The organism is Enorma sp. (genome assembly GCF_982429025.1).
Genome location: NZ_CEWCAA010000010.1, coordinates 1 through 54,626 on the forward strand (window position 1 = coordinate 1; position 54,626 = coordinate 54,626).

Sequence of the window (54,626 nt, forward strand, 5' to 3'; positions counted from 1 at the left end):
TGCAGAGATCTTGTCGCCCTCGGCGAGGAGCATAACATCGCCCGGCACGAGATCCTCGGCCAGAATCTTCTGCTCCTGGCCATCGCGAATCACCGTGGCATAGGCCGGCAGCATCTTCTTGAGCGCCTCGGTCGCCTGGCTCGCACGCGCCTCCTGCCAGAAGCTGAACACGCCGTTGATGATGTTCACGAGCCACACTGCGACGCCAAGCTCCGGGAGCCCCGCGATGAACGCGATGGTGCCCGCGACCCACAAAAGCACCGCCATGAGGTGTGTGAAGTTCGCGAGGAACGCGATGACGGGCGACTTCTTCTTCTCGCTTTGGATGACGTTTTTTCCGAAGCGCCCCTGGCGTACGGCAGCCTCGTCCGAGGCGAGTCCCGCGCGCGCCGTCTCAAGTTGGCCGAACACGCCGTCGACGGGTGCCTTGCGGATGGCATCGAGCGCATCCAGATCCGTTGCTGCGACGGATGCCGGGGTCCCTGATCCCAAACTGCTTCCCATGAAACCTCTCCTTCCCTGATCGCGGGGTGCCAGCAGCACATCCGCGATTGCGAAAGCATCTTAGTCACGTGAAAAAGCAGCTTCAAGGGGTTTGGCCATATCTTTGTGGCATCTTAATGCCCGGCTGTGCAAGGCGCCTGGAGCGGCCGCGACGTTAGAGGCGTTGCATTCGATAGCCAACGCCCACATGCGTTTGGATGAGCTTCGGTTGCGAGGGGTCGCGCTCGATCTTCTTCCGAAGTGTTGCCATGAAGACGCGCAGGCTCGCGATGTCGGAGTCCCACGACGTGCCCCAAATCTCGTGCGTGAGGTACGTGTGGGTGAGCACCTTTCCCACGTTTTTGCACATGAGGACGAGCAATTTGTACTCGATGGGCGTGAGATGCAGCTCTTCACCGTTGAGATACGCGCATCCCGCCGCATAGTCCACGCGCAAAGGACCGTTCTCGAACACGCTCTCGCCTGGGTCGTCACCGAGCGACATGCGAGCACGTCGCTGCCAGGCACGCACGCGAGCGAGAAGCTCTTCCACGGAAAACGGCTTCGTGAGATAGTCGTCCGCTCCCGTATCGAGCGCTTCGATCTTGTCCGCCTCCTCGATACGCGCCGAAATCACGATGATCGGCACGTTCGACCATGAGCGCAGCTTCTTGATGACGGCGATGCCGTCCACATCCGGAAGACCCAAATCGAGCAGAACGAGGTCAGGCCCATGCGACGCAGCCTCGAGAATCGCCGCCTCACCTGTAGCGGCGACCTCCACATGGTAGCCATGCATGGCAAGCGCCGTCGCGATAAGACGACGCACCGCCGCATCGTCTTCTACCACGAGGACGGAGAGCGCCGCGCCATCTGCACCGGCCGATGCCGCCAACTTCGATTCCTTATCCATGAATCGCAACCTCCTCTGCGGGAAGCGTGAACGAAAAGACGGCGCCATGGGGCACGTTGTCGTGCACCTCGATAGCGCCGCCATGCGCCTCAACGATGGAACGGCAGAGCGCGAGCCCCAAGCCAAAGCTCCGCTGCGCATCTGCCGGCCGCTCTGCCTTCGCACCGGAATAGAAGCGATCGAACACATGTGGCTTGTCGTCGTCCGCCACGCCCGGCCCGTCGTCTGCAACCGTCACGCGCACAAACGCCCCCTCACGCCGTGCGTACAGCTGGATAATCGAACCTGCCGGGGTGTACTTGATGGCGTTGCCCACGAGGTTTGTGAGCACCTGGATGATGAGGCTTGCATCGATGCGCACGAGAAGGATCTCTTCCGCGGGCTCGATGACGATACGGTGCTCGCCCGCCTGGTTCGCGAGATGCGATACAGCGGCTTCGAAGATGTCATCGATGAGCTCGGAGTTCAAGGTGAGCTTGACGGTGCCCTCATCGAAATGCGTGATGGTGAGCAGATTCTCGACCATATCGATGAGCCAAAGCGAGTCATGGTACACGTCATCCAGAAGCGCGCGCCGTTGCTCGGGCGCAAGACGGCCGGAATCACCGCGCAGAATCGCCGCTGCGCCCGAGATCGTCGTGAGCGGCGTGCGCAGGTCATGGCCAAGCGAGCGCAACAGGTTCGCTCGAAGCTGCTCGTTGCGCGCGAGCACGGCAGCCTCTTCACGCTCGCGCGCCTCTCGCTCTCGAGCGAGCTCGAGCGCGCACTCACCGATGATCGAACGAGCAATGGAAAGCTCGAACGAGTCGATGTCGCGCTCTGCAGCGCGAATGCCCACCACGCCGAACACCTCGTCGTGCGTGCGCACGGGCAGGAATAAGCCATCTCCCACGGGAATGGCAACGATTTCCGAAGCTTCGGCGGTCGCGGGCGACGCGGAAGCGGGCGCGGCTCCCGTCGAAGCGGCGTCCTTCGCAAGCTTGGTAGACCGGAGCGCGCGCAATGCGTCCACACGGGCATTCTCTGCAATTGCTGCCGGCATCGCCTCATCGTCCCCGTTGCGCACCAGCGGCGAGCCAAGACCGTCCCCTTCGGCAGGATAGAACGCCACCGGGCCGTCGAGAAGCTTCGAGAGCTGGCTCAACGCTATTCGCGCGATGCTTCCGGGGTCATCCGCCTGCTGAAGCAGTTGGTTCGTCTCAAGGAGCACACTCGTGCGATATGCCGTCCGCCGCGCCTCGCGAGCGTTTCGCGCGATATGGTTCGTGAGCTCCGAAGCGACGATGGCGGCGACGAACATGATGGCGAACGTGACCAGGTAGCTCGTGTCGAGCGACTCGAACGAAAAGCGCGGCACGACGAAGTAGAAATTGTAGAGCACCACCGAGAGCGCAGACGAAAGCAGCGTGTACATGCGTCCCGATGTGACCGTAGCGGTGAGCAGGGTCGACAGGATGTAAAGCGAGATGATGCTCGAATCGGTAAAGCCCAGCTCATGAAAACCGAGCCCGATCGCGGTCGATGACGCCAGGAGCGCGCACATGGCGCCAAGACGTGCCGCCATTCTTCCTTCGCGTCGCGGTGCCCGTACGTTCACCTCGCCCATCCGCCGCCTCCCTTCGCGTCGCTCCCCAGTATAGCGCGGCAACGCGGGGTGCAACGCGTTCGCCCTTCATGGGTAATGCGTTGCCTACCTGCATCTTTATGACATTTTAATATCCAGGCGCTCGAGCTTAATGCCACCTTTACCGCTCACATGCTGTACTGAATTCGACAGCAGGGCATGCCCGTGGAACCCCCGTAACACTTGTATGTCGCTGCCGAGGAATCTTGGATTCGCCCGCATTTCGCATGTTTCAGATGAAACATGCGGGAAAGAATTCGGGCTTCCGACCATGAATCCTGCGGGTGTCGAACACCTTGAGCCCGCCACGGGAAGGAGACCATGTCATGCACGAGATAACCCCGATCGCTCTCGCCGGAGTGTTCCTCGGTGCCGGATGCGCCGCGCTCTTCGGCTACTGTGTGTACGTGTTCGCGAGTGTCTGCTGCCGACCGGCATGCAACTAGCGTCGCAAGAACTAACGAAGCGCGACCTCCGCACCGACCTTATGTGCCGCGTGACCTGCGCTCCAAACGCTGACGAGCAGCGGCCCACCCGAAAACCCTGCCCGAATCCAAGGACAGACAGCGCTTAACCAGACCTGCCGAATAGCTCATCCAATGTGTCGTCGATCAGGGCATCGACGGTGCGCTCCAGCGCCTCGGCACGCAGAAGGCTGCGGTTGAGCAGCGTGAGCGCGAGCGCGAACTGCAGGTTCTGCACGGCGGCGACATCCACCCCAGGCCGCGCGTCGGCAACCTCATTCACGATCCAGCGCACAAGCGCGCCGTCGGACGCGGGATCGAGCGTCCGTTCATCGGGCAGACTTCGCACGAGATAACGGTACTCCTCAGCCGTTGCGATGCGGAAGATGTTTCGATCCGACCGCCAAAGAAGCTCGAGCCACGAGCGTATGCGCGCGCGATCGAGCGGAGCGCCCGCCTCCTCGCGCGTGCGCTCGAGCACGTCCACCGCGTGCTGGCGATTCTCCATGAGCATGGCGTAGATGAAATCGTCCTTGGAGTCAAAAAAGTGGTAGAACGTGCCCTTGGCTATGCCCACGGCCGCTGCGACCTGCTCCACGCGCAGGGAGCGGATCCCGTTTCGCACCAGTTGGTCCCAGCCCGCATCGATCATGCGGCGATACAGCTCGTCTCGGTTCTGCTGCGTAAAAATAGCTGGCATTCGACCATCACTCCGTTAGCGCGCCGAGGCGTCGGTCGCAACCGCTTTGGCGCGGCGCTCCCGATAGTTCAGCCACTCGCGAACGAGCGCGAGCGCCACGCTAACGAGCACGATGACCGCAACCACGTGGAACGCAAGATGCATGCCGTCCATGAATACATCCGGGCGCCCTTCGATATAGCTTGTGACCGGATAGCCGATCGACTGCGACATGCCGCCGTAGAGCAGCGCCGAACCCACCGTGATGCCCACGGACTGTCCCAGGTACCTCATGAGGTTGCCGAGCGACCCCACGAAGCCGAGCGACCCCTCGGGCGCGTGCCCCATCACCATGGAGTTGTTGGGGGCTTGGAAGATGGCGCTACCAAGCGAGGTAAACATGATGCAGGGAATGAGCACGAAGAGCGGCGTATCGAGCGCCACGAAGCCCATGATAGCGAGCCCGCAGGTGTAGATGATCTGCCCCACGAGCGTGGGCTTCTCGCACCCCACTTTGTCCGACACGGCGCCCGAGATGGGGCCTACGATGGAGTTGACGAGCGGATAGCACGCCATGATAAGGCCAGCTACACCCGCGCCGATGCCGCGCGCTTCCTGCAGGTAATACGGGAAGATGAACGTATAGGCCGCCATGGCGAGGAAAACGAGCGCCATGTTGATGAGGTCGATGACGAAGCGAACGTCGCGAAAGACGCCGAGTGTTACGAGCGGAGACTTCGCATGGTTCTCCACCACGACGAAGGCGACGAGCAGCCCGATCCCGCACGCAAGCATGCCGATGGTAAAGGGCGTGACCCCGCGTTCCGTGAGCGTAATGGCGAAGAAGATTAACAGGATGGAGGGGATGAGCAGCACCGTGCCGAGCGCATCGAATGACGGACGGTGCTCAGGGCGGCGGTTGCTGAGCACTTTGAGCCCGACGACAAACGAGATGAGGCCGATGGGCAAGTTGATGATGAAGATGAACTCCCACGGAAGCGTCGCCACGATGAGACCGCCGAGCGTGGGGCCGCACATGGCGCCGAGCGCGGTGAACGTCGCCACGAGCCCGAGCGCGCGGCCGCGACTGTCTGGGAAGGTCTCGGTGATGATGCCCTGGTTGTTGGCGAGCGAAGCCGCGCCGCCAAGCGACTGGACGGCGCGAGCAACGACAAGCATCTCGAACGTTCTCGAAAGCGCGCAGAGCGCCGATCCGGCGGTGAAGAGTGCCACGCCGACCTGGAAGATGCGAACCTTGCCGAACATGTCGCCGAGGCGTCCGAACACGAGGAGCGCCGCGCAGGTCACGATGCTGTAGATGCTTGCGACCCACTGGATGGACGCCATATCCACCCCGAGTTCCTGCTGCATGGAGGGAAGTGCGACGTTTACGATGGTGCCGTCGAGAATCTCCATGAATGTCATCGCGAGAATGACGACCAGCACCGCCCCTGCGTGGCCACCGCCCGCTTTGGCGCCCGCCTTGGCGGCCTCCGCCCTGCTGTCTGGCGCGCTCTCTGCCATGCGTTCCATTCCTCAGCCTCCAAAAAAATGACTATTGCGTTCTGATAGTCATTTTAATCCTAGTGACAGGGAGTGAAAGGGGCGCCTTTGCCTCATACTGAAGGCCGTCTCGGAGCGCCGGACAAGGCGAAGACGGCCCAGCGCTCAAGATAGTACCTTTTTACCGGTGCGCACGGCTATCGGTGCGCACGGAACAGCGCGGCGATTATGCTGCAAGACCGCAGGCCACCGCGAAGCGCAAGGGCGACCCACCCAACCAAGCGCCCAAAAGGTACTGTTTCGAGGCTCGAGCTGGAAAACGTCAATGCTTCTTCGCGGCACGGCGCTCATCGCGCAGGCGAGCGCGGTCAAGCGCGGCCTCGGCAGCGGAAAAACGGCACCCGCAGTAGTTCTGCCGATACATCCCGAGCTCGCGAGAACGACGCGTTGCCTCGGGATACCAGGGGCGAAAATCGCGGATTACCGGCATGAGGCCGCGCGCCGAGGCGAGCCGGCAAAGCACGTCGTTGCAGGTTTCGAACAGCTGATACGGCGAGACGGCGAGCGTCGTCGCGATATGGGTGAAGCCCTCGCGCTCCGCAACGCGGCAGGCCTCAGTAAGGCGCATCGCATAGCAGGCGCGGCACCGGCGCTCGCGTGCCTCGGCGCCAATGGGTGCCACCGAGCGCTCCCATCGAACAGCGTCCTCCTCCGCCTCGATGAGCGGGATGCCCTCCACCGCGCACCAACGCCGAAGCTCGGTAAGGCGGCGATCGTGCTCCTCAACGGGCTGTATGTTCGGGTTCGTCCAGCAAATCGTTGGTTCGAAGCCCTCCTCGCAGAGCAGGCGCACGGGTTCGAGCGAACAAGGGGCGCAGCAGGCATGGAGCAGCAGGCGCGTCATGAGCGCACCTCCTCTTGTTCCTCGCCAAAGTCGGCATCGCAATCCTCGTCATCACCGTAGAAGCACACGCCGTACGAGGTGTCCTCGCAATGCGTGATGAGAGGATCGGCACGAAGCTCATGGACGTACCCCCAGTCGCCCGCGCACCCGGCAAGATGGAGCACCGCCGTGAAGGCGCCCGCTACGGGGCAGCCGCACGCAAGCCCCGCTGCAACCACCAGGAGCGTCACGACGAACGTGGGCGCAAGCGCGATGATGAGGTACTGCCTACGCGTGTACACGATGCCCTCGGCGCACGCGTAGAGCATGCCGCGCTTCCAGTTGGCACCGAACGACACGCGGGTACCCGCTGGAGCGAATGCTTTGAAGAAGATGGCGTGCACGAGCTCGTGCGCCGCAAGCGAGACCACGAGCGCCACCGCGACCCACGCAATCCAGAGCAGGTAGTCTATGATTCCACGTCCATCCTCGGAAAAAATCCCCACGAGCAGGCCATCGAAGCCCCCGGGGACGCACACGGCGAGCACGACCGCGAACACGAGCGTCGCCGCCAACCCGATGATGAACGTCACGGCAGAGCACTGGGTCATGCGCTTGAGGAAATCATCGTCCTCGAACGTGTGTATGTTGCTTCGGCATCTCATGTGTCCAAGCATACACGGAATCTGGCGTGCTGTGCCATAATGGTTGCTTATCTGGATGTTTCGACCAAAGCAGGGAGGCTGCATGGCATCCAAGCTGAGCAAAGATTCGCGCCCCACCTGGCCGCAACGCGCCATCGTAACGGCCGGCATGCCCTATGGCAACAAGAACCTGCACTTCGGCCATGTGGGCGGCGTCTTCATTCCCGCCGACTTCTACGCGCGCTTCCTGCGCGACCGCATCGGCCGCGAGAACGTGTTGTTCGTCTCCGGTACCGACTGCTACGGCAGCCCTATCATGGAGAGCTATCGCAAGCTGCATGACGAACAGGGCTACGAAAAGCGCATCTCCGATTATGTGGAGGCGAACCACGAGAGCCAAGCCGCGACGCTCACCGGCTACGACGTGGAGCCCGACTTCTTCGGTGGCAGCGCCCTCGAACCCGCCGCGCATGTTCACGAGCAGATGACCGACGAGATCATCTTGCGCCTCAAGGAGCAGGGCGTGCTCGAGAAGCGCGCAACCAAGCAGTTCTTCGACCCGGTGGCACAGCAGTTCCTGAACGGGCGCCAGGTCACGGGCAGGTGCCCCATCCAGGGCTGCAAGTCCGAGAAAGCCTATGCGGACGAGTGCGACCTGGGACATCAGTTCGAACCGGAGGAGCTCATCGCGCCCAAGAGCGCGCTCACCGGCGAGACCCCGGAGCTTCGCCCCGTGGACAACATCTATTTCGACCTTCCGTCCTACCTCGACTTCCTGAAAGGCTTCACCAAGAAGCTCGAGGGCGACGAGACGGTGCGCTCCGTGGTGGTAAAGACCCTCGAAGAGTGGCTTAACCCGCCGCAGCTCTACATCCAGAACAAGTTCCGCGAGGCATTCGACGCCATCGAGGGCGAGCTGCCGCCGCACACCGTGACAGAACCCGAGGGCAACAAGAGCTCGTTCACCGTGACCTTCCCGAGCTGGCGCGAACGCGACGACGCGCACGAGGTGCTCGGAGCAGGCGGCGTGCGCTTCCGCTCCGGCAAGGCGCTCGTGCCGTTCCGCCTTACGGGCAACATCGCCTGGGGTGTCCCCGTAACCGATGAATGCGGCTGCCCCGGCCTCACCTGCTGGGTCTGGCCCGAGAGCCTCTGGGCGCCCGTCAGCTTCACGCGCACGGCGCTTGCGGCAGACGAGCAGGCCGGCGGCACGCGTTACGCTGCGCACGACTGGCGCGACTGGTGGTGCGACCCCGAGGCGCACGTGTACCAGTTCATCGGTCAGGACAACATCTACTTCTACGGCATCGCGCAGACGGCGATGTGGGAAGCGCTCGGCTGGAATATGCAGCAGAGCACGCTCGTGGCCAACTATCACGTGCTCTACATGGGCAAGAAGGCAAGCTCGAGCTCCAAGACCCCGCCGCCGCCCGCAAGCGAGCTCCTCGACCACTACAGCGCCGAACAGCTGCGCGCCCACTTCCTCTCGCTGGGCCTCGGCGAGAAGCCGGTGAGTTTCAGCCCTAAGGCATACGATCTGCGCGAGACGGGCAAGAACCCCGATGGAACGCCGCTCCTTGCCCGCGACGACAAGCGCGTGATCGACCCGGTGCTCAAGGAGGGAACGCTCCTTACCGGCGTGTTCAACCGCTTGGCGCGTTCGTGCTTCTACGGCGTTGCAAAAAAGGACGGCGACCCGAGCACGGTGCGCACGGGATGCATTCCCGCAGGCGAAGCTTCGGCCGAAGCGACAGAGGCCGCCGAGCAGGCAGCCCTCGCCTTCGAGCAGGCCATGTGGCGCACCGAGCTCCATCGCGCGCTCGGCGTGTGCGACGCCTTCCTGCGCACCGCCAATAAGCGCTGGAGCGACGCGAGCAAGGCGGCCAAGGCGGCGCAGAAGGACGACCAGGCTGCGGGCGATGCGCTCATGCATCAGGCGCTCGTCGACGCGTTCTTGGAGCTGCGCGTGGCAACCGTCCTCATGCATGGCATCGTGCCTGCCGGATGCGAGCTCATCTGCGAGCACTTCGACATAGCTCCCGAGGCGTTCTTCTCCTGGAAGCACGTGCTTGACTCGACGGATGCCCTTGTGGAAAGCCTCGGCGAGAAGCCGGGCACCCACCGCGTGAAAGAACTGCCGCCGCGCTTCGACTTCTTCTCGTACTAAGGGCGTCCTCCCGGCGGGCCGGGGCCATATGCTCCCGTGTTCAAACAGTCCTCGAAAAAGAGCCCCGATGGGGCTCTTTTTCTGCGGGACTGCGCCGGGAGCATATGGCCCCGCCCTGCGGACGGCCTTGCACTCGCGGCGGGGATTCCCCCTCGCATGGCAGCCATCCTTGAATGAGACACTTGTGCCGGGTCTAAGTGTCTCATGCATGATGGAGTAGCGGTGCGGGGTTAACGTTCCCTGCGTTCGTAGACGGCGCCGGTGGGGCACGCCTCATGGCAGGCGCCGCAAGCAGTGCAGCGATCTTCCAGGATGCGAAGGGTGCGGCCCATCGGACCGGCGGCGATGGCGCCAAAGAGGCAGGCGCGAACGCAATCGCCACAGTGCATGCAGCGATCGATGTCGATGGCGTATGACGCGCCGACACCCGGTTTTCGCGCGTCATGTGAATCGCAGACACCCGGTGTCTGCGATTCAACATCGAAGAGCGGCAGCATGTCCTGGACGTCCTGCATGTCGTTCCTCCCCTACCGAACTCGCATGAGGCAGGCTCCAGCGCCTCACCCCAGCCGTCATCTCTTTCCCAATTATGCCGCTTTCTTGAGTCGGCGGGTGGCCCTTGCGCGAGCGGAGAAAACGCCTATCGTAATGCAGCCGGTCAATCGAGCGCCCGCGGGCGCATTCCATCGAGAGGCTTTCACCATGAACGACACCCTGACCATGCGGCGCGCGCTGCCCGGCGAGGCGGACCGCGTCATGGAGATACTCGAAGACGGCAAGCGCTCCATCGCGCGATTCGGCATCGAGCAATGGCAGCACGGTTATCCCAACCGCACGAGCGTTGAGGGAGACCTCGCCCTCGACGCCTGCTGGGTCGCCGTTGACGCCTCCGGCTCGCTGCTCGGCACGCTTGCCCTTCGCTTCGACGAGGATCCCGAATACCGCATGCCCGAGCTCACCTGGCTCACCCCGCAGACCACCCCCGGCTGCACGCCCTCCTACGCCGCCATCCATCGCTGTGCCACCGCCGCCGGCGCGCTCAAGCGCGGCGTGATGGGCTTCATGTTCGCGGCGGCGGAGGACATCGCACGGGAGAACGGCCGCAAGAGCCTCAGGATCGACACACATCCCGGCAACGTCGCTATGCGCTCGTTCCTCACCCGCCACGGCTTCACCGAGCTCATGACCTTCGAGCTCAAGACCAAAGGGGATGCCGAGACCGACCTCACGCGCATCGCATACGAAAAGTTGGTGTAACGATGCAGAAGCTCTATCTCATGCGCCATGGGCAGACGGTGTACAACACCCAGCATATCCTCCAGGGCCGCTGCGACTCGCCACTCACCGATGAGGGTGTGGCGCAGGCTCGGCGCACCGCCGCATGGCTTCGCAGCCATGAAGCAAACTTCTCCTGCATAGCCGCATCGCCCCTGGGGCGCGCACAGCAAACGCTCGACATCGTCGTGGCGGAGGTCCCCGGGCTCTCCACGCTCCCCCGCATCGCTTCCGCCGGGCTCATGGAGCGCGATTACGGCAGATTCGAGGGGGAGCCCGTTGAACGCCTGGGGGTGAGCCCATGGGAACCAGGCGACGCGGCGGTCATGCGCGGCGGCGAGACCCAGGCATGCGCCCGGTACCGCATCGTGAGCACCCTTCGCGGCCTCATGGACGGATGCACCGGAGACGCGCTCGCCGTATCGCACGGCTCTATCAGCAAGCTGTTCAAAACGGTCTGGGAGCATAACGCGCGCTGCGAGCAAGATGTCTATCTGGGCAACTGCTGCGTCCTCGTGTTTGAATACGACCGTGATTCCGGCGCGTTCTCCAACATCGAGATCGCCAATCCCGCCTCGTAAGCCACGGCGCCGAGAGCCAGAGCGCCTCGATGCCGCAAGGAGCGCCGGGAGTACAGGCTATCGGCGCTTGCCGTGGGAGTTGCGCCAAATCTCGCGACCGAGCATGAGCGCAAGCACGAGCGCAGAAACATAGCCAAGAAAGCCGATGATCGGGATGCCGAAGATAACCGGCTCGATTTTCGCATAGTACACGACCGACGACCCGATGAAGAGGCCCGCGATCACGATCGCCATCGACGCACGGTCCACGATGCCGCCCAGGCGCCTAAGCACCTCGTCGGAACCCATGAGCTCGGTATTCACCTTGAGCTGGCCGCGCGTGAGCATGCGCGATGCGAGACCGAGGTACTCCGCCGTCTGGAGCGACCCCTTTACGGCGCGGGCGGTACCCACCGCAAGCTCTTCCGCAGCTTCGCGCGCACGCTCGTAGCTGCTCTTCTCGTGGGCGATATGCACCTGGATGATCTCGATCATGTTGACGTCGGGCATATATTCCGAAAGCAGGCCCTCGAGCGTCACCATACCGCGCGCGAACATCGTCACCACCGGCGGCAGCTCGATATCGTTCTTGCGCGCCAGGTTGATGAGCGCTGTCAGGAAACGGCCGATATCGAGGTCTTTGAGATTGCTTCCGCCAAAATCCTGCACGATGTAATCGAGGTCCGTGAGGAACGCCGTGTGGTCGATGGCCGCCGTGTCGCCGCGCGAGATGGCGAAGCACATAAAGCTGTCCTTGAGCTTGGGCACATCGTTTTCGGCCACGGCGAAGATGATGTCTTTCACCACACCGCGGTCATGCGCGGACATGCGCCCCACGATGCCGAGGTCGATGAAGTAGATGACCCCGCCCGAAAGGATGATGTTGCCCGCATGGGGGTCCGCGTGGAAGAAGCCGTCGTCGAGCACCTGCGTGGCGTAGTCGTCCACGATCTCGTTGCCCAGGTCCTTGAGCTTGTAGCCCGCGCGCACGAGCAGCTCGGGTTCCGAGATCGAGATGCCCTCGATGTAATCCATCACCACGACATGCTCAGTGCAGAGGTCCATATACGAACGCGGGCACGAGATGCCGGGCGTATGCTTGTGGAAGGCATAGAACTCGTCGAGATTGCGTGCCTCGGCAAGGAAGTTCGTCTCTTCGCGGAACGAGCGCCAGAGCTCTTCCACCACCTCGCCCAAGTCGATGATCTGCTCGGTCTTGATGAGGCGCGTCGCAAGGCGCGCGAGCGAGCGCATGATATCGATGTCTTGCGCCATGACCTGCTGGGCGCCAGGGCGCTGCACCTTTACAGCAACATCCTCTCCGGTAACGAGGCGGGCGCGATGGACCTGCGCAAGCGAGGCGCTACCGAGCGGATTAGGGTCGATGGCATCGAAGAGGTCGCCGAGCTTCTTGCCGTATTCTGCCTCGAGGCATTCGAGCACCACGGGATAGGGAACCGGGTCGGCCTCAGTGCGCAGGCGGCGCAGCTCGTCGCAATAGCGCTGGGGCAAGATTTCAGAGCGATTTGAGAGGATCTGACCCATCTTGACAAACATGGGGCCGAGCTCCTCGAGCATGCGGCGGAGGCGCACCGGCGTGATGTTCCTCCACACCTCATACTTGCGTGCAATATGGAAGATCTGCGCGATACGACGACGACGCCCCGTGAGGGTGAGCTGATACTTATCGACATCCGCCATGGCCTCGGGCTCGTCGGGCACCTCGTCCACGGCCCGCTCGCGCCGAAAGCTCGTGCGCGACGGGCCGAATTCAGGCTCCTCGCCGGGCACTCGCTCTTCCGGAATCAAGGGCTCGGGAGGCGGCGATGGGTTGTTCTTCGTGCCGAAGTCCATGGCGGATAATCGCTTTCGTTATTCCTCGGTTTTCTCGTCGGCAACACCCTCGGCATCGCCCGGCGCTTGCTCGCCGGCAGCTTCCTCGGCTGCAACCGACTCCACGGGCACGCTCACGGCAGCGGCGGGAACCGCCTCCACGAGCTCCGTGACATGAGCTACGAAGGCGGCGCGCTCGGCTGTCGTGAGCGGGCGCACGCGAGCGACGATGAGCTCATCCAAGATGCGTTCGGCAACCGTCGCGCCCTGCTCGCTCAGCCGATCGGTCACATCGCTCACGGCCCCGCCGGCCTGCTTGAACACGTCGGCCATGGAGCGTGCGAAATCGCCTTGAGACGCATCGCTTCGGGCCTGTGCGCCGCGGGCGCTCAGATCGTCGATGAGCTCTTTGCCCTTGTCGGCCGCCATGGCAGCGGCGCCCAGGCTCACGTTCACCATGTTGTTGACAAGTTCGTCGAAAGACATAGCCATGTTGCCTCCTCAAACGAGCGGACGCGCAGCTAGCCCGAGCGCCGCGGTTTTCGTTGCTCCCCTTGTACCCCAAAGGAGCGCTGCGGTAACAACGGGGCAGGGCCGGCAACTTCCCTTGGCCCCGTTGTTAATCCGGTTGACCGGCCTATTCGCGCACGTTGTCAGACATCGCGAAGCCGTTCTTCATCGCGCAGCTCGTGGTATAGAGCACCTTGCCGAGCAGTTCCTCCGTTGCGCACTTGAGTTCGGAAGCGAGATCGCTGTTCGCCGCTGCGAGCTTCTCCGGCACCGCAGCCACATCAAGGCCCGCCACGGCGGCATCGGTCTCATGGAGCATCTTGTGACCCAGAGCAGCCATCTTCTCCTGGTATGCCTCGACCGCAGCCGCGTTTTCATGGAAGCGCGCGTCGGCGAGGGCGGCGATGATGCGGTTCGCCCAGTAGAAGCTTTCGCTCGTCACGCGGGCACCGGTATTGCCGAGGTACTCGGGCAGCTCATCAACGTTTGCATAGAACGGGACGAGGGCGTTGAACGGATTCGAGCCAAACGCCATCCACTGAACGGCTCGGTACGCTTCAGGCGCATAGGGGCGGAGCTGCAGCACCGCGAGCTGGCCGTTGCGGTTGATGCCGATGGGGCGGTAGCGGTTGCGCGAGGCGGCGTTACCCATGGTGCCATAGGGGTCGAACGGCGTGCCCTGATAGTGCGCGGAGAGCACGTCCTTCACATCCTCGATCGTGAGCTTGCGCTCCGGGACGCGCGACCACGGGATGTCATCGGACTCGGGGCCAAAGGCGGCAGCGGGCCCGTCCCAGCCGTCGCTCGGATTCAGGCAGCGCTGCATGTACCACGCGCGCGGCGTGTTATATACGTGGTCGCTCTCGCTGTGGCTTCCGAACGCCTGCCGCGGATTGAAGATGTCGCCATTGAGCATGCCGGCACGCACGTCCTCGATGAGGTCGAGAAGCCCGTCTGCGAAGTCGTCCTCTTCATCTTGCTCCACGTCGTCTGCGAGGTCGTCCGCAAAGTCGTCGTAGATATCGTCGAAAACCTCGGGGCGCAGCAACGTGAGGTCAAGATGATGCTCTGCCATCCAGCTCCGCAGGTCGGAGCTCGCCATGTGCTCGACCTCATCGCCCTCGGCATCCGCGAGGTCGAAGTAGTCGATGCCAAGCTGATTGGGCATGGTCACATACGAATCGTCCGGCACGCGCTTCGCGATCCAATGATGGCCGCCGATGGTCTCGAGCCACCAGATCTCGTCCACATCGCTGAATGCGATGCCGTTCATCTCGTACGTGCCGTAACGCTCCAGAAGCTCACCCAGCCTCCGAACGCCGTCGCGAGCGCTCTTGATATAGGGCAGCACGAGCGTGACCATATCCTCCTCGCCGATGCCACCGGGAACCGCGGGCACGTAGCCCTCCTCGCCTTCGGTGCCCCTTGCGGGCTTGTAGACGACGAGCGGGTCCGCGCCGAGCACGCGCGGGTTCGAAGTGATGGTTTCCGTGGCGCTCATGCCCACGTTAAGCTCGTTGAAGCCTGCCGCCGCCCAAGGCCCGTGGCCCTCGATGGCATCGGGCACGGCGGTGTAGCGCATGGGGTTATCCGGCAGCTCGATAGTGAGGTGCGAAGCGGTCGAAGTGTAGGTGCGCGGCTGCTCGCTTGGATGGACAACCGTGAGGCGCTTGGGCTCAAACTGCCCGTTCGGTGAGTCCTCGTTGCGAGCAACGATGGTCGAACCGTCGTAGCTCGCCTTCTTGCCGATGAGAATGGTAGTGCAGGGCATGAAGCCTCCTTGCTTGAGCGTACAGATCACGTGCCCGAGCGGGCTACGCACCATCAAGTGTACCCCCACGCGCGGACATTCACCCACCCAACGTAAGGGTTCTGCAAGGAGGCGCGCTGCGTGCCCTTGCGACCGCGAATCTCGGATTGACGAGGGGGCGTTAGGGGTATGCTTACTCTTCGTGTCGGCGACCGCCGGCGCACGACCCGCTCGCATGAGAGCGTAGAAAGAAAGGTACAGCATGACCGGAACGATCAAGAAGTCCTTCTTCCGCGAGAAGGGCTACGGCTTCATCGCCCCCGACGACGCGCCCGCCGACGGCGCCAAGTCCGACATCTTCGTGCACTTCAGCGCGATTCAGATGGACGGCTTCAAGACCCTTGACGAGGGCGACCGTGTTGAATTCGAGGTCGGTCCGGGAAAGAAGCCGGGCGAGACGCAGGCGCTCAATGTGAGGAAGATCGCGTAGGGTCCTGCTCCCGGACGGGGCGCTCCCCCGTTTCTCCTTGCTCAAACATTCTCGAAAGGCCCAGCTTTGCTGGGCCTTTCTGCGAAACTGCGCAGGAGAAACGGGGGAGCGCCCCTGCGTGCGGGCTGCGCGATTGGGCTGGATGGGACATGGCGAGGGCTTGGAGGGCTCGCCGCTTTGCGGCATCGCACCGTGCGGTGGACACAACGATGAGATGCCAGCACGCGACCTACCCCTGCGGGCATCACCCCACAAAAGGAAGCAGCGGGGCCACTTCCCGCAACGGGCGGAGGCGGCTCCTCTAGCGAAATTAGCTACGCTGTGGGCGGCTTCATACCAAGGTGGTCGAAGGCGGCGGTTGTGGCCATGCGGCCCTGCGGGGTACGCACGATGAGACCGCGCTGCAGGAGGTAGGGCTCGTAGACGTCCTCGAGCGTGGAGGGATCCTCCCCTACGGCGCTCGCCAGCGTGCTGAGACCAACCGCACGGCCGCGGAACGTCTGGGCGAGCGTTTCCAGGATGCGGATGTCCATCCAATCGAGGCCGAGTTCGTCGATCTCGAAGAACTCGAGGGCCTCGCGAGCGGTCTTGAGGTCGATGGCGCCGCTGCCGCGCACCTGCGCGTAGTCGCGTACACGCTTGAGCAGGCGGTTTGCCAGGCGCGGGGTACCACGTGAACGAGAGCCGATCTCGACCGCGGAATCGTGATCGATCTGCACCCCCAGAATCGAGGCGGAGCGCTCAACGATCTGGGCGAGGTCCTCGATTGCGTAATAGTCCAGGCGGAACGAGATGCCGAAGCGGTCGCGCAGAGGCCCCGTGAGCATGCCCGAGCGAGTGGTCGCCCCCACAAGGGTGAAGTGCGGGATCTCGAGCCGGATGGAACGCGCGGCAGGCCCCTTGCCGATCACGATATCGAGCGCGAAGTCTTCCATCGCAGGGTAGAGAATCTCCTCGACGGAACGGTTCAACCGGTGGATCTCGTCGATGAAGAGCACGTCGCCCGGTTGAAGATTGGTTAAGATGGCCGCGAGGTCGCCCGTGCGCTCGATGGCCGGGCCGGATGTCGTCTTAATCTGCGCACCGAGCTCGTTGGCGAGCACCGAGGCGAGCGTCGTCTTGCCGAGGCCCGGAGGGCCGGAGAAAATCACGTGGTCGAGCGTTTCGCCACGACTCTGCGCCGCTTCGATGAGGATGCGCAGGCTCTGCTTGATATGCTCCTGGCCGCAATAGTCGTCAAGAAGCTGGGGGCGCAGGCTGCGCTCCACATCGAGGTCGTCTGAGGTGAGGTTGCCCGTCACGAAGCGATCGCCGCGGGCCGCAGCCGGACCGCCCGCCGCACCCTGCCGCTGCGGCACGTCCTGCCACAGGTCCTGTTCATCCGCTTCCCACATCATGCATCCATCCCGAGTCTCTTCAGTGCGGCCGCGAGCAGGTCTTCCACCCGCATGCCCTCATCATACCCGTCGAGGGCAAGGTCGGTCTCCTGCGGGCTGAAGCCCATGGAAAGGAGCGCGGCGCGCGCGTCGTCAAGCGGCGACGAGGCGGCGCGGCTGAGCGGGAGCTGGCCCGCGGCGGGTACATCGGCCGCAGCGAGGCCATGGTCTTTGGCAAGCGTGCCCTTGAGCTCGAGGATAAGGCGCTGCGCCGTTTTCTTTCCCACGCCAGGCACCGCAGACATGCCCGTGGTGTCTTCGGCCATGACGATGGAGTAGATCTGCGAGACGGAATACTTGGACAGTACCGCGAGCGCAAGACGCGGGCCTACGCTCGAAACCGCTACCAAGCGATCGAACATCGTGCGCTCCTCGACGGTGGCGAAGCCAAAGAGCGCGACGGCATCGTTGCCGATGCGCATCCGCGTATAGAGCCGCACCTCTTCACCGAGCGGGGGCAGAGAGGCCGCCGTCATGCCCGAGATGCCGACCTCGAACCCGATACCCGAAACGTCGAGCACCGCCACCGAGAGGGTGGCCTCGAGCAGGATTCCGTGGAGTTGAGCGATCATGCGTAGGGGTTTCCCTTCTCCTTGACATAGGCGCCGTCCGTAGCGGCCGCGGTGCGCCAGAGGTTCGCATGGCAGATCGCGCACGCGAGGGCGTCGGCCGCGTGGTCGGGCTTGGGGTCGTGATCGAGGTTCAGGAGGCTGCGGACCATATAGGTTACCTGGCGCTTATCTGCAGCGCCCGTCCCCACAACCGCTTGCTTAATCTGCATGGGGGTATATTCCCCCACCTCGACGCCCGCAAGGGAACACGCAACGAGCGCAGCGCCGCGGGCATGTGCCGTGGGGATGGCCGAGCGGACATTCGCCCCGAAATAGATGCCCTCGACCGCCGCTGCATGCGGCTGATACCGATCGACAACCGAAACGAGTTCGTCGACGATGTGCCGAAGGCGCGCCGCGAGGTCGGCCTCGGTCGTCGTATGGATGCACCCGTAGGCACGGCAGCGGCACATACCACGGCGCTCCTCCACGACGCCCCAGCCGGTATTCGCCAGCCCGGGGTCGATTCCCAATACGACCATCGGCCCTCCCCTCAATCAGCTCTGAATACCTTCGCACGGCATGCTCGAGATTTCGAACACCTGTTCTAGTATCATATCATAGCGAGGCGGAGGCGGGCACTAGTTTTGCGAGAAGAACGAGAAGCCACGGGCAGCAGGGCCGGCAAACGGGTTGCCGCCCTCCTCGCCATCGGCGGAGCCCCCTTCGAAGAGGTCGTGCAGCGCGCGCTGGACCTGGTCCTCGAGCTGGGGGAGCTGCCCGCCCAGCTGCTGCCGGCCCTCTTCCGTAGACATCGCCTCGAGCTGCTCGGGCGTGATGCCAAGAAGGCTCCCCACCAGCCCCATGATCTCGCCGCGCACCCGTGCGCTCAGCGCCTCCCCGCGCGATTCCGCGCGCTCGATTGCGGCGCGCGCAAGCCCCGCAAGATCGAGCGGATCGGCTCCATGCCGGCCCAGATCGGACCACGCAAGATCGACCGGCCAGGCCCGCTCGCCGAAGGAACGAGCCGAAACCGCAGGCACCAGAGGCAGCGCGCGGCGAGCTGCTTCGCCCCGGCGAACGAGCATGAGCAGAAGCGCCGCCGCATCCGGCCTCGTTGCCGTAAGCGGAAGATCGTCGAGTGGAAGGTCGCGATCGATATGGGCCTCGAGCGCCGCGTCGATTTGGCTCGGCTCGAGCGTGCCCAACGCCTCGGCGACGCGAACCGCATAGTAGGGACGCGACGCCTCGAGCGCGGCGGCTCTCCTGATGATGCCATCGAGATATAACTTCACCGCACGCAACGAGACGAGGGCAGCCGGCACCGCGGCGCCCGCGCGGTTGCGCATGCGGGCCACGAATTCCAGCGCTGTAAGGTATACGTCGCCGAACGGAGCGATCTGCCCCGGCAGCGACCCGCTCGCACCCTCGGGCGCGAGGGCGTAGTCGGTCTTGGTGAGCGAGCTTACCGGCAAGGCATGCTCGGCATGCGCGATGTCGTCGAGGAAGAGCTGGGCCAGATGCGCCGATGCCCGGCGAACGGCAGCATCGTCGCCGGGAACGGCGATGCGCGACTCGTCCCGGTCAAGCAGCGCTGCGCAATCGGGCTCCGTACGCTCGACAAGGCGGATGTGCAGCGATGCGACAAGGTCGCGCACGCGCTCGGCCCGTTCCCGCTCGGCCGCATCCTGCGCAGGCGTCCGCATGCCGGACCGCGCCACAAACAGGCCGACGACGTTTCGCGGCCCGAAGGCATCGACGCAGAGCGTCGCAGCGAGTGAACTGGGCAGGCTGCCATCGAGCACGAGCGCGGCCCGCGAGCACCCGCACGCCGTCGCAGCGTCCACGAGACCCACGCGAAGCCCGTCCCACAGCCATTCCGACCGATCGAAATGCGGTAACTCGTGGTCTTCGATGCACGGCACGGTCGTACCGCGCTGAACATCCTGCACGAGCAGGTCTTCCTCAAAGCACGGCGAGGCCGCCACGACTCGCCCGCAGTCATCCATCACGAAGGAACCGCCCGCATAGATGGCGCCGTCGAAGCCGCCGACCGGCGCCACGCAAGCGAGCCAGAGGCTGCGTTTGACGGCGACGGGACGGAAATGGCCGTCCTGCACGGCGGCTACGGCCGATGTCTCGGCTCGCGAAACGTCGAGCGATCCAGCCTGGAAGTAAATCATGAGGTCGCACCCGGGAGGCAGGAGCTCGCCCGCGCGCTCGACGTCGAACGTGATCGCGCAGCGAACGCCGTCGACATCGAAGACGGGCGGCGTCCACAGGTCGTCATCGCCCGCTTGCTCGCGACGAATCGCCAAGAGCGTGCGCAGCGGCGACACATTCCCGTCTTTGAGCAAAAACACCTCGAGCATGTACGCACCCTGGTGCGCGACGAAGGCGGGGACGAGCGCGGCTATGTCGAGTTGGGCGAGCCGCATCGCCATGCCGCTCAGGCCGGCGATCAGATCGTGCAGGAAGTTCGCGGATTCGACGATCGGGCCAGGCGCGGCACCCGAGAACAGGGGAACCGGCGTGCAGAGAAGCCGAGCCCCCTGCTCGTGCGCGAGGGCCGCCTGGTCCTCGATGCGCGCGCAGATAGCGTCGATGTCGCCCAGACGCATATCGATCTGCGCGATTGCGATCTTCATAGGACGCTCCTCCTCTCCCTTTACCCCACTGCGCCCCGTACGAGCGATACGTAAACCTCTTCTGCGATTTTATGCGAAAAAGGGCCGCCCGAAGGCGACCCTTCCGCATCCATTGGTAGCGAAGAGCCTAGAACTCTGCCTTCCACAGCCCATGAAGGTTGCAGTAGGCGTACACCGTACCGGCCTTAACGCCGCCGGGGAAGAACGCCACGGGGCTCTGACCGGGCTTGAGATGATGCACCTCGAGACGGTCGTCCGCCTCGAGCGCGATCCACTGGATGTAATGGGCCGTCTCCATGGGATGCTCGGTCGAGCCGACCGTCACCTTGATGAGGCGGCCCTCGTGCTCAATCTCGACGACAGGAACATGCTTCTCGACGGCACCGTCGCTCGTATTGGCGTCGAGCACCTGATAACCCGCGGGAGCCGGAGTCTCGACCTGCAGGGCAGCGAGGAAGTTGTTCGCGTCGTTCTTATAAAACGTAGCCATATTGACCTCCATGTCACGTGTGCGTATGCTCTTAGACTTCGCCTATTATGCCCGCGCGCATGAAGCGGTAGTCACCGGCGGAGGAGGGCGGCAAGATGCTTGGAACCTCCACACAACGAGTTTTCATCGAGCTCCCACAAACCACTACATTCCCTATACAATATCTTCATATGAGCACGCGCCGCGTGTTTCCCTCATCCCAAATGGCGCGTGAGAAAGGACGGACACATGGGTTTTCGTTCCTGGCTGCGCGAGCGCTTCTCGCGGTCCGCGCAGCGTAAGCGGAGGGCTGATGCCCCGGGATCACCGAGTGCGCATGCCGCGCGCCCCGAGATCGCGCCCGGATTCCCCCAGGATGAGTGGGAAGAAGTACCCGCCTACCTTCCCGTCGACCCCGCCGAGCACCTACCGGCATGCATCATCGCCTCGGCCATCGCCGCAGGCGCCCAAGAAGAAAGCAAGCTCGTGGTTAAGCGCGTTTCGGTCGCCAACCCCGAGCATCAACGCGTCGCCGTCATCGCGACGGCACTGGGCGCGGGAGCCCTGGAAAAGAGCTCGTTTGCTGTAAAGCGCATCTATAAGCAGAAGGACATGGAAGGGACCCAAAGCGATGCTGCGTAAATTCAAAATCTCGATCGATGGAACACAGTACCTTGTGGAAATGGAGGAGATCGGTGCCCCGGCAGGGCCTGCGCCCGTCGTAGCCGCCCCCGCGGCCGCCCCGGCTCCTGCCGCCGCTCCGGAGCCGGCTCCCGCGCCCGCTGCGGAGCCCGCGCCCGCTCCGGCAGCCGCGCCTTCCGCCAACGCACCGGCGGGCGCCCATACGCAGGAAGCCCCCATGCCCGGCACCATTCTCGACATCCATGTCAACGTGGGCGACACCGTCGAGGTCAACCAGCCCGTCATGGTCCTCGAGGCCATGAAGATGGAGAGCGAGATCGTCGCCGAGCAGGCCGGTACCATCGCCTCGATCAACGTTGCCAAGGGCGACATGGTGAATCCGGGGGACCTGCTGTTCTCGATTTCCTAACCGCACCGCACGGGTTGACAGCGGGGTCGGAGGGACCTGCCAGCCCGTGCCTATTCACCCGATACCGGGGTTGACAGCCACGTCCGACCTACCGTCAACCCGACAGAGGAGAGACCATTGGAGATTCTAACCACGGCAGCTGATGTGCTGACTGCTGGCATCGTGGCGCTCGCGGCCGAACCCGGCCGCCTCGTCATGATGGCCATCGGCTGCGTCCTCATGTACCTTGGCATCAAGAAGGAATACGAGCCCACGTTGCTCGTGCCCATGGGCCTTGGCACCATCTTGGTGAACATTCCCAGCTCCGGCGTCATCGGAGAGACCGGACCCTTCCAGATCCTCTTCGACATGGGCATCGAGACGGAGCTCTTCCCGCTGCTGCTCTTCATCGGCATCGGCGCCATGATCGACTTCGGGCCCCTGCTCTCGAGCCCGTTTCTGCTCATCTTCGGCGCGGCGGCGCAGTTCGGCATCTTCTTCGTGATCATCGTGGCGACGCTCCTCGGCTTCGACATCGCCGACGCCGCCTCCACGGGCATCATCGCCGCAGCGGACGGCCCCACGTCCATCTTCGTGGCTAACAGCTTAGGCTCGAAGTATATGGGCGCTATCATGGTCGCCGCGTACTCGTACATGGCCCTCGTGCCCATCATCCAGCCCATCGCCATCAAGGCGTGCACCACGAAGCGCGAGCGTCGCATCCATATGAATTACAACCCGCGCGCCGTCTCTAAGACGTCGAAGATCCTCTTCCCCGTCATCATCTGCATCATCGCCGGCCTCATCGCACCGGCCTCGCTGCCGCTTGTTGGCTTCCTCATGTTCGGTAACCTGTTGCGCGAATGCGGCGTGCTCGACAGCCTCTCCAAGAGTGCCCAAAACGAGCTCGTGAACCTCATCTCGATCCTTTTGGGCCTGTGCGTCTCGGTGAAGATGGAGTATCACGACTTCCTGCAGGTCGACACCCTCATCGTCATGGCACTCGGCCTCGTGGGCTTCGTCATGGACACGGTGGGCGGCGTCATGTTCGCAAAGCTTTTGAACCTTTTCCGCAAGGAGAAGATCAACCCCATGGTGGGTGCCGCCGGCATCTCGGCGTTCCCCATGAGCTCGCGCGTCGTGCAGCGCCTTGCCACGGAAGAGGATCCGCAGAACTTCATCCTCATGCAGGCGAGCGCCGCGAACGTGGCCGGGCAGATTGCCTCGGTCGTCGCCGGCGGCCTCGTGCTCGGGCTCTTGATGTAGGGAGGACACGGTATGTCTGAGAACCTTATCACCGCCTTCGAGCTCCTCGGTATCGGTTGGGGCGGCATCTTCGTCGTCATGATCATCATCTACCTCGTGTCGCTCGCGCTGTCGAAGATCTTCGCGCCGCGCGGGCCCGAGGCGTAGCGACCGCGAAAGGAGGACGGCCATATGGGACGCACCATTCGCTTTATGGAAACCATCCTGCGCGACGGTCAGCAGAGCCAGATCGCGACGCGCATGCCCATCGAGGACATGCTACCGGTGCTCGAAGACCTTGATTCCTGCGGGCTGTACGCCCTCGAGGTATGGGGCGGCGCGACCTTCGACTCGTGCTTGCGCTACCTGGGCGAAGACCCATGGGAGCGCCTGCGCACCATCCGCAGCCACGTGAAGAACGCCAAGCTGCAGATGTTGCTGCGCGGCCAGAACCTGCTTGGATACCGCAACTATGCGGATGACGTCGTCGAGGAGTTCGTGAAGAAGTCCGTCGAGAACGGCATCGACGTGCTGCGCATCTTCGACGCGCTCAACGACACGCGCAACCTCAAGACCTCGATTCGTGCCGCAAAGGAGGCGGGCGGCGAGGTGCAGGCGGCCATCTGCTACACCACGAGCGACGTTCACACGATCCGTTACTTCGTTTCGCTCGCGACCGAGATGGAGCGCGCCGGAGCCGACAGCATCTGCATCAAGGACATGGCGGGCGTGCTCACGCCCGAGGTCGCCTACGAGCTCGTGGGCGAGATCAAGGCCGCAACCGACCTGCCCGTACAGGTGCACACGCACGGCACTGCGGGCATCGGCCAGATGACCTACCTTAAGGCCGTCGAGGCCGGGGCCGACATCATCGACACCTGCCTCTCCCCGCTCGCGGAGGGAACGAGCCAACCCTGCACGGAGTCCATGGCCATCGCACTCGATGGTCTGGGCTACGAGACGGGGCTTGACGTAGACAAGCTCGACGTCATCGCCAAGCACTTCGCCGGCGTGCGCGATCGCTTCCTCGCCGACGGCGGCCTCAACCCCAAGGTGCTCGAGGTGGAGCCGAAGGCGCTTCTCTACAAGGTGCCGGGCGGCATGCTCTCGAACATGATCAGCAACCTTACCGACCTCGGCGCACTCGACCGCTACAACGAGGTACTCGCCGAGGTACCGCGCGTGCGCGCCGAGCTGGGATATCCGCCGCTCGTAACGCCGCTCTCGCAGATGGTGGGCTCGCAGGCGCTCATGAACGTGCTCTCCGGCGAGCGCTACAAGGTGGTCCCGAAGGAAATCAAGGACTATGTGCACGGCATGTACGGACGGCCACCCGTGACCATCTCGAAAGAGATTCGCAAGCTCATCATCGGTGACGATGAGGTCATCACGAGCCGCCCCGCCGACCTGCTCGAGCCCGAACTCCCCAAGGCGCGCGAAGAGATCGGGATGTACGCCAAGAGCGAGGAAGACGTGCTCTCCTATGCGCTCTTCCCGGAACAGGCGCGAGACTTCCTGGGACGGCGCGAAGACCCGTTCTACGATGTGCCCGTGCAGGAGGTTGAGGTCACGATCGACGTGGCGTAGGGCGTCGCTGGTCGAGAGAGCCTCTCTCGCTATCGGTCCCACTGGGAGCCCCTCGACGTTTGCTTCTTCGCTGGTCCTCGCAACTCAGCAGAGCTGAGTTGCTGCGAAATCGCTCAGAAGTAAACGTCGAGGGGCTCCCTGCGTTTACCCGGTCGACGTCGGCCGGCCGCTGCGCGAGCGGCTGCGGCTCCCACGCGGTCACGAGGGGGCTCGCTTCGCATCGCCCCCAGGGAAGGTTACTGGAATGAAAAGGAAGGGCCCCGTTGCAGGGGCCCTTTTGGTTGTGCGCGGGTTACGTTGGCGCGCATGGAAAACGTGGTTGGGATGGCGCTACTACCTGACGGGGCGGAGGGAGACGCGGGAGGAATCGTACTCGCGCACGATGCCATCAGAAAGCTCGACGAGGGCACGGCCCCAGGAATCGACGCCGCGAAGCACGCCATTCTCGGACACGCTGCCATCGGGGGCGCTCACGTACACGCGCTCGCCAGCATAGGCAAGGAGCTCGTTGTAGACGTCCTTGATGCCGGTAAGGGGCGCGGCAGCGCTCCCCGCTTTGCCAACACCCTCGGTCCACATCGCCACCGCCTCGAGTATCGAGGCGCGAATCACCTCGGCAAGCTCATCGAGCGACGGCGCCTCTGATCCTTCGGGCATGCAGTCAACAAGGCCCGCGATGGGCAGCGCATTCGGATCGCGCCATTCCATCTTGATGGACTCATAGTTGATGCCAAGACCGCATACCGCGAGCTTCTCACCGGACGACCGACCGAGCTCCACAAGGATGCCTCCGAGCTTACCCTTGGGCGTCACGACGTCGTTTGGCCACTTGAGCTGCACGCCCTCGCACCCAATCTGCTCTAGGGCGTTTGCCACGCCGATGCCGCATGCCACGGGAAGGCCCGATAGCACCCGGTCCGGCACCTCGGGCTTGATGAGCACCGAGAGGTACAACCCGCCTTCGGGAGATGTCCACCCATGCGATCTGCGCCCTCTGCCCGATTGCTGCACGCGCGCGCGAAGAGCCGTCCCCTCGGGAGCGCCGGCGCGGGCGCGCTTCATGAGCTCTTCGTTTGTGGAGTCGACCTCGTCGAGCACTTCAATCGCATCAAAACCGTCGTAGCGAGCGTCAGCCATGGCCAGCCTCCTGCGTATTCGTCTGTGTTGTTTACGCCGCAGCAACGCCTCAAGCGCTGCGATTAGGACTGTTGTACCCAGCTGCGCACGCCCTTCGCAGGCACATCGCCACTTGCAGTGGCATCAATCCGGCGAACGCTCAAAATCCCAAGGCGAGCGGCCCCGAAGCAACGGTCGAACACTTCGTCTCGCTCACTATCCTCCCTGAGATAGCGCGCCGTCCATCCACCTCGCTATGCGAACGGCCCCGAACCGCATAGCAGCTCGGGGCCGGGGTACCTAGATGACCGTCACGCGGCCGCGCTCGCCCACGATGGCCTTCGTCTCGGCGATGAGCGGGATGGACCTTGCATTCACGCGCGTGGGAATCTCGGCGCGCATCGTTTGGCCGTCGCTTTGCTCCACGAAGATCTCGACGCGGTCGCCACCCGGGTTGGTGGTGAGCACCGCCGCGAGGCGCGCCATGCTCCCCTGGCTAAAGCGGGCGCTTGGAATCATGATCTCCAGCACCTTGGGACGGTTGACCTCGTCGTTCAGCTCGAGCGGCAGCACTTCCTGCGCGATAATCTGGTCGCCGCGGTCGCTCCGCTCGATTTTTCCCCGCACGCGAATGAAGGCATCCGAGAGCACCGCACCCGTTTCGGGATCCGTCTCGCCATACAGGAAGCCCTCGCACTCCTTATACGTCTTGGGGAAGATGACGATGGTCGCCTCGCCTTCCATGTCCTCCAGGCGCACGATGGCCATAGGGTCGCCATTCTTGGTCACGCGCTTGGAAACCTCGGCGACCATGCCCGCAAACCAATAGGGCTTGCCCTCGGGGATCTCTTGGTGCACCGTCGTATCGCTGCCGGGCACACGCCGGTCGACGCCGGTATCGATCTGCGTGAGCGTGAACTCGCGCGCCTTGGAGAGCGCGTATTCATACGGGCGCAACGGATGGTCCGAGACGTAGATGCCGAGCACGTCGCGCTCAGCCGAGAGCTTCATGTGGCGGTCCCATTCCTGGCCGTCGGGCTCAGGCACCGCGACCTCGAAGCCGGAACCATCAACATCGCCGAACATGTCGAAGAACGACATCTGCCCCTTCGCGCGATCCTTCTGGCGCTTGGCGGCCGCATCGATGATGTTCTCCGGGTTGCCCTTATCAACGAAACTCATGAGCTGGCGACGCGTGTAGCCCGTGGAGTCGAAGGCGCCGGACTTGATAAGCGCCTCGATCACGCGGCGGTTCGCCTGGCTCGAGTCGACGCGGTCGACGAAATCGTGCAGGTTCTTGAACGCGCCGCCGCGCGTGCGCTCGTCGATGATTGCCTGGGCCACGCCCTCGCCCACGCCGCGGATGCCCGCGAGGCCGAAGCGGACGCCCTCCGCCGTTGCCGTGAATTCCTTACCCGATTCGTTCACGTCTGGCGGCAGCACCGGGATGCCGTCGTGGCGGCAGGCGCTCACGTAATGCGTGATCTTCTCGGTCTTGCCGGTATACGAGGTGAGCACGGCCGCCATGTATTCATGCGGATAATGTGCCTTCAACCAGGCCGTCTGCATGACGAGAATGGCATAGCCGGCGGAATGCGACTTATTGAACGCGTAGGATGCGAACTCGAGCACGTCGTCCCAGATGCGCTGGGCCGTCTGACGCTTGTAGCCGTTCCGCTCGGCGCCGTTCATCCAGTGGTCGTAGATGGTCTCCTCGTGCCCGTCTTCCCAGCTGAAGACCTGCTCGGTGAGCATCTTGATCTTCTTCTTGGCCACGGGCTTGCGGATACGGGAGTCCGATTCGCCTTTGGAGAAGCCGCACATCTCGACCGAGATGTTCATGACCTGCTCCTGGTAGACCATGGTGCCGTAGGTCTCGCCCAGGATATCGTCAAGGCGCGGATCGTACGAGACGGCAGGCTCTTTGCCGTTCATGCGGTTGATGTAGCTGGCCACCATGCCAGCACCCAGGGGGCCCGGGCGGTACAGGGCGATCAATGCGACCACGTGCTTGTATTCCGTGGGCTTCATGTTCTTGATGGTAGCCGTCATGCCGGCAGATTCGACCTGGAAAACGCCGGCGGTATGGCCGCCCTGCATGAGCTTGAAGATCTCCGGGTCATCGAAGGGGATCTTGTCCACATCGATATCGATGCCATGGTTGGCCTTTATGTTGGCCTTCGCCTTAGAGATGACCGTGAGCGTGCGCAGCCCCAGGAAGTCCATCTTGAGGAGGCCCATGTCGGCGACCGTATGGCCTTCGTACTGGGTAATCTCCACGCCGCCCTTGGTGTCGAGCTTGGTGGGCACGTGCTCGTTCACCGGATCGCGGCAGATGAGCACGGCGCACGCATGCACGCCCTCGCCACGCGTAAGGCCCTCGATGGAGAGCGCCGAATCGATGATGCGGTGCGCATCCGGGTCCTTGGCGTAGGCCTCGGCGAAGTCGGGGTTGAAGTTCTCCTCTTTGCCCTCGATCTTGCTGAGCACCTGCTTGAGCTTGACCTTCGGGTCGCTCGAAATCATCTTGGAGAGCCGCTGGCCCACATACACCGGATAGTCGAGCACGCGGGCGGCATCGTTGATCGCCTGCTTCGCCTTGATGGTCGAGTAGGTGATGACGTGCGTGACCTTCTCGGGGCCGTATAGCTGGCGGACGTGCTCGATTACCTCGAGCCGCCGCTCATCGTCGAAGTCCATATCGATATCGGGCATCTCGGTACGCTCGGGCGAGAGGAATCGCTCGAACATGAGGCCGTTCTCGAGGGGATCGAAGGTGGTGATGTCCATGGCATAGGCCACGATGGCGCCGGCGGCGCTGCCACGGCCCGGGCCCACGCCGATGCCGTTCTGCTTGGCCCAGCGTACGTATTCGGCCACGATGAGGAAGTACGCGGCGAAGCCCTTGTCGCAGATGACCTTGTATTCGAATTCGAAGCGCTCTTTCACGGAGATGCCGTTTATGACCCTGGTCTCCCAGTCCTCTCCATAGCGCTTGGCGAGGCCTTCCTCGCACTCGCGACGGAACTGGCTCTCGTGCGTCTCACCGGGGTCTAGCAACGGGTAGCGCGGGAGGATGATCTTTCCCCACTCGAGCTGGACGTCGCATTTCTCGGCAATTTCAATCGTGTTGTCGCATGCCTCCGGGCAGTACGGGAAGAGCGCGCGCATCTCCTCTTCGGTCTTCATGTAGAACTCGCTGCCATGCATGCGCATGCGGTTGGGATCGTCTACCTTGGAGTTCATGCCGATGCACATCATGATGTCCTGCACCGGAGCGTCCTCGCGCGTGAGGTAATGGAAGTCGTTGGTAGCGATGACTTTGACGCCCACCTGCTTGGCGATGTCGATGAGCTGCCGGGAAAGCTGCTCGTCGGTAAGGCCTCGGTCGGTGGTGATGCCGTGGTCTTGGATCTCGATGTAGAAGTTCCCCGGCTCAAAGGTATCGCGGAAGGTTTCCGCCCACCGGATGGCCTCGTCGAGCTGGTTGCGATCGATGCACTTGGGGATGATGCCCGCGATGCATGCCGAGGTGGCGATGAGCCCCTCGCGATGGCGGCGCAAATTGTCGAGGGTCACACGGGGCTTGTAGTAGAAGCCCTGTGTTGCGGCCTCGGAGACTGTCTGCATGAGGTTCACGTAGCCAGTCTCGTTCCGGGCAATGAGGATCATATGGTAGAGCTCGGGCTTGCGGTCGCGCGAAAGCGTCTCGTCTGGGGTGAAATAGACCTCACAGCCGAAGATGGGCTTGATGACCGGATCGGGCTTGGTGCCCTCGAGCGAACCCTCGGCCTCCCATGCGGCGCGGTCGCGCTCCCATTGGGCGCGTGCCTTGTCGTCCTCGGGTGCCTCGCCGAAATCCCCCTCGGCGAAGGCGGTCTTGTCGTGCTTCCACTGCTTGAAATCGAGCGCGGCGTTGTTCACCGCGTCGCACGCGAGACCGAGCTCCGGGATACCGTACATGTACCCATGGTCGGTGAGCGCCACGGCGGGCATACCGAGCTCGACCGCGCGGTTGACCATGTCGCTCACGCGGGTTGCGCCGTCGAGCATGGAATATTCAGAATGGTTGTGAAGGTGAACGAAGGCCACGGTGCATCTCCTTAGGTATGTGCTGGTACGACGAACATGCTTGATGCGGAAGCGGCACAGGCGCAGGCGTGGTACGGGTGCGGTGCGATATTGGCCATCCGATTCCGGAACCCGATTCTACCGCACGGGGCGGACACGATTTCGAACAATTGTGCGATGCTCGGAAGCACCACAGCGTGTTCGATAGATGGTGCGTAGGGACGGCTCCCTGTGCGGCGCTCGCCCTCATAACGCACTCCTTGCGCTTGTGGGCAGCTTTTCGCGAGAAATCGCTTTTTATACCCCCGCTTTTCTGCGATTTTGCGCCCGTTAGCTTAGCAGGGGGTGGCAGGGGAACGCACGATGCCTATTCCGCTTGCTCCTCATCCTCGGTATCCGCCTCGGGGCCAACTTCGAGCTCAGCGAGCTTGGGATTGTTCTCACGCGCCTTGCGGTCGCGCACCGCCATCTCTTCGATAGCCTTGAGCGTCTTCACGGCCCGACGGCGAATGCGGGCATCGTAGAGCTTGCGGTTGATGGTACCCCTGATGCCCTTGTCGGACCCGCCGCGGGCCTCGAGCTCCTCCGCGTATTCGATGGTGAGCGAGCCGTCGCCCACCTCGATAACCTGGTAGCGCAGGGTGTTCACACCGGTGGCATAGGTGAACCGAACCTCATAGAGCTCAGGGTAGCGGTAGTGCTTGACCTTCACGTCCATGGGCGTGCCGCCCTTGCCGCCGCCACGCGCACGCTTCTTGTACTTGAAGCCGTTGAGCTTGGCGCGCGAGATGTCTTTCCCCGTGGCCTCCTTGATGTCCGCGAGAATCGATTGCTCGATCTGATCGAAGAATTCCTCGGCCGTGATCGAGAGTGTGCGTGTGAGCTGCATGGCAACCTTTCAGCTGTCTCGGCCGCGCGCCGGAAGCCCCAGGCACGGCGCGCATTCCCTATTGCTCGTACCTTACCACCTGAGGCTCTCCGGCGTGGGCGGGATCTTCAATCTCGACGCGGACGAAAGCGAGGGCAACGCGCGAGAAGCCGGCGCGGTGCAGCACGTCGGCATACACACGCGCCTGAAGCTCGTGCTTCCTCTGGAGCTGCTCGGCTGTCTCGTTCGCGCTGCCACCCGTCTTGTAGTCGATGACGAGCGCCTCGCCGGGGCGCGCCGGATCGGTAGCGAGAGCGTCGATGGCGCCCTCGGCGTACGCGCCGAAGCGCTCGCGCGCCTCATCCATGCCAAGGCTGAAGAACGGCACCTCGGCGCGAACCTGTGGCCAGGAGAGCAACTCGGCACGGACCCGCGAGCCCTCCCAGCGGGCAAGTGCCGTCGCGAGGCGTTCACGTTGGGCTGGGCTCACGCCCCAATAGCGCACAAGGGCTTCGATGCGCTCGACCGGCACGCTATCTGCACCCGTCTCGATAAGCCATTGAGCTGCCGCGTGAAACACAGAACCCAGGGCGGTGGGGTCGTCCGAAGAAGTGGGCTCAGAACCATGGGGACGGCGCGAGGTCGCCTCACCGGCCGCATCGTCCTGCTCGCCATCAGGGAACTGCACGCCCAGCTCGCCGAGCGAGAACTCATCTTCGCCCGCCGCCTCTACCGGCGCTGCCGAGAGGTGGTCCTCCCCCTCCTCATGAAGCTCAGCAGCCATCGAGGTATAGCTGTAGGAATCTCGAGCGACTGGCGGAAGCGGGAGCGTCGCGGCATCGACCGTTGCCGGCCGCACCAGCAGCACCTCGCGCGTTGCGGGTTCGGGGGCGCTCATGGGGCAAGAGCCCTCATCGAGCGCCGCGCTACCGCCGGCGCCGCCACCGGTGTCCATGCCAACAGGCTCGACGCCGGCCGTTCCCAGCGGGTAATCCTCAGCATGGAACACAAGCTGCGGACGCTTGGCACCGCCGCTCTTCGAGGGATACTTGAGATCGTCGAGCAGCACCATCTGGAAATCACCGGCATGGGCGTCGTCGAAATCGAGCCGGTCGGCACCGAGGTCGGGCAGGCCGCCGTTCTCGGCGTCGCTCGGAAGAATACGCGCGAGCACCTCGCCCACGAGCGACGTGCCATGCCCCGGCTCGAGCTCTGTAGCGGCGCCGGCGCCCATCGCGAGGACGGCGACCTCGCGAGCTCGCGTGATGGCGACGTACAGGAGGCGCGCCGCCTCCTCGTAGTCCAGGGCGTTACGCTCATCCCGCATGAAGACGAATGCCTCCGAGGCACGGGAAGGCACAGCACCCTCCCCCGCCGGCGCGGCGTCTTCATCGGAATCGAGCGCGGGCAACTTGAGCAAGTCTTTGTCCGAGGCAGGTTCGAAGCGGTTGGGCAGCGCCGACCAAAGCGTCGTGCCGGTGCGGTCGCAGAACTGGATGCGATCGCCGTTCGATCGGATGCCGTCGCACTCAGCCACCGCGACCACCGGGAACTCGAGCCCCTTCGAAGCATGCACCGTCATGATGCGCACCGCGTCCTCACCCGCTCCGGAAAGCGCTGCGGGAGATTCTTTGACGTGGGCGATGTGGTCCGCGAAGGCCCGTGCGACGAGGCGCGGGGCGAAGGCGCGGCCCTCCTCCTCTTCCGCCACGATCGCGAGCGCCTTGAGCACGTTCGCCGCCACGGCATGCTCCTGGGCGCCGCCCTTCTCCAGGCGGTCGAGCCAGCCCGAATCCGCCACCGCGTCGCGCACGATCTCGGACGTGCGGTCGCGACCGGCTCGCGAGGCGGCGCGCAGCAGCACCTCGCGCATGCGGTCGAGCACGGGCAGCTGCCCGAATTCCTCCATGATGGGAGCGAGCAAGAGCACCTCGCCGGTAATGGAGCGCGTGTCGGTTATGCCCGTCTCGGCATTAACACAGGTGGACAGCGCCAAAAGCTCAGTCGCGCCCAGGTTGAACATCGGCGAGGTGACAAGTGGCGTGATGCCGTTCTCGCCATCGTCGGGATTGGCGAGAAACGCGAGGAGCGCACCGATGATCCCCACCTCGGGCGCTCTGCGGAACACCGAGGTGCCGCCCGAGACCACGCAGGGCATGCCCGCGGCGCGCACCGCCTGGGCGTACGTGCTCGCCTTGGTGAGGCGTGCCATGAGAATGACCATGTCGCTCGGGGCGAAACCTTCTTCGTCGTGCAACCGCTTAAGACGCGCTGCCACCGCAGCCGCTTTCGCCTCGGCGCGCGTGTCGGCGGTGCCGCCGCACACGAGGACCGCCTGCCGACGAGAGGTGCCCGGGCCCACCTTGCGCGCGCCGCGGCGCGTTTCCTCACCGCAGGAGTCGAGGTGCAGGAAGTCCCTGCCAAGCGGGTTTGCGCCCTCGCCCCCGAAGATGCGGTCGGCATAGGAGAGGATGTCCGCATGGCTGCGGTAATTGACATCGAGGCTGCACACGGTGCCGTTGCCCGAGGCCTCGATATCGCCCTTCTTATTTCGAAACACCGAGACATCTGCGCCGCGGAACCGGTAGATGGACTGCTGGGCATCGCCCACCGTGCAGAGCTCGCGTGCATCGGGGCTGCAGAGCAAGCTCACGAGCTCCACCTGCTGCTGGGCGGTATCTTGGAACTCGTCGACCATCACCATCTTGAACTTGCCGGAAAACTCAGCCTGTACGCGCGGGTCGTTCTTGAGCGCCTCGTAGGCGAGCGTGAGCAGGTCGTCGTTATCGAGCACCGACCGATCATGTTTGAGCGCGCGATATTCGGCATCGACCTCTGCCGCGAGCGGCATGAGCTCATCGAGTGCGCCCGCACGCAAGGCGAGGTAGGATTCGGCGAAAAATGCCGGACGCGCCGAACGGACCGCATCGACGAAGCTCTTCTCGTCTTTGCCCATGCCGCGCACCTGCTTGGAGAGCTCGCCGCATGCGGCGTAGCAAGCACGGAGCGCCGACAGATCGCGCGGGGATGCGAGATAGGCGTCGAGCGCCTCGACGGCAGAGCGCGCTGCGGCGCAATTCGCATAGGACGGGGTGTCGGCAATATCTCGATAGGCTTCATACAGATAGATATGCGACGGATGCGCCTTCACCTGCTCGAACGCCTCAAGCCCACCGATGAGCGTCGACACCTTCGAGAGGATGGCAACGAGGATGGAGAGCAAGCTCGAAAGGCTCATCGACCCATCTTGCGACTCAAGTTCAAATGCCTCGAGCAGCTCGTCGAAGGGCCCTGTGCCGCCGACATCTTCCGCCGTCACGCGCCTCAGCACGTGCTCGACGGCGAGGCGCTTGAGATCGTCTGCATAGCCCGCGACCGTGAAAGCGGGGTCGACGCCAAGATCGAGCGCATGGGCCCGGATGATGCGCGAGCACATGCCATGGATGGTCGAAATCCACGCATTATCGACCTTCTCGGCCTCGGCATCGAGGCCCTCCTCGCGAAGCGCCGAACGGATGCGCTCCTTGAGCTCGGTCGCCGCCTTGTCCGTGAACGTGATGGCAAGCACCTGGTCGATGCTATCGAGAAAGGCTTCGGGCCGATCGGGATCTGCCCATTGGTCGCGCGGCTTGGAGCCCGGCTTGAGCGCATAGAGCACGCGCTGGGTGAGCGTGAAGGTCTTGCCGGAACCGGCGCCCGCCGAAACGAAGAGCGGCCCTTCGAGCGCACGCACGATGCGCTCCTGCTTTGCCTCAAGGGTTACCCGTGCCATCAGCGCCTCTTTTCGCACATCGTGAGCGGACAGAACGAACAGGAGTCGGCCGCGGGGCGCGGGGCGATGGCGCCCGCCTCGAGCGCATCGAGCTCACGGGCAACCCCCTCCTCCACCGTATCGAGCAGCGTCTTGAACTTGAGGAAGCCATCGTGCTTCGCGGTACGTGAACGCGGGGGCTTGACGCCGGGATAGCCCGAGACGGCATCGTGCGGGAAGGCCGGGGGCTCAGAGGCGGTAAGGGAATCTGCCACCGCGCCAGCGACCTCGGGACCGCGCGTTGCGAAGTAGACGGCACCCTGCGCCGAACCCGCCCCCAGGTGTTCCAGGGCCTGGGCATAGATAAGGGTCTGGACCTTGGGGGCGCGATCCGCGTCGCGGCCCGGCAGCCATCCCTGCGGCAGCTCTTCCCCTTCGTCGAGCATCATGGTGGGATCGGGGCATCCAAGCTCGCGCACGGAGGCTCGGTTCTTGTAATCGATCACCACGAAGCGCTCCCCGAACCCGGCATCCTCTGCCGTGTCGATTCGGTCGATACGGCCGCCGAGCGCACGGCCCGCATAGGTCACGCCCTCTTTGTCGAAGGAATACTCAAACTGCGAGGGAGTGAAGATGGAGAGCATGTCCGCCTCGTAGCGCACGACTTCATGCAGCTTGGAAAGCATTGCGTCCAGCCGGTTGCGCTCGAGTTCGTCGAGCGGGACAAGCGGCCCGCGAATGGCGCGGGGCCGCTCTTCGCGCGCATATTTCCCATGCGTGTACTTGCCGCGCAGGTGGTCCGCACGTATCTCGATGAACGCCTGGTCCATCTGGATGAGGCAGGCGTCCACGGTCTCAGGCCGCACGCGCATGAGGCCCTCGTCGATGAGCCGTTCGTGGAAGCGCTGCATGACATCGTGCACGAAGTTACCCATCTCGATGGGGCCGAAGCCCACATCGAGGCGCCGGGTGGCGGCGCGGTTGCTCACGAGCCAGCGGTAGGGGCACGCCAGGTAGTTCTCGATCTGCGAGGCGGAAAGCGTGCGCGGCACCGTGCGCGAGCCGAGGCTCCGCTCGGGCAAAAGCAGGAAGCGGTTGAGCTCTGGGGCCAAGGAATGCTCGCCCGCTGCGCCAACTGCATCGCGGCGGGCGCCCACGCCCCCGGCGAGGTCGAGATTGGCAAACAAAGCCCCCTCGTTGGGCAGCTTGCCCAGCGTGCAATCAAGCGCGTCGAGCGCGCGTATGGCAGCGGCGCACGGAGCAGGCGTCCCGTCGAGCGCGGCCGCAGCGCCCTCGATGGCAAGGGGAAGGCCGAGCACGCAGGCACCTTGCCCCCTCTCGCCCGCCGCAGCCTTGGCCTCGGCATAGGCGAGCGCCGGGTAGCGCTCCTCCGCTTGCCGGTCGTTCGCAACATAGCCGAATACGGCAACCTGAGCGGATTCCGCGGCATGACGGAACCGCACGCGTTGGCGCTCAGCGGGCTGCGCGGAGATGCCAGTACACTCCAGCTTCTCGGCAAGCAGCGTCAAGGGCGTATCGCGCTCCGCCAAAGGATAGGACGAAGCATCCGCATCGAGCAGGAATGCGACCGCACTCGATGCGGGGGTAGAGGACGCCAGCGCATCCAGCGAGCGAAAAGCCACGGTCGGCTGCGCCTGTGAAGCACATGAACCGTCCGGGAATTCGCCCTCGGAGCTCCGCGGAGCCAACTGCTGCGCATAGCGAACGGTAAGCTCGGGCAAGGCAAGGTACGCCTGAGACTCAGCGACGCCGAGCTCGCGCGCCTCGTCCATGAAAGCCTGGGCAGCCTCGAGCGCCGCGAGCTCCATCTGCTTGGCGGCGAGCCCCTCCGTCCCAAAGGCGGCAAGAGGCGCCGACGAGGCACAGGCCGCCATGAGCTGGAACGCACGAGAGTATGCGCCGTCGTCGAGCGCATCGACAACGGCTTTGACCGCGATGGGCCGCCGCTCGCGCCCGCTGCGCTCCGCAAGCTCGCGCTCGCGGTTGAGCTCACGGCTCTGGAGGCTATCGAGTTCGCGCATGAGCGTTTTCCTGGTGAGGCTGCGCGTCTTGCGCAGGCGCGTATCGAGCATGCGGGCGATACGGGGCGCACCCGAGGCAAGGCCCGAAAACGGAGAGCGAATCCAGTCGGGAATCTCGGGAGCAGGCCACCACGCACTCGCCTCCTCGCCGTTCACGCGCTCGAGAAAATCGGAGAGCGCCGCGACGGCCTGGCCGGCGCGCGTATCGCGAAACGCCAGCCGGACCTCGAGCGAGGACGCAATCCCCTGAGCAGCAAGACGCGGAGCAAGGTCACGGAACATGCCGGCGGGATCGGGAGCGGCAACCGCCACAGCGGGCGCTGGACAGGCGCTCTCGGCGCCTCTTGCCTCGCGTGCCGCTGCAGAGACGATCAGGCCGTACGCTGCCTCGCGCGCCGAGGGCCCGCAGACCTCAGCGAATCGCAAGGGGATACCGGGGCGCGAGGCGTCCCCCGCACTCAGCTGGGCCAGAGCTGCCACGCCGTGGGCGGCAACGCCGAACCTCTGGGCGAGCGCCTCGGCCTCGGATGCCGCCTCGAGCTCGAGCACTATGCGCACCGCTCCGCCCGAAGCAACGGCACCGATGAGCTCAAGCAGATATTCCGGGAGTTCGTGGACGCCGCGCAGCACAACGGCGCCCGCGCAGGCCGGCAGGCGCTCCGCAAGCCCCTCGGAAAGCACGGCCGCAGCCGAAGACCCTTCGATAAGCCCCAAATCTTGCAGAGAGCGAGCGTAGCGCTCGAGGGCGCGAACGATACGCCGCTCAGAAGCCGAGCAGGTCGCACGATCGGCGCGACGTTCGATGTAAGGAAGATAGAGGCGCGCCGCGCGGGCGATCATCTTGATCATGCCGGGGGTGCAGAAGTCCTCCGCCGCATGCTCCACAGGAGCTGAAACCTCGCTCTGCGCACCCCTCGCGGAAGCCATCCCCTCGCCACACGCGCTCCCCACGGAAGCGGCCCCCTCGCCCCGCATGCTCACTTCTTCGCGGTCGCATAGAAGGGAACGGGTCGCGAGCAAACGGCGCTGCGCGCCCGATACGATGCGCCTGCCGTCGCCCATGAGCTCCCACAGCGACTGAATCCATCCGTCGGGAGTCGTGACGTCGATGCCAACGCCGCAACCGGCATCGGCGAGCGCGTGGCGACACGCGTCGCGCACGCCGAAATCGGGCACGATAAGCGTCACGCGGCCAGAGCTCTCCAATAACCCCTCAAGCGCCCTCAGCTCTTCCACGCCGAGCTGCACCGACAAGGGAATGCGATCGATTTGGATGGACATGGCCCTCCGTTCAACGTCTTCGCATCATATCCTACACGCCCATGCGGACAAAAAGCGGCGGTCCCGGCATTCCCTACAAGCAACCTCTCCTTCAGAAGCGTGGCGGAGCAATGCCAGGAGCATGGCTTTTGGCCGAGTATGCCCCTGCGGCGAACGGGGTGCGGTTCAGGGGACGCCGCGTTGGGGTATACTCGTAGCGAGCAGAAGGTTTTAAGCTCTCCTGTGAAAACGTTGTGGTGGGGTAATGCCCACGCCGAACAGCCGTCTCCACCAAGGCGGCTGTTCCCTTTTGCGTCAAGCATCACCCCGTGCCCGGCCTAGCCGAGCAGCATCTCGTAGGCCAACAGAATCAGCGCTACCAGAACAGCCGCCGCGAGCAGCAGCTGGGTGAGCTTGCTCAAGGGATCCCTCCATCTACCCCGTTGGACTCGGAGGGCACCGCCCGCTCGTTAAGGCGATTATAGCATGAATAGCGAACATATGTTTGTATATCTTGACCTATGGAAGATACCAGAAGCCCCCGCTCTGCCGCCTTCGCCCCCGATGCGCGGTGGCCGAACGCCGTTTAGCTAACAGAACAAAGCGATTCCACTCTTCATGGTGCTGATGCACCGAGGTCGCAGGGCAAGCCCTTATTTCACGCGCTTCTCCATGATGTAATCGTCCATGATGAACCCTTGACCGATATCGGTCTCGACGGCATCGATAACAGAGAAGCCGTTGCCACGATATGCGCGAACGCCCAGGTCGTTACCCTTGTTGACGGTGAGATACATGGCAGAGAGGCCGCGCTCGCGGCAAAGTCGCTCATAGAAGGAGATCACGGCGCTCGCAAAATGCTTTCCGCGTTCCGATGCCAGAAGATAGATCTTGGAGATAAAGAATCGGTTGGTCTCGGGCTCGACATGCCCGCCCGTATATCCCACGATGCGCCCGTCGTCCACGGCGCGCACGAACCAATACTCGTAGGCATGATCGCGCATGTCGCGCTCGATCGCCGGCAGCGACTGGAACCGATCGACCATATATGACGTCTGGTCCGCTCCGATGAGCGACGGCCAGTACTCAAACCAGATCTCGTGGGCGAGCTCAGCGAGCGCGCTCACGGTTTCAGACGTAACAGCCTCAAGAACAACGGTCTCCATCCCTTGTCTACCTCTCGTCCTCCAAACGAATCAGGAGCCTGCGATAGCCGCCGTACTCGCCATTGAGCGCCTTCGACACGCGGCTCACCGTGGTCGATGACGCGCCGGTGCGCGCCTGCACCTGCACGTAGGGCTCGCCCTCGTCGAGGCAGCGCGCCACCTGCAGGCGCTGCGCCAAATCGCAGATCTCGCGCGGGGTGAGCAGATCGGTTAGAAACGCCTTGATGTCCGCCTCGCCGTGCAGCATAGAAAATGCGCGTACCAGCTGCTCGACATCTTCACGTTCATACATCTTCTCGATATTCATGCGGCACCGCCCCCGTTCGCCCCGTTTGTGTATGCGCTCTGCAACGCGCCCTGGCGATAATGGTCGCACGCTGGCGCACGTCGCAGTGTACCACACCACTTCGCTAAAGCGCCGCACTTCAGAGGCATCATACGGGTACATCGCCGGCTGCGTCGCACCAGCTTCCATCAACCGTGTGGGCACCTCGCCATCCTTCAACTCTTCACATACTCCGCCCATCGGAAATATGTGATCCCAGTTGGGGCATAATCGGTCGAAACTTCGCGAACCCGGCGGAACCGCAAGCGCGCGCCCGGCGAACTCGCGAACCGCAAGACAAGACTCCGCGCCGTAACCGCATGTCGCAACGAACCGGCCCACACAGCGCGCTCCCGAAAGGCCTCCCATGACCTTCCTGCTCAACTGGCTCTTCACCTCGATCGCCATCGCGATCGCCGATTGGTTCGTCCCGGGCATCTTCGTCCTGGGCACCGTCGAGCCCTGGCTGTGCTACATATTCACCGGACTTTTCCTCTCGCTCGTCAATTCGCTCGTGAAGCCCATCTTCACGGTGCTCGCGCTCCCGCTCACCATCATCACGCTCGGGCTCTTCCAGCTTATGGTGAACGGCCTCATGCTCCAGCTTGCAAGCTCGCTTTCGCTCAACCTGCTCGGCTCGGGTATCGTGGCCGCCAACTTCGTTTCGGCATTCGTTGGCGCGATCATCGTGAGCATCATGTGTACTATCTTGGGCGTGAAGAAGCACTAGCCTCACGCCCCATCGGGCCCGCGCCCACCCGTCGCACGAGCCGGGCGGAGGGGGCTTCGCGACCACAGATGGCACGGGCTACGCTGTCGTCATCTTACCTTGCTACCGCCTCATTCACCCTGCCAGAGCGCGCGCCAAGCGACTACCGCTTTATTCGTTCCACTTTTGGGAATATCTTTTGCCGCCCGGCCACCACACCGGGATACGCAACTCACAAAACCGCAGGTACCCATTGAAGGAGCATTGCCACACACGGCCAAGCCGAGAAACAAGTTCCCAAAAGTGGAACGAACTTCCCAGAGACACGCGACGCGGCCTCGCGATCGTGGCAGCTCGTGTCTACAATATCGATATTCGACCAGCAACACCGCGTCGGCATTCGAAGCCGCGCGAGAAGGAGACCAATCATGGCAAACATCTTCACCTCCATCGACCAGCTGATCGGCCACACCCCGCTGCTGGAGCTCAGCAACATCGAGCGCACGGACGGCCTCAAGGCGCGTGTGCTCGTCAAGCTCGAGCGCTCGAACCCGGCCGGCTCTGCCAAGGACCGCGTCGCGCTCTCGATGATCGAAACAGCTGAGCGCGAAGGTGCCATCCGCCCGCATGAGGGCTATACCATCATCGAGCCCACCTCGGGCAACACCGGTGTCGGACTCGCTGCCGTGGCAGCCGCTCGCGGCTACCGCGCCATCATCGTCATGCCCGAGACTATGAGCGTCGAGCGTCGCCAGCTTGTGCGCGCCTACGGCGCCGAGCTCGTGCTCACCCCGGGGGCCAAAGGCATGGCGGGAGCCATCGAGCGCGCAAACGAGCTCCAGAGCGCCACGCCGAAGAGCATCATCGCAGGCCAGTTCGTGAACCCCGCGAACCCCGCCATCCACCGCGCCACCACCGGCCCCGAGATCTGGGACGACACCGACGGCAGCGTCGACATCTTCGTCGCCGGCGTGGGCACGGGAGGCGCCATCACGGGCGCGGGCGGCTACCTTAAGGAGCAGAACCCTGCAATCGAGCTCGTCGCCGTGGAGCCCGCCGACTCCCCCGTGCTCTCGGGCGGCAAGCCCGGCCCCCACGGTATCCAGGGCATCGGCGCGGGGTTTGTGCCCGAGGTGCTCGACACGCACGTCTATGACAAGGTGATGACCGTTACCACCGAGGATTCCTACGCCGTGGGCCGCCGCCTCGGCGCTGAGGAGGGGCTGCTCGTGGGCATCTCGTCTGGCGCCGCCACCTGGGCCGCACTCAAACTTGCCCGCCGCCCGGAAAACGAGGGCAAGACCATCGTGGCGTTCCTTGTAGACACGGGCGAGCGCTACCTCTCGACCCCTATGTTTGCGTAGGCCGCCGTGGGCACGCGGGTTCTCATCGCCATGAGCGGCGGGGGCGATTCAAGCGTTACCGCCTACCTGCTGTCTTCGGCCGGCCACGACTGCATCGGCGTCACGATGCGTCTCTACGACGCCGAGACCTCGGGACGCGACCCCGCGCGCGCATGCGGCAACCTCGCCGATATCGAGGACGCGCGTGCCGTGGCGCATCGGCTCGGCATACCGTTCACGGTGCTCGACTGCCGCGACGCGTTCGAACGCGACGTGATCGAGGCGTTTTGCCGCGCCTATGAGCTGGGCACCACGCCCAACCCCTGTGCCATCTGCAACCAGCGCATCAAGTTCGGCGCCCTGCTCGCCCATGCCCGCGAACTCGGGTGCGAGTATCTGGCAACGGGGCATTATGCGCGCGTTGAGCAGCTGGAAAGCGGCTCCTTCGCCCTTATGAAGGCCGTCGACCGAAGCAAGGACCAGAGCTACTTCCTCTATGGGCTCACGCAGGAGGAGCTCGCTCATGTGCTGTTCCCCCTGGGCGGGCTCACGAAACAGGGCGACGTGCGCCGCATCGCGCGCGAGCACGGCTTCGAGAACGCGGCGAAGCGGGATAGCCAAGGCATCTGCTTCGTTCCCGACAACGACTTCGCCACGTTCATCGAGCGCCGTAGGGGCCAGGCGCTTCCCGACGGAGATATCGTCGATACGAGCGGATCGGTGCTGGGCACTCATCATGGCGCCATCCGCTACACCGTGGGCCAGCGCAAGGGCCTTGGTGTGGCGGCAGCGCGGCCGCTCTATGTAACAGGCATCGACGCGCGAGCCAACACCGTAACCCTGGGCGACGAGGCCGACCTGATGTCGGGCGCGCTCATCGCCGACAGCTGGACCTGGTCGGCCCCCGCGCCCGACACGGAGGCCCGGCTCGACGCGGCGCCGCTCCGCGCGGCCGCGCGCATCCGCTACCACCAGGCCGACCAGGCGGTCCGCGTGCGGCGGGCGCTGCCCCCCGAATGCGCGGCGGGGCCCGTGCCCGTCCGCGGGGAGGCGCTCCGCATCGATTTCGACGAGCCCCAGCGCGCCGTCGCGCCCGGGCAGGCGGTCGTGCTCTACGACGGGGACGTCGTGCTGGGCGGCGGGCGCATCCTCTGCGCGGCGGGCGCCTAGGCCCCGGGCCGCTCGCGGTCTATGAACATGAGGAGGAACGCCAGGAAGTGGAGCGCTGCGCACACCGCGATCGCGCGCAGCGAGAGCAGGTCGATGAACCAGTTGCCCAAGATCGCGCCGATCACGAAGCAGAGGATCACGCCGAAGTAGAGCACCCCGTTCTCCAGGAACCCCCGCTTGTGCGTGACGATGTAGTCGTCGACGCTCTGCAGCGCCGAGCGCAGGTTGCCGATGCACATCGTCGTCGCGATGCCGTGCCCGTGGATCTTGCGGAACGACTCGACCTGCATGCCGCAGGCGAGCGACGTCAGGCTGTTCGCCAGGATGTTGAGGTCGCCGGGGACGAAGCTCACGCCGAGCAAGATGAGCGCTTCCACGAGCACCGTCACCTGGCGCCAGTGGATCCGGCTCGAGAAGCGCTCGTGCACGAGGTCGCTCAGCATGATGCCGAGCGAGAAGCACAGCACGGGGGCCAGGAACCTGAGCGCCAGCGCGTAGTCGCCCTCTGAGATGTGGACGCCGGTGAGCAGGATGTTGCCCGTCTGGGCGTTGGCGAACACGCCGTCGCGCGCAACGTAGGAATACGCATCCATGAACCCGCCCGCGAGGGCAAGCACGATTCCGAGTTCGATCGATTCGGAGGTCTGCTTCGCTCGCTCCATGTACCGGCACCCTTCCGGCGCGATTCCGCGCGTCGCCCATATGACGCATGCCATCGTAGCGCATCCGAAGGGGATGGGCGCCGGGGATCAATCAGTTGTCGAAACGTTTGCAGACCCGTCCCCCGGGCCGAAGGCCCCCGTGGGCGAGATGTCGAAGGGAAAGGTGCCACACCGGTTGAAGGCGGCGATGAACATTCGTATGGCATTCGAGGGCGTGGTGCCCACGCGCTGCGTTGCCGCCGCGAAGGCTGCCTTCTCTTCAGGCAGCACCTTCGCGACGACCGGGGTCATGTGATCTGCCATGGTCGTACCTCGGTGGAACGAACGAGTGCGTTTACCTGGGCGCGCGGCATGTGCCGATGTCGCACTACCAATGACCTAACTCGGCCCATGCCGCGCGCCCAGGCTTGGTGTGATGTTGCTTCGTGGTATTACTAAGTATTACTAAGTTATACCCCGTTGATAGATTAACGCACCTGGAGCGCCCGCGCAAGGGCAACGCGAACTGTTCAATGCAAAACTTGTCTCAAAGGATCGAATTTTGCCAGGCACCCCGAGCAGCTCGTTTTTCGGCAAATCTCTGAGCTGGGGTTTTGAGATACGGAAAAGCGTCTATACTTCATAGGCGCTCGAAAAAGCAGTCCTTTGAGCCAAGTTTTGTCGATTAACCCCATGGCCCACAGCGGCACGCACCGCGCCGTTGCGAGCCATGCTCTCGAAGGAGCCCCATGGCGCATCGCCCCCTTATTCTCGCAACGGCATCGCTCACCACGTATCTTGGCGAAACTGCCTTTCGCTTGTGCGAGAACTATGCCGACGCCATCGTGCGAGCGGGCGGCTTACCCGTCGTGCTTCCTCTAACGGAACACTCCGATGTATACGATGAGTATCTTGACCGCGCCGACGGCCTTATGCTCACAGGCGGAGCAGATATAGAACCCGCTCGCTATAGAAGCGCGCTCGAGCGATGCGGGGTCGAAGCGTTATCAGGGGAACGGCTGGTAGGCGAAACGACTCCCCTACGCGACGCCGCGGAACTCCACCTCTTATCCAGCGCAGAGCAGCGAGGGCTGCCGATTCTCGGCATATGTCGCGGCGCGCAGATCATGAACATCGCTCACGGGGGCACGCTCTACCATGACCTCGATGCGCAGCACGCACCGGCCTCTGGGGCCCTCGCTATCGTCCATAACGAATATATGGATGGGCGAATTTCGCACACGGTCGAGATCAAAGGCGGAAGCGTGTTGGGAGGTATCCTCGGCGAGAGCGAGCTCGCCGTGAATTCTCTCCACCATCAGGCGATTCGAGACCTCGGCGCGGGCTACACCGCGAGCGCCATCGCGCCCGACGGCGTAATCGAGGCCATCGAGCGCCCCGATGCCCCCTTTATGCTGGGCGTGCAATGGCACCCGGAATACCATGCGAGCAAAGAGCCCATGGCGCGCCTCTTCAACCGATTTGTCGAAGCGTGCGCCCAAGCAAGCTGATTCGCAGCGGAAGCTGGCTCTAGGACCCGCAGTCCGCGGGGCACTTACGTGGCATGAGCCCACGGGGTGCACCTTCCTGCACTCCGTTGCTGCTTCCGGACCATCCCATCGCCGCAACCAAGGTGTTCGCACATCGTCACGGTATGCAGGCCGCCCGCACTTTGTCGCGGCAACTTAGACTAGCCGCACCCCGTCGCTGCTTCCGGGCCGTCCCTACTTCCGTCGGCCGCCAAAATCGCCGGGACGGCGCGAATGGCCCGCGGGCTTACCCATGCGGCCCGAACGAGAGACGGTACCCGCCGCATGGCCACCCCTGCCGCCGCGACCCCGACGCTCATCGGGAAAATCGCTGTTACGCCAATCGTGGGAGAGCGCATCGCGCGACGAGGCGCCTCGCTGCGCGCCGCGGGCCCTGCCGCCGCGACTCTTCTTGGTCATCGCCTCGCCAGCACCGGCGCCGCTTTGTCGGTTGGTGCGAGCGCCCCGGCCCGAACGATTCGCCCGGGTGCTGCGCGGCTCGTCATGGACGAGCTTCTCATCGCGCCCTCGCCGTTCGGAATCCTCATCGTTCGAGCGCACGCGCGCTCTACCAGAGCGTTTGGGACGGGCTGGACGCGGTGCCTTCTCGTCCGCACCCGCGGCGGGGGCGGCAACCTTTGACCTAGAGCCATCCCGCTGCACGCCCTCGCCGCTCGCATCCGAACTGCCCGGGGCAGTGCGGCCGTGCGCGCCGCGCCGAGCGGAACCGTGCGAACCCGTGCTGGAGCGCTTCTTCTTGGATGTCGACTTGCCGCGCTTCGTCTTCTTCTTGGCGCGCGAAGCCGGCACGCGACCGGGATCGATGACGGGCGGATGAGCGCCCAGCTCGAGCCCATCGGCGTCGTAGAGGTCTGCCGTCTTTCCCATGAGCGCTTCGATGTCGAAGAACTCCTCTACATCGAGCTCCGTCACGAACGTAAGCGCCCAACCAACCTCACCGGCGCGACCGGTCCTACCGATACGGTGGATGTAGTCGGTCGGCTCGCTCGGCACGTCAAAATTCACCACATAGCGAACGTCGGTGATGTCGATACCGCGCGCGAGCACGTCGGTCGCCACGAGCACATCGACCTCGCCATCGCGGAACGCCTTGAGTGCGCGCTCGCGCTGCGCCTGGGTACGGTTGCCATGGATGGGCGCCGCCTTGATGCCTGCACGGGCGAGGCGCCGGCAGCAGCCGTCCGCGCGATGCTTGGTGCGCATGAACACGATCACGCGCTCCGGCCCCTCGCGCTTGAGAACGTTCGCAAGCAGGGCGTTTTTCGCTTCGGAGGATACGGGCAGCACGTACTGATCCACCGTGTCGGCAGTGCTGCGCGGCGGCGCGATCTCCACGCGCGCAGGGTCGCGCACGAGGTCGGTTACCGCACCCACGGCCTTCTCGTCCAACGTGGCAGAGAAGAGCAGGGTTTGGCGATCGTCCGGCGTGGCCCCCACGATCTTGCGCATATCGGGAAGGAACCCCATGTCGAGCATGCGATCGGCCTCGTCAAGCACGAGTACCTGCACCTCGCTTAGGCTGCAGCTCCCCTCGCCGAGAAGGTCGACGAGACGCCCCGGCGTGGCCACGAGGATGTCGCAACCGTTTTTGAGGGCGCTCCTCTGAGGGTTGTAGCCAACGCCTCCCACGACGGTTACCGCGATATGCCCCGTATGCTCGGCCACGCGTGCGCAAACATCTTCAATCTGCTGGGCAAGCTCGCGCGTTGGCGTCACCACGAGCATGAGCGGCCCGCGACCGCGAGCACGCCGACGGCGCTCGCCGCGCGGAGCCACATGGCCCAGGCGGCACATGGTCGGAAGCAGGAACGCCGCAGTTTTACCCGTACCCGTCTGCGCAGCGGCAAGGAGATCGCGGCCAGCGAGCACCTCGGGAATTGCCGCCGCCTGCACCGGAGTGGGCTCGGTATAGCCGAGATCACGCACGGCGGCGAGCACCTCGTCCGAAAGGCCGAGACTATCGAAGCCGAGAACCTCGGCTGCGTTACTTGAATCCATGTTGTATGTCCATTCTATGCGCCATGTACGACGCCGCATGGACGGCGCGGGCAGAGCGCCGAACGGGCAACGGCGCATGGGCGCGTCGGTAGCAGATGTTGTATCAATCGGGCGAATCGCAGGGTGCGTGGATGCGGTCGCACCGTAATCTGCGATGGAGCAGGTTCGCCGCAGGCAAGTATAGGGGGCGAGACGGCCGCGCGGCGCGAAAACCAGATCGCCACATGTGAAGACCATAGCAGCATGGCGGGGCGAGCGTTGTACCGGCAGCTGAGAAAGCGGTTGTCCCCTAGTGCTTGACACCCCCAGGGGGTATAGGTGTATAAAGAGTATGACATGGATAACATACCTCAATTGAAGGGACGCCCCATGGCACATGAAGCATTTGACGTGGGAGGCATGACCTGCGCGGCATGCCAAACCCATGTGGAAAAAGCCGTCTCAAAGCTACCAGGCGTGACGAATGTCGCCGTCAACCTGCTATCCGGCTCGATGACCGTCGATTTCGACGAGAGCGCACTCACCGACGACGACATCTGCACCGCCGTGGATCGCGCCGGCTACTCCGCCACGCCCGTCGCGGAGGCAGCCGGCCCCGATAGCGCAGCCGCCGCCGGCACCTCCCCCGCCCGCGCGGCTCGACTCGAATCCCCCACCAAGAAGCTCGAGGCCACCGCGCGCGCCATGAAGACGCGGCTCATCGTCTCGCTCGCATTCTGGATTCCGCTCTTCTACATCGGTATGGGGCACATGCTCGGCTGGCCGGTGCCCGCGGTCTTCACCGACCCCGCACACGGCATGACGCTCGCCCTCACCGAGCTCGTGCTCACCATTCCCATCGTCTTCATGAACCGCTCCTACTTCGAGAACGGCTTTAGATCATTGGCACACGGCGGCCCCACCATGGACACGCTCATCGCCATCGGCGCCGCGGCGAGCATCGCTTGGTCGGTCTACGCAATGTTCCTCATGGCCGACCAGCTTGCCGCAGGCACGTCCGCGGGGCTCCACGCAGCGCATGCGACGGCGATGGACAACCTCTACTTCGAGAGCGCGGGAACGATTCTCTCGCTCGTCACGGTGGGCAAGTACCTGGAGACGCGCAGCAAATCCAAAACCGGTGGTGCCATCGAGAAGCTCATCGACCTCGCACCCAAAACCGCCACCATCGTGGACGAGGAGGGCAACGAGGCCACCGTGGCCGTTGAGGAGATCCAGCTCGGACAGACCATCCTCGTGCGTCCCGGCGAGGCAGTGCCCGTCGACGGCGTGGTGCTCGAGGGGTCCTCGGCGGTAGACGAGAGCGCGCTCACGGGAGAATCGATACCCGTGGAGAAGGCGCCGGGCGACACGGTGAACGCAGCAACCATCAACCGCACGGGCTCGTTCACCTTCCGAGCCACCCGTGTGGGCGCAGACACGGCGCTAGCCCGCATCATCCAGCTCGTCGAGGACGCCAACGCCACCAAAGCGCCCATCGCGCGCCTGGCCGACAAAGTCGCCGGCGTGTTCGTACCCGTGGTCCTCGGCATCGCGGCAATCACCTTCGTCGCATGGCTCGCCCTCACGGGCAATCCCAACGAAGCGCTTACCTCGGCCGTTGCCGTGGTGGTCATCAGCTGCCCGTGCGCGCTCGGACTCGCCACGCCGCTCGCCATCATGGTGGGCACGGGCAAAGGCGCCGAGATGGGCGTGCTATTCAAGAGCGCGGAGGCGCTCGAGACGCTGCAAAGGGTTGACACCGTGGTCCTCGATAAGACGGGCACCATCACCAAGGGCGCGCCCGCGGTAACCGACGTCCTGCCCGCCGAGCGCCCAGACGGCGCCCCCGCCATGAGCGAGAAGGCCCTCATGAAGCTCGCCGCGGCGCTCGAGAAGAAAAGTGAGCACCCTCTCGCCGAGGCCATCATGGCGCGCGCCGACGAGATGGGCATCGTGGCGCGCACGGTCGAGGACTTCACCGCGCTTCCCGGGCGCGGCGTGACGGCGCGTGAAGGGGCGAGTGTCGTCGCAGCCGGCAACGCCGCCCTTATGGAAGAGCTGGGCATCGAGGTGCCGACAGAACAGCTCGAGCAGTTCGCGCGAGCCGGCAAGACGCCGCTCTTCTTCGCCCGCAACGGACAGCTCGCGGGGACCATCGCCGTCGCCGACGAGGTCAAGCCCACAAGCGCCGCTGCCATCCGCGCGCTCGAGGGCCTCGGCATCAAGACGGTCATGCTCACCGGCGACAACGCCCTCACGGCAGGCGCCATCGCGCGCAGCGTGGGCGTCTCAGATGTGGTGGCTGACGTCATGCCCGCCGACAAGGAGCGCCATGTGCGCGCCCTGCAAGACGAGGGGCGCAGCGTGGCCATGGTGGGAGACGGCATCAACGACTCCCCCGCGCTCGCCCGCGCCGATGTGGGCCTCGCGATTGGAACGGGGGCGGACATCGCCAAGGAGGGCGCCGACGTGGTGCTCATGAGGAGCGACCTCATGGATGTGGCGCGGGCGATCGAGCTCTCGCGTGCGGTGATCCGCAACATCAAACAGGACCTCTTCTGGGCGCTCTTCTACAATGCCTGCGGCATCCCGCTTGCGGCGGGCGGGTTCTTCCCCCTGCTGGGCTGGCAGCTCTCACCCATGTTCGGCGCGGCAGCCATGAGCCTCTCGAGCCTCTGCGTCTGCGCGAACGCGCTTCGCCTACGCGGGTTCAAGCCGAGCGCGACCGACCGCATCGCGCCAATCGCGAGACGCTAGGCAGCGCCGCTGCACGGATTGCCGTCTCGAACGGGGACTGGCAACTCGTGCGGGAGAAACCCGTCGCCCGAGACGCCTCTTCTGGGTACCTTCGTTTCACTTTTGGGAATATCTTTTTACGAGAGGGACGGTATCGGCCAGATAGAGGAACGTTTTCCAAGGTCGCCGATACGCTGTCTGCTCGTATCAGCGCCGCGCCCAAAACGAAGTTCCCAAAAGTGGAACGAACTATTCATCGTCGTGTCGTACTGAAGAGAAAGGACGTTACCATGCAGTACATCATCAAGACCGAAGGCCTTCACTGCGGCCACTGCGACGCAAGCGTCGAGACCGAGCTCATGAAGGTCGCAGGCGTCACCGACGCCGATGCGGACCACGAGACGAACACCGTGCAGGTCGAGACTGAGGGCGAGGTAGCAGCCGAGGCGCTCGCCGGCGCCGTTGTAGCGGCGGGGTTCAAGGCTCTTTCCGTTGAGGCCGCCTAAATGCAGGCCGACCGCGACAAAACCCTCCGCCTGCTCAAAACCGCGCGCGGGCAAATCGACGGCATCATGCGCATGGTCGAGCAAGACCGCTATTGCATCGACATCTCGACCCAGCTCATGGCCACCGAGTCGCTGCTCGCGCGCGTGAACGCCGATGTTCTCAAGGCTCATATCGAGCACTGCGTGCGCACGGCAGCAGAAAGCGGCACGCCCGAGGAAAAGGAAGAGAAACTCGAAGAGATCGCGCGCATCATCGATAAGCTCAATCGGTAGCCGAGAGACGGCAACGCGGGCGGGGCCCTGGAGAGCGCCCCTCTCGGGGGCGAGCGCGCGGCAAGACGCCACGCTCAGAGGCGGGCGCATGACAGGTTTCCCCGGAAGGCAGGCCCGCAGTAGAAGGCATCGCTTTTTATTATGATTTGGTTCATCTGCCGCCCCGTGGGTAGAACAGAGCAAGACACGCCGCGCCCGCGCCCATCTCGACGCGCGGGCGTGCTTGACACACGCGAAGCAAGACTGGAGAGGAACCCTCGGCATGCAAGATTTCATGAAGGATCGCTATGGCGTCGACGACCTATCATGCGCCCTCGGCGCGCTTGGCGTGGTGCTTACACTTGTTGGAACCATATTCAACCAGCGCGCCGTCTCGATCGTCGCACTCGCTATCCTCATCGTTGCCCTCCTGCGCTCCTTCTCCAAGAATCGAGACGCTCGATATAGCGAGAACGCAGCGTTTCGCCGCATGATGGCCAAGCTTCCCATCGTAGGGGAGCGTTTCGGCGGCGCCGGCAGCGGATACCGTGGGGGCGGCTCTTCGCGCGGCGGTGCGGGTTCTGCCGAGCAGCTTAAGCGCCAGGCGCGCACCGCCAAGAAGATGTGGAAGGAACGCAAGACGAAGGCCTTCCTCAAGTGCCCCAACTGCGGGACGATGCTCTCGGTTCCCCGCGGCAAGGGGAAAATCATCGTCACCTGCCCTAAGTGCCACGCACGCATGGAAACCAAATCGTAGCATTCGAAGAACAGCATTCGCGAACAGAGACGCGAGCATAGCCGGCGCCGGAACTTCCGGAGCCGGCCTTTTCCGTTTGCCCGCCGCGCACGTCGCGCCCCCGGTGTCGCGCTCACAGTGACGACGCGCCCGCCAGTACTTCCGCACCCACCCGCTTTCCGCATTCCGTTGCTTTTTCTATGGATGAGAAGTGGCAACGCACCAACTGTTGCGCATGACGCAATGGCGCAACCTTGCGATTTGCCACACGGGACCAGCTGTTTCACAGACGGTGTTCAGAAAATGCAGGAAGCATCCGCGCCATTTGTTCACCTGCCTCATAGAAGCTATGGGTATGCAAGGCCGGTGAACCCGATGCGATTCCTTTGCAACGCGGGATCAATCACGCGCGAATCTGCGCGCGGGACCGGCATCGAGGTGGTACGAGGAGCAAGCCATGGACGAAAAACGAACAGCAAGCAATGCCACTGCAGGGCGATGCGACATGCAGAAGCAGGCGGCGTGCGTAGCGGGTGATATCGACGCCGTGGCCCGCTACTGGGCAATCCGTAAGCAAGAACTGCTGGCCGACGCTGCCAGTGCGTTCATCTCGTTCGTGGAGCCCGCGTTTCTCTATGACATGCCTCCCTTCATCGAACCGGATTCCTTCAACGTCATGTTTACGGAATGGATGCTCTTCGAATATCCCTTCCGTAACGACAGAACGCCCCTTGAGGAATATGCGGCCCATCCCCCGGCGGGAGCGAAGGCCCTGCACCTTGACCACGTGCGGCAAATCTGCGAGACGCAGATCTTCTCTCGCTTCATCATCCACGACAAGGACACGTGCAGCGGCATGGCCGCGCTCGAAGATATCCAGACCGCTCGACGCTACGACGTCTACGACCCCGAGCTCTGCAAACGAGCCCGCTGGAGGAGCGGAACCATTGGCGAGAGAATTGCCTGCGTCGATGGGCTCTGGGTTCCCCTAGCCAACACCAGGCTTTACGACCGCGCCGCACCTGCAGACACCGCCCTCGATGGACCCGGGTTCTTCCATCCCGAAGACCGTGTGCGCAAGCCCGAGGCGGAGCATGCTTCGTTCTACCTGCGCCTCGTCCGCGACATCATCGGCATCGACGGAAGATACCGGCGCACTGCGACCATTCCGCCAGATGAAACACGAGATAGGCCGGCGAACGTCGGCACGCAACCGCAGGGTGAGTGACCGTGGGCGGTCTGCATGCTTCGGTTCAGCGACGAATCGACGCGCTGCTCGACGACGCGGAAGCCTCGCGAACGATTGTCGTGGCGAGCCACGGAGATGCTGATGCGCTCAAGCGACGGGCGAGCCGCGGGCAGCTTGCCTCGCCAGCGAAGAACCTGTACGCGCGAGATGCATACTGGAGCGGCCTCGATCCTGCAGAGCGAGCCCTCCACCTCATGCGAGCGGAGGCCTCACGGCATCCCACCTGGCGCTTCCGTTCGTACAGCGCGGCGCTCGTATGGGGCCTCGATGTTCCGCATGCGCTCGTCGATGCGCTGCACATCATCGCGGACCGTCCTCCGAACGCGCCCCATTGCCGGGCACGCAGGCCATCCTCCCGCGACGACTATGCGCTGCGCGACGGCATGAACGTCACCTCCTTTTGGCAAACGGTTGCCGAGTGCCTCTGCGAGGCGCCCTTTAGCTACGGGCTCGCCATCGCGGACTCCGCCCTCCACATGCGCGGCACGACCAACGAGGAGCTTCTCGACCGGCTCTCCATCGCCGACGATCGCACCGGCATCGCCCAGGCGCGCCTCATCGCTTCCTGCGCGGACGGGCGCGCGGAAAACGGCGGGGAATCCCGCGTGCGCGCCTACCTGATCGCGCAGGGTTACCAAATTCCGGAGCTTCAAGTCGAGTTCCCCAACCCCACCGATCCCGCGCATCCCTATCGTGTCGATTTTTTCTGGGAGCTGATCGGGCCGCGTGGCACCATCGGCGAGTTCGACGGCATGGGAAAGTACCGGGATCCTCAGCTGCTCAACGGTCGAACCACGATCGAGGTGCTGGTCGCCGAGCGTCAGCGCGAATCCCGGCTGACCTTGTTGGGGCATCCGGTCCTACGGTTCACCTATCAGGACCTTCTCCATCCCATCCGGCTAAGTCGGGCGCTCGAAAGCGCTGGCATACCCCGGGACCACGTGGAGGCGCGTCGCTGGCACGATGCTTGGGATCAGGTAAAGCGTCACTGAACACGGCACCGGATCGAGGCGGCCCTAGTCGGCGCACGTTTTCTCGTCGCGTTTGCCGCTGCGCCTCCGTCCGGGCTTTCGCCCGTGCCTCCCGCCGCGCCGTCCGCCGTGTACATTTTGCAAGAAAAGATTGCAACATTCTGCAAGACAGGGCGCTCAAAACCAGTCCTTTTCTTGCAAATCGTTGCAATCTTTTCTTGCATTTTGTCAGGCGGATATCGCCGAGTGAAAATGGCTGCGCTGCGCACCACGCGCATCTGGCACGATGACAGGCCAAGGCACAGCATGTGGCTCGGACACGGCACTAGGGTCAAACGCAGCACCAAGCCCAGGCCGGTGCCAGAGCCAAATACGACGCCAGGCCAAGGCGCGGCCCTGTTCGAGATGTCTCCAGGCCGATTCTGTTACAGGCCGAGATGCTCGGCAACCTCGGCAACACATGTGAGGGCATCCGCGATGGCAGAAACGACGAGAGACGAGCCGTTGCGAGCGTCACCGGCGACATAGACCGCAGCCGAGGCGGGCGAAACAGCGTCAACAAGCTCGCAGCGATGGCTCTCGGCAGACATCATCTGAGGCAAGGGGCGCCCCTCCCCCGGGGCGGGCATCGCCACGCCGAAAGCATCGAACACGCCGCGCTCCGGACCGGTGAAGCCGCAGGCAATCAAGACGAGCTGCGCGGGCAGCTCCCGCTCGCTCCCCGCAAGGCGCTCGGGCCTACCTGCGGTCCAATCGAGATCTACGACCCGCAAGCCGCGCGCGGCGCCCGCATCGTCAAGCAGCACCTCAAGAGTGTCGACACCCCACGAGCGCATCTCTTCGCCCATGAGGTCGATAGCCTCTTCCTGGCCGTAATCCGTCTTGCGGACGTTTGGCCACTCAGGCCAAGGATTGCCCGGCAGGCGGCGCTCCGGCGGCGCGGGCATGAATTCGAGCTGGCGCACGCTCTTGGCGCCCTGGCGCACCGCGGTGCCCACGCAATCGTTACCCGTATCGCCGCCGCCGATGACCACGACATCCAAGCCAGCGGCCGAGATGGCAGGTGTAGCGGGCGCATCGGGGGTGCCTTCGAGCACGGCGCGCGTTGCAGCGGTCAGGTAGTCGACGGCGTACACGACGCCCGGTGCATCGATGTGCTCGGCGGAAAGCCCGCGCGCAGCCCGAGCGCCCGCCGCCACGACCACGGCATCGAACTCGGAACGCAGATCGGCGGCGACCGTCGGATCGGAGGCATCGACCCCCAGGCGGAACACGATACCGAGCTCGTTCATAAGGGCCACGCGGCGCTCGACCACGTCTTTCGGAAGCTTCATGTTGGGGATGCCGTACATGAGCAGCCCGCCGGCGCGGTCGTCGCGCTCAACGACCGTCACCTGCGCCCCGCGCCGCGCGAGTTCCCATGCGGCAGCAAGTCCCGCA

At 64.1% G+C, this 54,626-nt stretch carries 46 protein-coding genes; 19 read left to right on the forward strand and 27 right to left on the reverse strand.

Annotation, left to right across the window (positions count from 1 at the left end; translation table 11 throughout):
• The 7 genes from AC1VS5_RS02995 to AC1VS5_RS03025 all read right to left on the reverse strand — a co-directional run.
• On the reverse strand, nucleotides 1-504 hold a 504-nt coding region (locus AC1VS5_RS02995), incomplete at its 3' end, for a cation-transporting P-type ATPase (RefSeq protein WP_481217653.1).
• A 154-nt stretch (nucleotides 505-658) separates the two neighbouring features.
• Nucleotides 659-1,396 carry a response regulator gene (locus tag AC1VS5_RS03000; RefSeq protein ID WP_308622899.1) on the reverse strand — a complete coding sequence of 246 codons (738 nt, stop codon included), beginning with the start codon at nucleotides 1,394-1,396 and terminating at the stop codon, nucleotides 659-661.
• Nucleotides 1,389-2,960, reverse strand: a complete 1,572-nt coding sequence (locus AC1VS5_RS03005; RefSeq protein ID WP_481217654.1) for an ATP-binding protein — start codon at nucleotides 2,958-2,960, stop codon at nucleotides 1,389-1,391. The genes AC1VS5_RS03000 and AC1VS5_RS03005 overlap by 8 nt, the downstream gene beginning before the upstream one ends.
• 630 nt (nucleotides 2,961-3,590) lie before the next feature.
• Nucleotides 3,591-4,184 (reverse strand): TetR/AcrR family transcriptional regulator, encoded by a 594-nt coding sequence (locus AC1VS5_RS03010; RefSeq protein ID WP_204666142.1) that lies wholly within the window; start codon nucleotides 4,182-4,184, stop codon nucleotides 3,591-3,593.
• Nucleotides 4,185-4,199: 15 nt separating this feature from the next.
• Entirely contained in the window at nucleotides 4,200-5,687 is a 1,488-nt protein-coding gene (locus AC1VS5_RS03015) for an MFS transporter (protein ID WP_481217655.1), read from the reverse strand.
• A gap of 301 nt (nucleotides 5,688-5,988) precedes the next feature.
• Nucleotides 5,989-6,570 carry an epoxyqueuosine reductase QueH gene (locus tag AC1VS5_RS03020; RefSeq protein ID WP_481217656.1) on the reverse strand — a complete coding sequence of 194 codons (582 nt, stop codon included), beginning with the start codon at nucleotides 6,568-6,570 and terminating at the stop codon, nucleotides 5,989-5,991.
• The gene (locus AC1VS5_RS03025; RefSeq protein WP_022349880.1) at nucleotides 6,567-7,214 is read right to left on the reverse strand and encodes a DUF3267 domain-containing protein; all 648 of its coding nucleotides are present in this window, start codon (nucleotides 7,212-7,214) and stop codon (nucleotides 6,567-6,569) included. Before AC1VS5_RS03025 ends, AC1VS5_RS03020 begins: the two co-directional genes overlap by 4 nt.
• Nucleotides 7,215-7,296: 82 nt before the next feature.
• Here AC1VS5_RS03025 and AC1VS5_RS03030 point away from each other — a divergent pair, with 82 nt between their 5' ends.
• Complete coding sequence (locus AC1VS5_RS03030; protein ID WP_481217657.1) at nucleotides 7,297-9,360, forward strand: class I tRNA ligase family protein; 2,064 nt, start codon at nucleotides 7,297-7,299, stop codon at nucleotides 9,358-9,360.
• Nucleotides 9,361-9,590: 230 nt separating this feature from the next.
• On the opposite strand, the gene AC1VS5_RS03035 is transcribed toward AC1VS5_RS03030, so the two are convergent.
• Nucleotides 9,591-9,875, reverse strand: coding sequence for a 4Fe-4S dicluster domain-containing protein (locus AC1VS5_RS03035; RefSeq protein ID WP_019127963.1), 285 nt, complete (start codon nucleotides 9,873-9,875; stop codon nucleotides 9,591-9,593).
• Between the two features lie 187 nt (nucleotides 9,876-10,062).
• Here AC1VS5_RS03035 and AC1VS5_RS03040 point away from each other — a divergent pair, with 187 nt between their 5' ends.
• On the forward strand, nucleotides 10,063-10,617 hold the full coding sequence (locus tag AC1VS5_RS03040; RefSeq protein WP_022349883.1) for a GNAT family N-acetyltransferase: 555 nt from the start codon (nucleotides 10,063-10,065) through the stop codon (nucleotides 10,615-10,617).
• A 2-nt stretch (nucleotides 10,618-10,619) separates the two neighbouring features.
• Nucleotides 10,620-11,216 (forward strand): histidine phosphatase family protein, encoded by a 597-nt coding sequence (locus AC1VS5_RS03045; RefSeq protein ID WP_481217658.1) that lies wholly within the window; start codon nucleotides 10,620-10,622, stop codon nucleotides 11,214-11,216.
• Nucleotides 11,217-11,273: 57 nt separating this feature from the next.
• Here the strand turns inward: AC1VS5_RS03045 and AC1VS5_RS03050 are convergent, their stop codons facing one another.
• The 3 genes from AC1VS5_RS03050 to AC1VS5_RS03060 all read right to left on the reverse strand — a co-directional run bounded on the left by AC1VS5_RS03050 (nucleotide 11,274) and on the right by AC1VS5_RS03060 (nucleotide 15,309).
• Nucleotides 11,274-13,049, reverse strand: a complete 1,776-nt coding sequence (locus AC1VS5_RS03050; protein WP_481217659.1) for an ABC1 kinase family protein — start codon at nucleotides 13,047-13,049, stop codon at nucleotides 11,274-11,276.
• 18 nt (nucleotides 13,050-13,067) lie between these two features.
• Nucleotides 13,068-13,520: a hypothetical protein gene (locus AC1VS5_RS03055; protein WP_087186170.1), complete on the reverse strand. Its 453-nt coding sequence runs from the start codon at nucleotides 13,518-13,520 to the stop codon at nucleotides 13,068-13,070.
• Between the two features lie 145 nt (nucleotides 13,521-13,665).
• Nucleotides 13,666-15,309: a C69 family dipeptidase gene (locus tag AC1VS5_RS03060; RefSeq protein WP_481217660.1), complete on the reverse strand. Its 1,644-nt coding sequence runs from the start codon at nucleotides 15,307-15,309 to the stop codon at nucleotides 13,666-13,668.
• 241 nt (nucleotides 15,310-15,550) lie between these two features.
• On the opposite strand from AC1VS5_RS03060, the gene AC1VS5_RS03065 reads away from it, so the two are divergent.
• The gene (locus AC1VS5_RS03065) at nucleotides 15,551-15,778 is read left to right on the forward strand and encodes a cold-shock protein (RefSeq protein ID WP_276869471.1); all 228 of its coding nucleotides are present in this window, start codon (nucleotides 15,551-15,553) and stop codon (nucleotides 15,776-15,778) included.
• A gap of 314 nt (nucleotides 15,779-16,092) precedes the next feature.
• Here AC1VS5_RS03065 and ruvB read toward each other — a convergent pair whose 3' ends face one another.
• The 5 genes from ruvB to AC1VS5_RS03090 form a co-directional block, all read right to left on the reverse strand.
• The gene (gene ruvB, locus AC1VS5_RS03070) at nucleotides 16,093-17,172 is read right to left on the reverse strand and encodes a Holliday junction branch migration DNA helicase RuvB (RefSeq protein WP_329740005.1); all 1,080 of its coding nucleotides are present in this window, start codon (nucleotides 17,170-17,172) and stop codon (nucleotides 16,093-16,095) included.
• The gene (gene ruvA / locus AC1VS5_RS03075; RefSeq protein WP_019127955.1) at nucleotides 17,172-17,786 is read right to left on the reverse strand and encodes a Holliday junction branch migration protein RuvA; all 615 of its coding nucleotides are present in this window, start codon (nucleotides 17,784-17,786) and stop codon (nucleotides 17,172-17,174) included. The genes ruvB and ruvA overlap by 1 nt, the downstream gene beginning before the upstream one ends.
• Complete coding sequence (gene ruvC / locus AC1VS5_RS03080) at nucleotides 17,783-18,307, reverse strand: crossover junction endodeoxyribonuclease RuvC (RefSeq protein ID WP_144687936.1); 525 nt, start codon at nucleotides 18,305-18,307, stop codon at nucleotides 17,783-17,785. Before ruvC ends, ruvA begins: the two co-directional genes overlap by 4 nt.
• Nucleotides 18,308-18,406: 99 nt before the next feature.
• A complete protein-coding gene (locus tag AC1VS5_RS03085) occupies nucleotides 18,407-20,413 on the reverse strand; it encodes a hypothetical protein (protein WP_481217661.1) in 2,007 nt (668 codons plus the stop codon).
• Between the two features lie 127 nt (nucleotides 20,414-20,540).
• Entirely contained in the window at nucleotides 20,541-20,903 is a 363-nt protein-coding gene (locus AC1VS5_RS03090) for a desulfoferrodoxin family protein (RefSeq protein ID WP_481217662.1), read from the reverse strand.
• A 228-nt stretch (nucleotides 20,904-21,131) separates the two neighbouring features.
• On the opposite strand from AC1VS5_RS03090, the gene AC1VS5_RS03095 reads away from it, so the two are divergent.
• From AC1VS5_RS03095 to AC1VS5_RS03115, 5 genes are all read left to right on the forward strand, one after another.
• Complete coding sequence (locus AC1VS5_RS03095) at nucleotides 21,132-21,524, forward strand: hypothetical protein (protein ID WP_019127951.1); 393 nt, start codon at nucleotides 21,132-21,134, stop codon at nucleotides 21,522-21,524.
• Nucleotides 21,514-21,933: an acetyl-CoA carboxylase biotin carboxyl carrier protein subunit gene (locus tag AC1VS5_RS03100; protein ID WP_481217663.1), complete on the forward strand. Its 420-nt coding sequence runs from the start codon at nucleotides 21,514-21,516 to the stop codon at nucleotides 21,931-21,933. Before AC1VS5_RS03095 ends, AC1VS5_RS03100 begins: the two co-directional genes overlap by 11 nt.
• Nucleotides 21,934-22,050: 117 nt before the next feature.
• Nucleotides 22,051-23,178, forward strand: coding sequence for a sodium ion-translocating decarboxylase subunit beta (locus AC1VS5_RS03105; RefSeq protein ID WP_235895780.1), 1,128 nt, complete (start codon nucleotides 22,051-22,053; stop codon nucleotides 23,176-23,178).
• Between the two features lie 12 nt (nucleotides 23,179-23,190).
• Complete coding sequence (locus AC1VS5_RS03110) at nucleotides 23,191-23,325, forward strand: OadG-related small transporter subunit (protein ID WP_019127948.1); 135 nt, start codon at nucleotides 23,191-23,193, stop codon at nucleotides 23,323-23,325.
• A gap of 24 nt (nucleotides 23,326-23,349) precedes the next feature.
• Entirely contained in the window at nucleotides 23,350-24,744 is a 1,395-nt protein-coding gene (locus AC1VS5_RS03115) for an oxaloacetate decarboxylase subunit alpha (protein ID WP_481217664.1), read from the forward strand.
• Between the two features lie 333 nt (nucleotides 24,745-25,077).
• Here the strand turns inward: AC1VS5_RS03115 and AC1VS5_RS03120 are convergent, their stop codons facing one another.
• From AC1VS5_RS03120 to AC1VS5_RS03150, 7 genes are all read right to left on the reverse strand, one after another.
• Nucleotides 25,078-25,881, reverse strand: a complete 804-nt coding sequence (locus AC1VS5_RS03120; protein ID WP_481217665.1) for a biotin--[acetyl-CoA-carboxylase] ligase — start codon at nucleotides 25,879-25,881, stop codon at nucleotides 25,078-25,080.
• Nucleotides 25,882-26,160: 279 nt separating this feature from the next.
• Entirely contained in the window at nucleotides 26,161-29,952 is a 3,792-nt protein-coding gene (gene dnaE, locus AC1VS5_RS03125) for a DNA polymerase III subunit alpha (protein WP_022348698.1), read from the reverse strand.
• Nucleotides 29,953-30,298: 346 nt separating this feature from the next.
• On the reverse strand, nucleotides 30,299-30,820 hold the full coding sequence (locus AC1VS5_RS03130) for a DUF3284 domain-containing protein (protein WP_481217666.1): 522 nt from the start codon (nucleotides 30,818-30,820) through the stop codon (nucleotides 30,299-30,301).
• A 58-nt stretch (nucleotides 30,821-30,878) separates the two neighbouring features.
• Complete coding sequence (locus AC1VS5_RS03135; RefSeq protein ID WP_481217667.1) at nucleotides 30,879-34,571, reverse strand: UvrD-helicase domain-containing protein; 3,693 nt, start codon at nucleotides 34,569-34,571, stop codon at nucleotides 30,879-30,881.
• Nucleotides 34,571-37,873, reverse strand: coding sequence for a PD-(D/E)XK nuclease family protein (locus AC1VS5_RS03140; RefSeq protein ID WP_481217668.1), 3,303 nt, complete (start codon nucleotides 37,871-37,873; stop codon nucleotides 34,571-34,573). Before AC1VS5_RS03140 ends, AC1VS5_RS03135 begins: the two co-directional genes overlap by 1 nt.
• A gap of 632 nt (nucleotides 37,874-38,505) precedes the next feature.
• Entirely contained in the window at nucleotides 38,506-39,018 is a 513-nt protein-coding gene (locus tag AC1VS5_RS03145; protein ID WP_481217669.1) for a GNAT family N-acetyltransferase, read from the reverse strand.
• Nucleotides 39,019-39,025: 7 nt separating this feature from the next.
• Nucleotides 39,026-39,325 (reverse strand): YerC/YecD family TrpR-related protein, encoded by a 300-nt coding sequence (locus tag AC1VS5_RS03150; protein WP_481217670.1) that lies wholly within the window; start codon nucleotides 39,323-39,325, stop codon nucleotides 39,026-39,028.
• A 385-nt stretch (nucleotides 39,326-39,710) separates the two neighbouring features.
• On the opposite strand from AC1VS5_RS03150, the gene AC1VS5_RS03155 reads away from it, so the two are divergent.
• The 3 genes from AC1VS5_RS03155 to mnmA all read left to right on the forward strand — a co-directional run bounded on the left by AC1VS5_RS03155 (nucleotide 39,711) and on the right by mnmA (nucleotide 42,565).
• Complete coding sequence (locus AC1VS5_RS03155; protein ID WP_419058837.1) at nucleotides 39,711-40,073, forward strand: phage holin family protein; 363 nt, start codon at nucleotides 39,711-39,713, stop codon at nucleotides 40,071-40,073.
• 407 nt (nucleotides 40,074-40,480) lie between these two features.
• Nucleotides 40,481-41,416, forward strand: coding sequence for a cysteine synthase A (gene cysK, locus AC1VS5_RS03160; protein WP_481217671.1), 936 nt, complete (start codon nucleotides 40,481-40,483; stop codon nucleotides 41,414-41,416).
• Between the two features lie 6 nt (nucleotides 41,417-41,422).
• Nucleotides 41,423-42,565: a tRNA 2-thiouridine(34) synthase MnmA gene (gene mnmA, locus AC1VS5_RS03165; protein ID WP_481217672.1), complete on the forward strand. Its 1,143-nt coding sequence runs from the start codon at nucleotides 41,423-41,425 to the stop codon at nucleotides 42,563-42,565.
• On the opposite strand, the gene AC1VS5_RS03170 is transcribed toward mnmA, so the two are convergent.
• On the reverse strand, nucleotides 42,562-43,227 hold the full coding sequence (locus AC1VS5_RS03170) for a YoaK family protein (protein WP_481217673.1): 666 nt from the start codon (nucleotides 43,225-43,227) through the stop codon (nucleotides 42,562-42,564). The genes mnmA and AC1VS5_RS03170 overlap by 4 nt on opposite strands.
• Before the next feature lie 87 nt (nucleotides 43,228-43,314).
• Nucleotides 43,315-43,530, reverse strand: coding sequence for a type II toxin-antitoxin system RelB/DinJ family antitoxin (locus tag AC1VS5_RS03175; protein ID WP_019127935.1), 216 nt, complete (start codon nucleotides 43,528-43,530; stop codon nucleotides 43,315-43,317).
• 425 nt (nucleotides 43,531-43,955) lie between these two features.
• Here AC1VS5_RS03175 and AC1VS5_RS03180 point away from each other — a divergent pair, with 425 nt between their 5' ends.
• Complete coding sequence (locus tag AC1VS5_RS03180; RefSeq protein WP_481217674.1) at nucleotides 43,956-44,717, forward strand: gamma-glutamyl-gamma-aminobutyrate hydrolase family protein; 762 nt, start codon at nucleotides 43,956-43,958, stop codon at nucleotides 44,715-44,717.
• Nucleotides 44,718-44,930: 213 nt separating this feature from the next.
• Here AC1VS5_RS03180 and AC1VS5_RS03185 read toward each other — a convergent pair whose 3' ends face one another.
• Nucleotides 44,931-46,754, reverse strand: coding sequence for a DEAD/DEAH box helicase (locus tag AC1VS5_RS03185; protein ID WP_481217675.1), 1,824 nt, complete (start codon nucleotides 46,752-46,754; stop codon nucleotides 44,931-44,933).
• Nucleotides 46,755-47,123: 369 nt separating this feature from the next.
• Between AC1VS5_RS03185 and AC1VS5_RS03190 the strand changes: the two genes are divergently transcribed.
• The 6 genes from AC1VS5_RS03190 (at nucleotide 47,124) to AC1VS5_RS03215 (ending at nucleotide 53,207) form a co-directional block, all read left to right on the forward strand.
• Nucleotides 47,124-49,493, forward strand: coding sequence for a heavy metal translocating P-type ATPase (locus tag AC1VS5_RS03190; protein ID WP_481217676.1), 2,370 nt, complete (start codon nucleotides 47,124-47,126; stop codon nucleotides 49,491-49,493).
• Nucleotides 49,494-49,762: 269 nt separating this feature from the next.
• A complete protein-coding gene (locus AC1VS5_RS03195) occupies nucleotides 49,763-49,978 on the forward strand; it encodes a heavy-metal-associated domain-containing protein (RefSeq protein WP_019127931.1) in 216 nt (71 codons plus the stop codon).
• Nucleotides 49,979-50,251 (forward strand): metal-sensing transcriptional repressor, encoded by a 273-nt coding sequence (locus AC1VS5_RS03200; RefSeq protein WP_087186152.1) that lies wholly within the window; start codon nucleotides 49,979-49,981, stop codon nucleotides 50,249-50,251.
• Nucleotides 50,252-50,513: 262 nt separating this feature from the next.
• Complete coding sequence (locus AC1VS5_RS03205; protein WP_481217677.1) at nucleotides 50,514-50,987, forward strand: hypothetical protein; 474 nt, start codon at nucleotides 50,514-50,516, stop codon at nucleotides 50,985-50,987.
• Between the two features lie 436 nt (nucleotides 50,988-51,423).
• Nucleotides 51,424-52,194, forward strand: a complete 771-nt coding sequence (locus AC1VS5_RS03210) for a hypothetical protein (RefSeq protein WP_481217678.1) — start codon at nucleotides 51,424-51,426, stop codon at nucleotides 52,192-52,194.
• A 2-nt stretch (nucleotides 52,195-52,196) separates the two neighbouring features.
• Nucleotides 52,197-53,207 (forward strand): hypothetical protein, encoded by a 1,011-nt coding sequence (locus tag AC1VS5_RS03215; protein WP_481217679.1) that lies wholly within the window; start codon nucleotides 52,197-52,199, stop codon nucleotides 53,205-53,207.
• Between the two features lie 404 nt (nucleotides 53,208-53,611).
• Here AC1VS5_RS03215 and AC1VS5_RS03220 read toward each other — a convergent pair.
• A partial coding sequence (locus AC1VS5_RS03220; RefSeq protein ID WP_481217680.1) for an FAD-dependent oxidoreductase occupies nucleotides 53,612-54,626 on the reverse strand: 1,015 nt, incomplete at its 5' end.

What these genes read in the sequence shown, in the direction of transcription:
- AC1VS5_RS03000 (WP_308622899.1), bottom strand. Translation starts at nt 1,396, where the DNA reads ATGGATAAGGAATCGAAGTTGGCGGCATCGGCCGGTGCAGATGGCGCG.
- AC1VS5_RS03005 (WP_481217654.1), bottom strand. Translation starts at nt 2,960, where the DNA reads ATGGCGGCACGTCTTGGCGCCATGTGCGCGCTCCTGGCGTCATCGACC.
- AC1VS5_RS03010 (WP_204666142.1), bottom strand. Translation starts at nt 4,184, where the DNA reads ATGCCAGCTATTTTTACGCAGCAGAACCGAGACGAGCTGTATCGCCGC.
- AC1VS5_RS03015 (WP_481217655.1), bottom strand. Translation starts at nt 5,687, where the DNA reads ATGGCAGAGAGCGCGCCAGACAGCAGGGCGGAGGCCGCCAAGGCGGGC.
- AC1VS5_RS03020 (WP_481217656.1), bottom strand. Translation starts at nt 6,570, where the DNA reads ATGACGCGCCTGCTGCTCCATGCCTGCTGCGCCCCTTGTTCGCTCGAA.
- AC1VS5_RS03025 (WP_022349880.1), bottom strand. Translation starts at nt 7,214, where the DNA reads ATGAGATGCCGAAGCAACATACACACGTTCGAGGACGATGATTTCCTC.
- AC1VS5_RS03030 (WP_481217657.1), top strand. Translation starts at nt 7,297, where the DNA reads ATGGCATCCAAGCTGAGCAAAGATTCGCGCCCCACCTGGCCGCAACGC.
- AC1VS5_RS03035 (WP_019127963.1), bottom strand. Translation starts at nt 9,875, where the DNA reads ATGCAGGACGTCCAGGACATGCTGCCGCTCTTCGATGTTGAATCGCAG.
- AC1VS5_RS03040 (WP_022349883.1), top strand. Translation starts at nt 10,063, where the DNA reads ATGAACGACACCCTGACCATGCGGCGCGCGCTGCCCGGCGAGGCGGAC.
- AC1VS5_RS03045 (WP_481217658.1), top strand. Translation starts at nt 10,620, where the DNA reads ATGCAGAAGCTCTATCTCATGCGCCATGGGCAGACGGTGTACAACACC.
- AC1VS5_RS03050 (WP_481217659.1), bottom strand. Translation starts at nt 13,049, where the DNA reads ATGGACTTCGGCACGAAGAACAACCCATCGCCGCCTCCCGAGCCCTTG.
- AC1VS5_RS03055 (WP_087186170.1), bottom strand. Translation starts at nt 13,520, where the DNA reads ATGGCTATGTCTTTCGACGAACTTGTCAACAACATGGTGAACGTGAGC.
- AC1VS5_RS03060 (WP_481217660.1), bottom strand. Translation starts at nt 15,309, where the DNA reads ATGCCCTGCACTACCATTCTCATCGGCAAGAAGGCGAGCTACGACGGT.
- AC1VS5_RS03065 (WP_276869471.1), top strand. Translation starts at nt 15,551, where the DNA reads ATGACCGGAACGATCAAGAAGTCCTTCTTCCGCGAGAAGGGCTACGGC.
- ruvB (WP_329740005.1), bottom strand. Translation starts at nt 17,172, where the DNA reads ATGTGGGAAGCGGATGAACAGGACCTGTGGCAGGACGTGCCGCAGCGG.
- ruvA (WP_019127955.1), bottom strand. Translation starts at nt 17,786, where the DNA reads ATGATCGCTCAACTCCACGGAATCCTGCTCGAGGCCACCCTCTCGGTG.
- ruvC (WP_144687936.1), bottom strand. Translation starts at nt 18,307, where the DNA reads ATGGTCGTATTGGGAATCGACCCCGGGCTGGCGAATACCGGCTGGGGC.
- AC1VS5_RS03085 (WP_481217661.1), bottom strand. Translation starts at nt 20,413, where the DNA reads ATGAAGATCGCAATCGCGCAGATCGATATGCGTCTGGGCGACATCGAC.
- AC1VS5_RS03090 (WP_481217662.1), bottom strand. Translation starts at nt 20,903, where the DNA reads ATGGCTACGTTTTATAAGAACGACGCGAACAACTTCCTCGCTGCCCTG.
- AC1VS5_RS03095 (WP_019127951.1), top strand. Translation starts at nt 21,132, where the DNA reads ATGGGTTTTCGTTCCTGGCTGCGCGAGCGCTTCTCGCGGTCCGCGCAG.
- AC1VS5_RS03100 (WP_481217663.1), top strand. Translation starts at nt 21,514, where the DNA reads ATGCTGCGTAAATTCAAAATCTCGATCGATGGAACACAGTACCTTGTG.
- AC1VS5_RS03110 (WP_019127948.1), top strand. Translation starts at nt 23,191, where the DNA reads ATGTCTGAGAACCTTATCACCGCCTTCGAGCTCCTCGGTATCGGTTGG.
- AC1VS5_RS03115 (WP_481217664.1), top strand. Translation starts at nt 23,350, where the DNA reads ATGGGACGCACCATTCGCTTTATGGAAACCATCCTGCGCGACGGTCAG.
- AC1VS5_RS03120 (WP_481217665.1), bottom strand. Translation starts at nt 25,881, where the DNA reads ATGGCTGACGCTCGCTACGACGGTTTTGATGCGATTGAAGTGCTCGAC.
- AC1VS5_RS03130 (WP_481217666.1), bottom strand. Translation starts at nt 30,820, where the DNA reads ATGCAGCTCACACGCACACTCTCGATCACGGCCGAGGAATTCTTCGAT.
- AC1VS5_RS03135 (WP_481217667.1), bottom strand. Translation starts at nt 34,571, where the DNA reads ATGGCACGGGTAACCCTTGAGGCAAAGCAGGAGCGCATCGTGCGTGCG.
- AC1VS5_RS03140 (WP_481217668.1), bottom strand. Translation starts at nt 37,873, where the DNA reads ATGTCCATCCAAATCGATCGCATTCCCTTGTCGGTGCAGCTCGGCGTG.
- AC1VS5_RS03145 (WP_481217669.1), bottom strand. Translation starts at nt 39,018, where the DNA reads ATGGAGACCGTTGTTCTTGAGGCTGTTACGTCTGAAACCGTGAGCGCG.
- AC1VS5_RS03150 (WP_481217670.1), bottom strand. Translation starts at nt 39,325, where the DNA reads ATGAATATCGAGAAGATGTATGAACGTGAAGATGTCGAGCAGCTGGTA.
- AC1VS5_RS03155 (WP_419058837.1), top strand. Translation starts at nt 39,711, where the DNA reads ATGACCTTCCTGCTCAACTGGCTCTTCACCTCGATCGCCATCGCGATC.
- cysK (WP_481217671.1), top strand. Translation starts at nt 40,481, where the DNA reads ATGGCAAACATCTTCACCTCCATCGACCAGCTGATCGGCCACACCCCG.
- AC1VS5_RS03170 (WP_481217673.1), bottom strand. Translation starts at nt 43,227, where the DNA reads ATGGAGCGAGCGAAGCAGACCTCCGAATCGATCGAACTCGGAATCGTG.
- AC1VS5_RS03175 (WP_019127935.1), bottom strand. Translation starts at nt 43,530, where the DNA reads ATGGCAGATCACATGACCCCGGTCGTCGCGAAGGTGCTGCCTGAAGAG.
- AC1VS5_RS03180 (WP_481217674.1), top strand. Translation starts at nt 43,956, where the DNA reads ATGGCGCATCGCCCCCTTATTCTCGCAACGGCATCGCTCACCACGTAT.
- AC1VS5_RS03185 (WP_481217675.1), bottom strand. Translation starts at nt 46,754, where the DNA reads ATGGATTCAAGTAACGCAGCCGAGGTTCTCGGCTTCGATAGTCTCGGC.
- AC1VS5_RS03190 (WP_481217676.1), top strand. Translation starts at nt 47,124, where the DNA reads ATGGCACATGAAGCATTTGACGTGGGAGGCATGACCTGCGCGGCATGC.
- AC1VS5_RS03195 (WP_019127931.1), top strand. Translation starts at nt 49,763, where the DNA reads ATGCAGTACATCATCAAGACCGAAGGCCTTCACTGCGGCCACTGCGAC.
- AC1VS5_RS03200 (WP_087186152.1), top strand. Translation starts at nt 49,979, where the DNA reads ATGCAGGCCGACCGCGACAAAACCCTCCGCCTGCTCAAAACCGCGCGC.
- AC1VS5_RS03205 (WP_481217677.1), top strand. Translation starts at nt 50,514, where the DNA reads ATGCAAGATTTCATGAAGGATCGCTATGGCGTCGACGACCTATCATGC.
- AC1VS5_RS03210 (WP_481217678.1), top strand. Translation starts at nt 51,424, where the DNA reads ATGGACGAAAAACGAACAGCAAGCAATGCCACTGCAGGGCGATGCGAC.